Genomic DNA, 57,671 nt, shown 5'->3' on the forward strand with positions numbered 1-57,671 from the left:
CGAGCTGAGCGTGTACTCGCGCTGGGGCCAGCGCGTGTTCTACAGGGCCGACTACCACAATGACTGGGATGCCAAGGGCCTGCCTGAGGGGGCCTACTACTACCTGCTCAAAACCAGCGATGGAAGAGCCGCCAAAGGATGGATGCAGGTGAAACCGTAACTTATAGCAGGGTGCCGGCCCAGGTTGTTTCTGCTTCCTGCTCTTCATCGGCAACCTTCGCCGGGAAATCCGCATCCATCTGGTAGCCCTCCCCTTCCACCCCGCTCAGATCTTATCTTTGTAGTGATGACTATACCTTCTCTTGTTCGCTGCCTTTGCCTGCTGCTGCCGCTGATTTTCAGTGAAGCAGCCCGTGCGCACGGGTCTGATTCGCCAGCGGCCAACCCCAGCCTGGAGTTTGTGGAAAACCGGGGCCAGTGGAACAAGCAAGTGCGCTTCAAGGCCGATTTGCCCGCCGGACAGCTGTTTCTGCGCAACACCGGCTTCACCTACCAGTTCGTGGACCCGGCCGCCCTGCGCGACCATCACAACCACAAGCTGAAAAAGGTAGCTGACCGCCTGCGGGCTCATGCCTATACCGTGACCTTCGAAGGCGGGCAGCCGGCTCCCGGGTTCCTGCCGGCCGAGCCAACTTCCGCCACCCGCAACTACTTTGTGGGCAACGACCCTGCACACTGGGCCCGGGATGTGCGCGGCTACCGCCAGGTAACCTACCAGGATGTATACCCGGGCATCGGGGTGCACCTGTACGAAAACCAGGACCAGCAGCTGGAATACGACTTTCTGCTGCGGCCCGGTGCCCTGCCCGAGACCATCCGCCTGCGCTACGACGGCCTCGACCAGCTTCGTCTGGAAGAAGGCCGGCTGCTGCTCCAGACCAGCGTGGGGCAGGTGCGGGAGCTGGCACCAAAAGCCTGGCAGACCATCAACGGACAGCGCCGCAGCGTGCCATGCACCTTTGTGCTTTCCGGTAACGTGGTGTCGTTCCAGCTGGGCCGCTACAACCGTCGCCTGCCTCTCGTCATCGACCCAACCGTCGTTTTCTCGTCGTTTACCGGCTCCAGCGTCGATAACTGGGGGTTCACGGCCACGTACGACGAGCTGGGCAACATGTACACCGGCGGGGTCGTGTTTGAGGCCGGCTTCCCGGTTACCGGCGGGGCCTTCGACGTGACCTACAACGGAGGCGTCGACATCGCCATCATGAAATACAACACCACCGTAACCGGCGGGGGCGCGCGACTCTGGGCCACTTACCTGGGCGGCAGCAGCACGGATGCCCCCCACAGCATGGTGGTCAACAACCAGGGCGAGCTGCTGGTCCTGGGCTCCACCGGTTCGACCAACTATCCGATTACCAGCGGGGCCTTTGACGGCACCTTTAACGGGGGCACCAACGTGGAGCCGCTTTCGGGCCTGCCTTATCCCAACGGGTCGGATATGATTATCAGCAAGCTCAGCGTGGCCGGCAACCAGCTTCTGGGCTCCACCTTTCTTGGCGGAGCCGGCAACGACGGGGTTCAGCTGACCGGGGGTGTGTCGCTGGTGCAGAACTACGGCGACCAGTTCCGCGGCGACATCATTACCGATGGCGACAACAACGTGTACGTGGCTTCCTGCACGAACAGCTTCAACTTTCCCACGTCCGGAGGCTTTTCCACCACCAACCGGGGCGGGGCCACCGATGCCGTCGTATGCAAGCTTTCGGCCGGGCTGACCAGCCTGCTGTGGGGCTCCTATCTGGGTGGCTCGGGGGCGGATGCGGCGTATTCCATTCAGATTGATGCCGGCCGGAGCGTGTACGTGTGCGGAGGTACTACCAGTGCTAACTTCCCGGCTACGCCCGGCAGCTACCGCTCCGCCAGCCAGGGCGGCATCGACGGCTTCGTGGCCCACATCAGCGCCAGTGGCTCGGTCCTGCAGCAGGCCACCTACCTGGGTACGCCCAGCGCTGATCAGGCGTATTTTCTTCAGCTCGACGCGGCCAGCAACGTGTACCTGCTCGGGCAGACCCGGGGCAGCTACCCCATTACGCCCGGGCTGTTTTCGGTAACCAACGGCCGGCAGTTTATTCACAAGCTCACGCCTACGCTCGGCAGCAGCATCTACTCCACCGTGTTCGGCAGTGGCCGCTCCGCCGCTCCCGACATTTCCCTGTCCGCTTTTCTGGTCGACGACTGTGAGCGGATCTACGCCTGCGGCTGGGGCGGGGAAGTCAACTACGAAGGCACGACCAACAACCTGCCCGTCACGGCCGGAGCCCTGCAGACCTCAACCGATGGCGCTGACTTTTACCTGGCGCAGTTCACCGCCGGAGCCACCGCCCTGCAGTACGCCACCTTCTTCGGGGGGCAGGGGCCGGTGGGGGAGCACGTCGACGGGGGTACCAGCCGGTTCGACAAGCGTGGTATTGTCTACCAGGCTGTGTGCGGGGGCTGCGGGAGCTCCTCATCCTTCCCCTTTCCTCCCGACGCGGGCTCCTACACTACCCGCAACGGCAGCTCGAACTGCAACAACGCCGCCTTCAAGATTGACTTTCAAAGCAGCATCGCTAACCCCGGCCCGGCCCGCTACGTGTGCGTAAACAGCGGCCCGATTCTGCTCGGCGGCTCCCCGGCCGGTGGCGTCTGGAGCGGGCCCGGCGTGACGGCAGTGCCTGGAGGAGGCTACCTGTTTACGCCCACCGCGGGTCTGATGGGCCGCAACACCCTTACCTACAGCGTCAATACCACCGGTACCTGCATCAGCACCCGGCCCCTGCGGGTAACCGTTACGCCAGCCGTGCCGGCCACTATCAACTTCGGAACGGTGCCGGTGCTGTGCCAGAACGGCAACAGCGTCACGCTCACGGCCACGCCGGCCGGGGGCACCTTCAGCGGCCCCGGCGTGAGGGGCACCACCTTCGACCCGGTGCTGGCCGGCGTGGGCAGCCACACGCTTACGTACACCCTCTCCGATACGCTCAGCTGCAGCGTCGCGACCCAGACGGTGGTTATCAACCCGCTGCCAGTCGTGTCGGCGGGACCGGATACCGTGCTCTGCGCCGATCAGACCAAACCATTCCAGCTGGCCCGGGCCTCGCCTGCCGGGGGCACCTGGAGCGGCACGGGGGTTACGGCCGGGGGACTATTTACGCCTCCCCCCACGGGCGGGCGGGGCGCTATCATCACGCTTCGCTACTCCTATTCCCAGCTGGGCTGTGAAAACTCCGATACCAAGCAAATCCTGCTGGCTCCGGTTTCGGGCTCCAACGCCGGCCTGAACATTCCCGTGTGCGAATCGGCACCGGAGTACACCGGCCTGGCTCCGCTCACCGTGCAGTTCGAGCCCATCCTGCCGGGCGGAACGTACCAGTGGGAATTCGGCGACGGCAACACGTCCTCCGAAGTCTCCCCGACCCACGTCTACCCCGAAGCCGGCTCTTACCGCGTCAGGCTCACGGCCCGCTACGCCAACTGCGTGGTGGTGACGCAGTTTGCTCCGGTGGAAGTGGGCGAGGTATTCGTGCCCAACATCATCACCCCCAACGGCGACGGCAAGAACGACGCTTTCATTCCCCACTTCAGCTGCCAGCCCGCCCGGCTGCAGGTCTTCAACCGCTGGGGCGCCAAGGTTTTCGAAACCGATAACTACCGCAACAACTGGCGGGGTACCTCTGGCACCGAACCCAACGACAGCAATGCCACCCTCGCCGACGGGGTGTATTACTACCTGCTGCGCGATGCCGAAGGCCGTTCGGTGAAAGGCTGGGTGGAAATCAAGCGGTAAACCCGTTAGCATCGGTGCCAGGCGCCCCACTCCCTTAACAGGGTGGGGCGCTTTTATTTTTCGGGTTCCGGTCCGCCTCGCCTGGTTGAAGACTACATTTGATTGGAATTGACTGCTATCAACAAATAATTAAAGCATCTATGCTTAGAAAGCTACTTTATGGAGCCCTGCTCGGAGCCCTTTGCCGCATCCCGGCACTGGCCCAATCCGGGCCGGCGGCCGAGCCGAGCCTGGAGTTTATCCGGAACCTGGGGCAATGGCCGGCTCCCGTTCAGTACACGGCTGATTTTAAAGGAGGACGACTGTTTCTGGAACCCAGCGGACTTACGTACTCTCTGCTGTCGGCCGTGCCCCACGGCCACCAGGCCGCTGCCATGCCGGACGCTACCACGGAGCTGAAAGCCCACGCGGTGCGGGTCACGTTCGTTAACGGTCGTAAACAACCGGCCCTCAGCGCGGCAAACCAGACGGCGGAGGTGCGCAACTACCTGCGCGGCAACGACCCGCAGCACTGGGCCCGGGCAGTACCCGGCTTCCGCCAGGTGCGCTATGCCGATATCTGGCCGGGTATCGGCGCCCACTTTTACGAAAATCAGCGGCAGCAGCTGGAATACGACTTCGAGCTGGCTCCCCGCACCGAGCCGGGCAGCATCCGGCTGCAGTACGCCGGAGCGGATGGCCTGAAGCTGACTCCCGAAGGCAGCCTGGAAATCCAAACGTCGGTGGGGGTGTTGCGCGAGCTGCCTCCCCGGGCCTGGCAGACGGATGCGTCCGGCCGCCGCCAGGCAGTGGCGTGCTCCTATGTGCTCGACGGGCAGACCGTCGGCTTTGCCCTGGGGGCGTACAACCGGCAGCTGCCGCTTACCATCGACCCTACCATCGTTTTTTCCAGCTACACCGGTTCCACCGCCTCGAACTGGGGCTTCACCGCGACGTACGACGCCCAGGGCAACATGTACTCGGGCGGCATTGTGTTCGGGGCCGGCTACCCGGCCACCCCCGGCGCCTTCCGCACCACGTTCGGCGGCGTAATGGACATTGGCATCATCAAGTACAATACCGCTGCCACGGGCCCGGCCGCCCGGGCCTGGGCAACCTATATAGGAGGCGCCCAGGCCGATTTTCCTCATAGCCTGGTAATCGGCAGCCAGGGCGACCTTTTCCTGCTTGGCACTACTTCCTCCACCAACTACCCTACTTCCGCTACGGCGTTTGACCGGTCCTTTAACGGTGGCACCGGCATCGACCCGTTTGGGTTTGGACCGCCGTATGATCTGCCCGGCGGCTCCGACCTGGTGGTGACGCGCCTGAGTGCCAATGGCAGTACGCTGCTAGGCTCTACCTTCCTGGGTGGTTCCGCCAACGATGGCCTGATGCCACCCGGGCTTACTCCCCTCGTCCGCAATTATGGCGACGCTTTTCGCGGCGACATCCTGCTTGATGCGGCCGACAATATCTACCTGGCGTCGAATACGGCTTCCCCAAACTTCCCCATCACCAACGGGCTGGGCGGCTCGTACCGGGGCGGCACCCAGGATGCCGTCGTCTGCAAGCTGGACCCCACTGCCAGCACCCTGATCTGGAGCAGCTTTCTGGGCGGCTCCGGGTCCGATGCGGCGTATTCGCTTCAGCTGGACGGGCAAGGCAGCGTGTACGTGAGCGGCGGCACCACGAGCACCAACTTTCCCACAACGCCCGGGACGCTCCACCCGGCTGCCCGGGGCGGCGTCGACGGCTTCGTGGCCCGGCTTAGCGGCGCGGGCAACCTGATCCAGAAGGCCACCTACCTGGGCACACCGGACTTCGACCAAGGCTACTTTCTGCAGCTCGACGCGGCGGGGCAGGTGTACGTGCTGGGGCAGAGCCTGGGTAGCTATCCGGTCACTCCCAATGTGTATCAGAACCCCAACAGTCGGCAGTTTATCCATAAGCTGGACCCGGATCTTACCACGACGGCCTTTTCCACCGTGTTCGGCAGTGGACGGCCCTTGATTGACATTTCGCCTACCGCCTTTCTGGTCGACCAGTGCAACCGCATCTACGTGAGCGGCTGGGGCGGGGGCGAAAACGGGCAACCGCCCTTTAGCAATAGCACAGCCATCAACCTGCCAACTACTGCCAATGCCGCGCAGCGCACCACCGACGGTGACGACTTCTACCTGCTGCAGCTCGCCCCCGATGCCGCCCGTCTTGACTATGCCTCGTATCTGGGCCAGACGGGTGGCATCGGCGACCATGTGGACGGGGGCACCTCCCGCTTCGACCCGCGGGGCTACGTGTATCAGGCCGTTTGCGCCTGTTCCTCCACGGGCAGCGCCAGCTTTCCGGTTCCGCCCGGAGCCAACACCTATTCCCGGGTTTCAGGCAACGGTCAGGAGTGTAACAACGTGGCGTTCAAGTTCAACTTTGAAACCGTCACCGTTACTGCTGGCACCGACCGGACAGTGTGCGAGGCCAATCCCGTTCCGTTGACCGGCTCTCCCGCCGGCGGCGTCTGGACCGGGCCGGGCGTATCGGGCTCCGTAGCGGCTGGCTTTGTCTTTACCCCCACTCCGGCCCTGCTGGGCGTGCAGACCCTCACCTACACCGTTAGCGGTTTTGGGCCTTGTGGCGGGGTATCCACGCTGCGCCTGACAGTGGTTCCTACTCCCACGGCAGCTTTTCTGACCCCAACCCAATCTTCCTACTGCATCAGCACCGTTACGCCCGGCGTTACGCTGACTGCTACGCCGGCCGGCGGTACTTTTTCTGGCCCCGGCGTGACCGGCACGCTGTTCAACCCCTCGGTTGCCGGACCCGGCACCCATGTGCTGACCTACACGGTGAATGCCAATGACTGTACCCTGCAGGCTACCAAGCAGGTTACGGTCATTCGGGCAGTGGCTGGGCCAAATATTACGGCGTGCACCAACGGCGCTCCGGTTACGCTGGGTGGCACCCCGACCGGCGGCGTATGGAGCGGCCCCGGCGTATCGGGTACCTCGGGAAGCGGATTTGTGTTTACGCCCGCGCAAGTCGGCAGCTTCACGCTCACCTACACGGCCACGGGCGCCGAGGGCTGCACGAGTGCTGCTACGCTTTTCGCCCAGGTCTTGCAAGCGCCCAACTTCACGCCGCCGGTGCTGCCAACCTTCTGCCGCGCCAGCACCACCCCGGTTCCCCTGACGGCGGGCGCCATCTGGTCGGGGCCCGGGGTGCAGAGCGGCTTTGCGGGCTACACGTTTACCCCCGCTGCCGCCCCGGCCGGCACCTTCACGCTCAGCTACCGCACCGGCTTTGGCATCTGCGACCAAACCGGCACCGTGCCTGTCACCGTCAGCAGCCCGGCGGTTATCAGCATGCCGCCCGATACGGTATTGTGTCCGGGCGTTACGCAGCCATTCCGGCTGCGGGCAGCACCGGCGGGTGGCACCTGGTCGGGACCCAACGTTACCAGCGCCGGGGTGTTTACGCCCCCGGCCGGGTTTACCGGCCTGGTCACGCTCACCTACAGCGTTACGACCGGCGGCTGCACGACTACTGCGGTTCGGCGGGTGAGTGTGGCCCCGCCCCCGCTGTTTCCGGCCCAGTGGGAGGCAGCCCTGTGCGCCGAAGCCCGGCAGGCCCCGCTAACCGTCCGCTTCTCCGACCCCTTCAACAGCTTTTCGCCGGTACGCTGGGACTTTGGCGACGGCAGCCAGGGAACGGGCAACAACGTGACCCACGTGTATGCATCACCGGGCCGCTATACGCCCCGGGTCATTCGACCGTTCAACAACGGGCTGTGCAGCGTTCAGCTTGACTTGCCCGCTATAGCCGTTACCGAAGCGTATCCGGTGCCCAATATCATCACCCCCAACGGCGACGGCAAGAACGAATACTTTGTGGCTACCAACGGCTGCCCCGCCGGCCTGCAGGTGTTTTCCCGCTGGGGCAACAAGGTATTCGAGGCCGCGCAGTACCGGAATGACTGGAACGGCGCCGGGCTGGCCGACGGGGTGTATTACTACCTGCTGCGCGATGCCGAAGGCCGCACGGTTAAGGGCTGGGTGGAAATCAAGCGGTAACGGAACCGGCCCGCCCGGGCCTTCTTGCTGCGGACCTTGCGTGGCGCAGTATTTTGACGTATCTTTGCACCGCAAACTGAACTAGAAGAGGGGACACGCTGTCCCCTCTTTCTTTTGCCACCTTGTCCATCGCTCATGAACTTTGACCGCGCCCACCTCATCGAAATGCTCCAGGAATGCCTGCCCGGGGTAGATGTGTTTGTCGTTGGCCTCACCGTTTCCGACTCCGCCGTGCGGCCTAAAGTCACCGTCATCCTCGACGGCGAGCAGGGCGTTGGCATCGACGAGTGCGCCAAAATCAGCCGCCGCCTGGCCCGTCGCATCGACGAGGCTTACGGTGAGGACACGATGTACTCGCTGGAAGTAACCTCCCCGGGAGCCGACCAGCCCTTCACCGACAACCGTCAGTATGCCCGCCACGTGGGCCGCAGCCTGAAGCTGAAGATGACCGACGGCACCGAGAAGATCGGTCTGCTCGAGGGCGTCGAGGCCGACGGTATTCAACTGGCCGAGGAAGTCAAGGAAAAAACCAAAAAGAAAATCCTGCCGGCCGTGCTGGTGCCGTTCACCGACATCGACCAGGCCAAGGTTGTTATCTCCTTTAAGTAAGCCGTGAGCTGGCGGCGCAAGCCTTCAGCTCTTTGTTTTCCCTATCACCCCACCTCTGTCTGCCGGCTCCGGGCCTGCCCTAACCAGCGCCCGGCCAAAGTCAGCAGCCAACAGCCTTAAAGCCATGACCAGCAACGTCCTGATCGAATCGTTCGCCGAGTTCGCCCGATCCAAGAACATTGACCGCCCCACGATGATGAGCATCCTGGAGGACGTGTTCCGGACCATGATTCGCAAAAAGTACACGACTGACGAGAACTTCGACGTCATCATCAACGTGGACAAAGGCGACCTGGAAATCTGGCGCAACCGCGAAATCGTGGACGACGACTCGGAGGACATCTGGGACTTCGACAAAATTCCGCTGGCCGAAGCCAAGAAGATCGAAGCCGACTTCGAGGTGGGCGAGCAGGTAGCCGAAGAGGTGAAGCTGGAGGATTTCGGCCGTCGCGCCGTCCTCATGGCCCGCCAGACGCTGATTCAGCGCGTGAAGGACCTGGAGCGGGATAACCTCTACCAGCAGTACAAGGACATGGTCGGCGAAATCATTGCCGGCGAGGTGTACCAGGTGTGGAGCCGCGAGGCCCTGATCCTGGACAAGGAAGAAAACGAGCTGGTGCTGCCCAAGGCCGAGCAGATCCCCAAAGACCGCTACCGTAAGGGCGACACCGTACGGGCCGTCGTGCACCGCGTCGAAATCATCAACGGCACGCCCAAGATTATTCTCTCGCGCGCCGCGCCGGCTTTCTTGGAGCGTCTGTTCGAGCAGGAAGTGCCGGAAATCTACGATGGCCTTATCACCATCAAGAACATCGTGCGCGAGCCCGGTGAGCGTGCCAAAGTAGCCGTTGAAAGCTACGACGACCGCATCGACCCGGTGGGCGCCTGCGTCGGTATGAAAGGCTCCCGGATCCACGCCGTGGTGCGGGAGCTGGAAAACGAGAACATCGACGTAATCAACTACACCGACAACCTCGAACTGTACATTCAGCGCGCTTTGTCGCCGGCTAAAATCGGCTCGATGAAGATTAATGAACAAACCGGTCGGGTATCGGTGTTCCTCAAGCCCGATCAGGTGTCGCTGGCCATTGGCCGCGGCGGCGCCAACATCAAGCTGGCCTCCCGGCTGGTGGGCATGGAAATCGACGTGTTCCGCGAAGCCGGTGACTACGACGAGGACATCGCCCTGGACGAGTTCCAGGACGAGATTGAGGCCTGGGTGCTAAACGAGCTCAAGAAGATCGGGCTCGACACCGGCCGGGCCGTACTGGCCGTCAATAAAGAAGACATCGTGCGTCGCACTGAACTGGAGGAGGAAACCGTCGAGGACGTTTTCCGCATCATCCGCCAGGAGTTTGGTGACGACGAGGAGCAGGAAGAAGAAATCAAAGCTGAAGACGCGCAATGAGCGCGCCGCGGCGAGACCGGCAAAGGCGTTGAAATGGTGCTGAATGGCATGATTTCAACGCCGTTCGGCATCATTTAATATAGTACCTTTGCAACTGAATACGAGTATCGTTCGCGAGCACAGAATGGCGGAAGCATCATCCAAGAGGCTACAACAGGCAGCCAAAGACCTGAATATCGGAATGGCCACGGTGGTAGAAACCTTGGCCAAAAAGGGGCATCAGGTAGAAAACAAGCCAACTACCAAGCTAACTGCCGAACAGGTGGGTTTGCTTGAGAAAGAGTTTGCCTCTTCGGCCCAGGATAAAATGGAGGCCGCCCGCGTAAGCCAGGCGAAGCGCCAGAGCGAGTTGGAAGCGGCCCAGAGCCGTCCAGAGCCCGTTGCCCCCAAGGCAGCAGCCCCGGCTCCTGCGCCCACCCCAGCCCCTGCTCCCGCCCCCAAGCCTGCTGAGGAGGCCCAGCCGGCGGCCCCTGCTCCGCAGCCCGCCCCGGTTGCGGCCGTGCCCGTTTCTGCCCCCGCCGCTCCGGCGCCCGACAGCACTCCCAAGGTGCCGGGCCTGAAGGTGCTGGGCAAAATCGAGCTGGATGCCAAAGGCCGGCCCGTACCGGCCAAGCCGGCAGCCCCCGCCCCTGCTCCCCAGCCAGCTCCCGCCCCCGAGCCTGCTCCGGCGCCCGTTCCGGTGGCCGAGAAGCCTGCTCCGGCCCCGGTGGTTGAGGCCCCAGTTCCGGTAGCGGAGAAGCCGGCTCCGGCACCTCAGCCCGAACCAACTCCGGCTCCGGCCGTGGCTCCTGTTGCTGCTGCTCCTGTAGCTACGGAGCCAGCCGCTCCGGCCGCTGATGCTCCCGACGCGGGAGCTCCGGCGGAGGACGCGGGTACTATTGTCGCCAAAGCCGATCAACTCAAAGGCCTGACGGTACTGGGTAAGATTGAGCTTCCGCTTGACTCTTCCCGCCGGGGTGGTGCCGGCAACCGCCGGCCCGTGGCGTCTTCCGACGTTCGGAAGAGCGGCCTGAGCCCCGATGCCAAGAAAAAGCGTCAGCGCCTGCCCGGCCCTGTTACCTCGGGTCCCGGCCAGACGGGTCAGGCCGGTCAGGGGCCCCGCCCCGGTGGTCCGCGCCCGGACCAGGGCAACCGCCCCGGTGGTCCCCGTCCGGGAGGCCCCGGTCAGCGCCCCGGCCCGGGTGCTCCCGGCGCTCCGCGTCCGGCCGCTACGCCCGAGCAGAACGACAAGCAGATTCAGGAGCAGATCAAGGCTACGCTGGCCAAGCTCAGCGGCGGCCGGGGTGGCAACCAGAACAACCGCGCTAAATACCGCCGCGACAAGCGGGCCGGTGGCGCCGAAGACCGCGAAGCCCAGCGCGCTCAGAACGAGCTGGACGCCAAGACCCTCAAAGTAACCGAGTTCATCTCGGCCAATGACCTGGCTTCGCTGATGGACGTATCCGTGAACGAGGTAATCAAGGTGTGCCTTAACATGGGCATGTTCGTGTCCATCAACCAGCGCCTCGATGCCGAAGCCATCACGGTAGTTGCCGACGAGTTCGGCTACGACGTGGAATTCCTGTCGGCGGAAGAAGAAGAAGTGGACCTCGGCATCGAGGAAAACGAAGAAGATCTGGCTCCCCGGGCGCCTATCGTTACCATCATGGGTCACGTCGACCACGGCAAGACCTCGCTGCTTGACTACATCCGCAACGCGACGGTAGCCAAAGGCGAAGCCGGTGGTATCACCCAGCACATCGGTGCCTACGACGTAACCACGGAATCGGGCCGCAAGGTGACCTTCCTGGATACGCCGGGTCACGAAGCCTTTACCGCCATGCGTGCCCGTGGTGCCAAGGTCACCGACATCGCCATTATCGTGGTAGCGGCCGACGACTCGGTGATGCCCCAGACCAAGGAAGCCATCAACCACGCCCAGGCAGCTGGTGTTCCGATCGTAATTGCCCTCAACAAGATTGACAAGCCCGGCGCTAACCCCGACAAAGTGCGGGAAGAGCTGTCGGCCATCAACGTACTCGTCGAGGAATGGGGTGGTAAGTATCAGTCGCAGGAGGTTTCGGCCAAATCCGGCGTGGGTATCAACGACCTGCTCGAGAAAGTTCTGCTCGAAGCCGAATTACTCGACCTGAAGGCAAACCCCAAGCGCAACGCCGTAGGTACCGTTATCGAAGCCTCGCTTGACAAAGGCCGGGGCTACGTAACCACCGTGCTGGTGCAGGCCGGTACCCTGGAGGTGGGCGACATCGTGCTGGCCGGCTCGCACTATGGCCGCGTAAAGGCCATGACCGACCACCGCGGCAAGAAGATGAAGAAGGCCGGCCCGGCTACCCCGGTTCAGGTACTTGGTCTGACGGGTGCTCCCCAGGCTGGCGACAAGATCGTGGTGATGGATACCGAGCGCGAAGCCCGCGAGCTGGCCACCCAGCGTCAGCAGCTGGCCCGCGAGCAGAGCATGCGCACCAAGAAGCACATCACCCTGGATGAAATCGGCCGCCGTCTGGCAATCGGTTCGTTCAAGGAGCTCAACGTGATTGTGAAAGGTGACGTGGACGGCTCGGTGGAAGCACTTTCCGACTCCCTGCTCAAGCTGAGCACGCCGGAAGTAAAGGTCAACATCCTCTCGAAGGGTGTGGGTGCCATCTCCGAATCGGACGTGCTGCTGGCTTCGGCTTCCGACGCCATCATCATCGGCTTTCAGGTACGGCCCTCGCTCAGCGCCCGCAAGCTGGCCGATGCTGAACAGATTGATATCCGCCTCTACTCCATTATCTACAATGCCATCAACGAAGTAAAGGATGCCATGGAAGGCATGCTGGCCCCGACGGTGCAGGAAACGATAGTGGCCAATGCCGAGGTCCGGATGGTGTTCAACATCACCAAGGTGGGCAGCATTGCCGGCTGTATGGTAACGGACGGCTCGTTTACCCGCAACACCCGGGTTCGGGTGGTACGCAACGGTATCGTGCAACACTCCGGCGAGATTCAGGCCCTGAAGCGCTACAAGGACGATGTGTCAGAAGTACGGCAGGGCTACGAATGCGGTATCTCGGTGAAAGGCTTCAACGACCTGCAGGAAGGCGACATCATCGAAGGATTCGAGGAGAAAGAAGTAAAGCGGACCCTGTAGTCTTACAGGCTGTCCTTCCGAAAGCCCCGTCTCTTGCGAGACGGGGCTTTTTGTTTGCCGGGCGCACTAGGTTACCGTCACATGATCGTGTGATTGACAACGGCTCCCCAACTATTTATTTTTGCATCAATCAAATATAAAATTGACCAGTAGGCAAGCAGCACCCCGTCCTTCAGCTTTTTTGCCTGGCAGGGTTGCCGTCCTTGCTCTCCCTTCACCTCTCCACCCACCCTATGAAAACAGCATTTATCCTTGCCGGGGCGCTGGCTTTGCTTCCTCTGGCCAGCCAGGCTCAGTTTGGTTACCTGACCTCCGCCGTAGAGCGAGCAGCCGAGCGGGCCGCTTCCCGTAAGATTGAAGATGCCGTGGAGCGTAAGCTCACGGAGAAAACCGAAGCCTACTACAACAGCCTGATTACGGATGGCCGCTTTGTGTCGTACCGCATGCAGTTTGAGCCGGGCACGGCCACCCTCCTGCCCGACGCTCAACCAGTTATTTCGTCCCTGGTAAAAGTGATGAAAGACAGGCCCGGCATGAAGCTTACCATTGAGGTGCACAGCCTGCTCGAAGGCGACGCCGTGGCCAACCTGGCGCTAAGTAAACGTCGCGCCGAGGTTATCCGGGCCGCATTCGTGCAGGCCGGCATCCCGATTCAGCGTCTGAAAGCCAATGGCATGGGTGAGAAGGTACCCCTGAGCACCGACACGGCGGACGGGCTTGATGCGTTAAATCAGCGGGTAGAATTTGTAAAAGGTGAAAGTTGATTCGTACTGCTAGCGGCTAGCAGCGACATTTTCAGCCCAGCGGCGGTTACGGTGACTTCGTGGCGGCTGGAAATGCGAAAAGCCCCGGCGTCCTGCGCCGGGGCTTTTTATTGGCGGTTCTGCCAGCCCGGAGGCTTAGAAAAACAGAAACCGTTTCTTTTTATGGTTCAGCGGCTTGCCCTTCGGGTTAATGCCAGGGGCGGGGCGGGATTCCCCGCGCTTCTGGCTGGCGGTGCCGCGCTTATCTTTGAACTTGCGGACGGTGAAGCCGCCGGAGCCCTTCTCATACTGACGGGCCGGCCCGGCCGCCCGGCCAAGGCTGGTGTTGCCGGTACCACCGCCGGCACGGGCCTCCAGAATCTCGATCTGCTGGTCGCGCTTCACCTCGTCGGGGTTCATGCTCATCCGCTGCTGCATACGGGCAATGTCCTCAGCAGAGGCTTTTTTCTGCTTGCGCAGACCGGCTTTGTTGGCTTGCTTGACCTGCTCTTCGGTGGAAGGCGCGGGCGCTGACTGGGCAACCGCGTGCTGGGCCAGCAAGCTGGCAGCGGTAAGCAGGGAAGCAGCAAACAACTTCTTCATAAACAACAGCGGGGTGTGGGGTGGCAAAGAAAGTTACCGGGCAAAAGCAGCTTGTATACAGCGTCGTCAGGCCAGCAACCGGGGTCGGGCAAAGTTAGTTCAAAAGTTTAGATAAACCAGGCCTAGAACTTGTAAGTCAACCCTATACCCAACGCCTCCTTAAACTGGATGCGGCGGCCCCGGGCGTCCGGAACCCCATCCCTGTTTCTGTCAACGGGCACCAGCACATCATCGTCGTACACCAGGGTTGTAGCTACGCTGGCGCTGATGAATTTGTTGACCTTGAGGTTAAGCAGCGTCTCCCAGTTCACGTCGATATTTTCGGGGCGGTGCAGGTAGTTGCTGAACAGGTCGAGCTTGGTAAACAGCGTCACGTTCTCGAACACCGGGCGGCGGTAGCGGGCGTTGATGTACGCTCCCAACTCTTTGCGAAACAGCTGCCCGGTTCCGGCAATCGGCTGCCCGTCGGCCCCGCGCCGCGCCGGCTCCACCCCAAAGGCCCCGACATCGGCCAGCTGCTGGTCGGCCACGATGGTAAACTTGCCCGTGAGCGGCGACACAAATACCGAAAGCTGGTCGTTGGGCTTGTAGTCGATGCCGAGGGAGGCCAGCACGAAGGCCGGGGCAAAAAACCGGGACAGCAGAGAATCGGGCTTGTTAATAAAATACGTGGGCGTGAGCTGGGTTTTGAGGTTGAGCTGGGCGGCGTAGTACAGCGTATTGGTGAACTGGTGCCCAAACTTGGCATTAAGCTCCACCCGGTCGTCGTTTTTGCGTACCCGGGCCTTGCCGGGCTTGAGCGTGCCGTAAACTACATCGAGGCTTGCATCGAAGGTGCGGTGACCATTGCGGTGGTGGGCAAAGGCATTGCCCAGGGCCAGCAGGGACAGGGAGCTTTCGCCGCCCGGGGCCCAGTTGCTCAGACTCACCTGGCTGAAGTTGACGGTACCGGTTCCACCCCGGCGCCAGCCCTGCACCGTATCGGGCGCGGCAGCGGCAGCCGGTTCGGGCGTTTGAGCTAGTGCCGGAGCCGCCGCCAGCAGCCAGAAGGCCAGCAGGATGCCGGTCCAGATAAGGCCTGAAGTAGAGTGCGTCATGGCGCAAGATGCAGAATATGCGCGTGGCGTACCACCAGGCTGGTTTACGGGCCTAGCGGGCCGGTCCGCGCAGGGCGTCGCGGATTTCCATCAGCAGCACCTGCTCTTTCGTAGGGCCGGGCTCCGCCACGGGCGTTACTTTCATAGGCTTCTTGAAGCGGTTTGCCACTTTTACAACCCAGAAGATGACGAAGGCAATGATCAGAAAGGAAATCACTGCCGTTAGGAAGTTGCCGTAGTTCAGCGTGGCCGCCTGGGCGTCCTGGGCTGCTTTCAGCGAAGCATAATGCTGCCCGTTCAGCGCCACAAACTTTTCCTTGAAGTCAATGCCCCCGGTGAACAGGCTTAGAATGGGCATCAGGATGTCGTCGGTCAATGACTTGACAATACCGCCGAAGGCCGCACCGATGATAACGCCCACCGCCAGGTCGAGCACGTTGCCTTTGGAAATAAACTCTTTGAACTCGGATACGAAGCCCATGCGTCGGTTGTGAAGGAAAAAAAGAGAACAGCGGAGGGTATTACGCATGATTCAATTCCTTGGTCGAACTTCCAAATCGCGTGGGGGTGCGCCCAGCTCCTGATGCGAATTCAGGGCAACCGTTTTGCGCTATCTTTGGGCCCGTTTGGTTTTTCCCACCTGCCCCGCTTCGCATGACTACCTTCGAAAACCTGCTTACCGACCTCGACGCCACTACCGGCATCCTGACCGTCACCCTGAACCGCCCCAGCAAGCTCAACGCGCTGAACGCGGCCACCATTGAGGACATTCGCAGCGTGATGCAGCAGGCCCTCGACGACCAGGTCGTGCGCGGCATTATCCTGACCGGCAGCGGGGAAAAGGCGTTTGTAGCCGGGGCCGACATTGCCGAGCTGGCCGCCCTCGACGAAAACAAGGGCCGCCGGGCCGCCGAGCAGGGGCAGGAAGCCTTCTGCATGATCGAGGAAAGCACCAAGCCCGTCATTGCCGCCGTCAACGGCTTTGCCCTGGGGGGCGGCTGTGAGCTGGCTATGGCCTGCCACCTGCGCGTAGCTTCGGACAACGCCCGGTTTGGACAGCCCGAAGTAAACCTGGGCCTAATTCCGGGCTACGGCGGCACCCAGCGCCTGCCCCAGCTGATCGGCAAAGCCAAGGCCCTGGAGCTGTTGATGACGGCCGACATGATCAAGGCGGACGAAGCCCTGCGCCTGGGTTTGGTCAACCACGTGGTGCCCCAGGCCGAGTTGCTGCCCTTCTGCCAACAGCTGCTGGCCCGCATCCTGACCAAGGCCCCGCTGGCGCTCGGACTAATCATCGACGCCGTAAATGCCCACTACGACAAGGAAAAGCACGGCTACCAGACCGAGGCCAACGCCTTTGGCCGCCTGTTCAGCTCCGAGGACTTCAAGGAAGGCACCCAGGCCTTTCTGGAAAAACGCCCCGCCGCGTTCCGCGGGAATTAGTAATTGATAATTAGTAATTAGTAATTAAGAATTGGCAGGACCGACCCAAACCGAATGAATGGACGAAAGGCCAGCAAAACAGGAATTGAAGCCCGAGGTGCTGCGGCACCCGCAGCTTCAATTCCTAATTCCTAATTCTTAATTACTAATTAAATACGGATGAGCGTTGCCAGAAAGCTGGTTGGCCAGACCGCCATTTATGGCATCAGCAGCATCGTGGGGCGTGTGCTCAGCTTTTTGCTGGTGACGGTGTATACCCGGCGGTTCGCGGCCGAGGAGTACGGCATCGTGACGGAGCTGTACTCCTACATTGCCTTTTTCAACATCCTGTTCACCTTCGGGATGGAAACGGCTTACTTCCGGTACGCCAACCGTCCCGATGCCGACCGGCGCCTGCTCTACGACCGGGTGTTCAGCCTGCTGCTGCTGACCAGCACCCTACTCAGCGCGGGCATGATGCTGGCGGCCGAGCCCCTGGCCGACGTGCTGCAGTACGACGCCAGCCAGGCCCGCTACTTGGTGTGGCTGGCCCTGATTCTGGGCATCGACGCCGCCACGGCCATTCCGTTTGCCCGGCTGCGGCTCGAAAACAACGCCAAGAAGGTAGCCGGGGTCCGGTTTCTGAACGTGCTGGTGTACCTGGGCCTGAACCTGTTTTTCGTGGTGCTCTGCCCCGACGTGCTGGCCGGCAAGTACCTCCCCATTCTGCAGCCGCTGATTGCCCGCATCTACAACCCCGGGCTGGGCGTGGGCTACGTGTTTCTGGCCAACCTCGTGGCCAACGCCCTGTACATTCCCTTCCTCTGGCGGGAGTTTACCGACTTCCGGTTCCGGCTCGACCTGTCGGCGCTGCGGCCCATGCTGAAGTATGCCTACCCGCTGATGTTTATGGGCCTGGCGGGCATGGTAAACGAAACGCTGGACCGGCCTCTGCTCAAGTACTGGCTGCCCGAAAACTTCTACCCGGGGCAGTCGAACATGACGGCGGTAGGCATATACGGGGCCTGCTACAAATTTGCCATGTTCATGACCCTGGTCATTCAGGCGTTCCGGTACGCGGCCGAACCGTTCTTCTTCGCCCAGAGCACCGACAAGAACTCCCCGGCCACGTTTGCCCTGATTTTGAAGTGGTTTACGCTATGCTGCACGTTTATCTTCGTCTTTATCAGCGTCAACGTTGAGGACTTTGCCTGGTTTCTGCTGGGCCGGCCCGAGTACCACGCCGGGCTCGACATTGTGCCCATTCTGCTGCTGGCCAACCTGTTTCTGGGCGTATACTACAACCTGGCGGTGTGGTTTAAGCTGACCGACAAAACCTACTTCGGCACCTACATCAGCTTCGGTGGGGCGGCCCTGACCATCAGCCTCAACTTCCTGCTGATTCCGCTGCTGGGCTACATGGGCAGCGCCCTGACCACCCTGGCCTGCTACTTTATGATGGCGGCCGTGTGCTGGTATCTGGGCAACATTCACTTCCCGGTTCCTTACCCTGTGCTTCGACTCAGCCTCTGGCTGGTCGTGGCCATCGGGCTGGTGGCCGTAGCCTGGTTTGTGCCGGTGGCCGACTACTGGCTGCGCCACGCTTTCCACCTGCTGCTGTGTGCCCTGTTTGCCGGCCTCGTGTTCTGGGTGGAGTGGGTGAAGCGGGAGCAGCCCCTGCGCGTAGCCTGACCTTTTCGGCCGGCGGCAACATAGGATTTCTGGTATGGCCCGCGCCGGCTGCTATCTTTGCCCGGGGCAAAACCGTTGTTGCCGCACTTCCTATGCAGATTCCCGTTATCAACCGCTCCCGCCATCCCCTGCCCTCATACCAGACAGCCCACGCCGCCGGCCTCGACGTGCGGGCCAACCTGGATGAGCCCCTGCTGCTGCGTCCGTTGCAGCGGGCCCTCGTACCGACCGGCCTGTACATGGCTATCCCGGTGGGCTACGAGGCGCAGGTACGGCCCCGCAGCGGCCTGGCCTACAAGCACGGCATCGGCATCGTGAACAGCCCCGGCACCATCGACGCCGACTACCGCGGGGAGCTGAAGGTGCTGCTGGTGAACCTGTCGGACCAGCCGTTTGAAGTGGTCGACGGGGAGCGAATTGCCCAGCTGGTCGTAGCCCGTCACGAAACCATACGCTGGGAGCCGGTCGAGGAACTCGACGAAACCCTGCGGGGCGCCGGCGGCTACGGCAGCACCGGCACCCGCTAGCGCCCCGGGGCCCTGCCCAACTGCTGGGCCCGCTTTTTCCGTATGGAGCGTATCAGGACCGGGGCCGTACGCCCGCAATGGCAAGGATTCAAGCCGGGCCGCCTACCTTTATCCTGATAATTGCTTCTTTCTCAACCTCAACACGTCTTTTACCTTTCCACTACGCTTCTTTTTCTTCTATGAAAATCATCGTTCCGATGGCCGGCATGGGCAAACGCATGCGCCCTCACACGCTTACCATTCCCAAGCCCCTGATTCCTATTGCCGGTAAGCCCATCGTGCGTCGCCTCGTGGAAGACATTGCCAAGGTGTGTGGGGAGCAGGTCGACGAAGTAGCCTTCATTATCGGCCGCTTCGGGGAGACGGTAGAGAAAAGTCTGATTCAGATTGCCGAGTCCGTGGGTGCCAAAGGCACGATTCACTACCAGGACGAGCCCCTGGGCACCGCCCACGCCATCCTGTGCGCCCAGTCGGCCCTGAGCGGCCCGGTAGTAGTAGCCTTCGCCGACACCCTTTTCAAAGCCGACTTCACCCTCGATTCCAGCGTGCCCGGCACCATCTGGGTGCAGCGCGTCGATGACCCCAAGCCCTTCGGCGTGGTGAAGCTCAACGAAGCCGGCCAGATCACCGACTTCGTGGAAAAGCCCCAGGAATTTGTATCCGACCTGGCCATCATCGGCATCTACTACTTTCAGGACGGCGAGTACCTGCGCCAGGAGCTGCAGCACCTGCTCGACAATGACATCAAGGACAAAGGCGAGTACCAGCTCACCAATGCCCTGGAAAATATGAAGAACAAGGGCACGACGTTCGTGCCCGGCCGCGTTACCGAGTGGCTCGACTGCGGCAACAAGGACGCTACCGTGTTCACCAACCAGCGTTACCTCGAATACCTGCAGGAGCGGGGCGAGGAGCTGGTATCGTCGTCGGCCAAGGTTACCAACTCCGTTATCATTCCGCCGGTATACATCGGCGAGGGTGCCATCATCACCGACTCGGTGGTAGGGCCCCACGTTTCGCTCGGCGACCATTCCGACGTGCGCAGCTCGGTTATCAGCAACTCGATTGTGCAGCAGTCAGCCACAGTGCTGCACGCCAACGTGACCAATTCGATGATCGGCAACCATGCCACGGTCACGAGCACGCCTAACGACCTGAGCCTGGGCGACTACAATACGCTGCGCGTGTGACAAAACCGGGCTTGCTGATGTTAGCCAGTAGTGCGGGCCCCGACTTGCGGGGTTCCGTTATTCGCGTTTCCTTTTTGACCAGCGGGCTGCGGCCCGCGCTACTGCGCCCATGAGTCGTTTTCTTTTCCTCTTACTTGCGCTGGGAGTGTTGGCCGGTCCGGGCTACGCCCAGGCTCCGGCCGCGAAGCCCGACGCCCCGACGGTTGCCCCGGCCAAGCCCAAAAAGCTGAGCCGGCGCGAGCGGAAAGAGCTGGCCCGCCGGGCTGAGCTGGAAAGTGCCCAGCAGCAAACCCGCCCGCTGTCGGAAAAGGACCGGGAAATGAGCGAGTCCTATTTCGTGGAGGGCGTCAAGTACGTGCTGCTCGAAGACTACAACAAGGCGTTGGAGCGGCTGCTGAAGGCCTATGCCCTGAACCCAACCAACGCGGCCATCAACTACAAGATTGCCGAAACCAACCTGCTCAGCGGCAACCTCAAGGACGCTACCAACTTCGGGCTGATGGCCGTGAAGCTGGCGCCCAAGAACGCCTACTACTACCTGCTGCTGGCCCAGATCTACACCTCGCAGAAGCAGTACGACCAGGCCGCGCAGGTGTATACCAGCCTGATCCGGGACGTACCGGAGTCGAACTACTACCTGTTCAACCTAGCTGACCTGTATATGGCCCAGGGCAAACTGAATGAGGCGCTGGCTACGTTTGAGCAGGCCGAGAAGCAGTTTGGACCCCTGGATGAGGTATCGTTCAAGAAGCAGCAGATCTACCTCAAGCAAAACAACCTCGACAAAGCCCTCAAGGAAGGCGAGTCGCTGATTGCCGCTAACCCCGACGAGGTGCGCTACGTGCTGGCCCAGGCCGAGATGTACGCCACCAACAACCGCCTGCCCGACGCCATCCGCGTGGCCGAGCAGGCCCTGCGCCAATATCCTGACAACCCCCAGGCCCGGATGATTCTGGCCGACGTGTACCGCATTCAGGGCAATACCGCGGAGTCGGAAAAGCAGATCAAGCTGGCGTTCCAGAGCCCCAGCCTCGACATCAACGAGAAGGTGCGCATCCTGGTCGACTACATCAAGCAGCTGCCCAACCCTAAGCTCAACGCCACCGCCCTGGAACTGGCCGACATCACCACCAAAACCCACCCCAAGGAAGCCAAGGCGTTTTCGGTAGCCGGCGATATTCAGGTGCTAACTGACCGCAAGAAGCAGGCCCGCACCACCTACCTGCAGGCTATCCGGCTCGACAACTCCAAGTTTCAGCTCTGGCAGCAGGTGGTCTTGATTGACGCCGAGCTTAACGACATCGACTCCCTGCAGCGCCATACCGACCGGGCCCTGGAGCTGTTTCCGAACCAGGCTCCGCTGTGGTACTACAACGGCGTAGCATTGATTCTGAACAAGCAGCCGGCCCGGGGCGTGAAGGCTTTGGAGTACGGCCGCAAGCTGGCGACGGACAACCCCGAGCTGCTGGCCCAGATTGACACCCAGCTCGGCGACGCCTACCACGAGCTCAAGGACCACGGCAAGTCGGACGCCGCCTACGAAGCAGCCCTGACCTTCGATGCCAACAACGCCCAGGCGCTGAACAACTACAGCTACTTCCTGTCCTTGCGGCGCGAGAAGCTGGACAAGGCCCGGGAAATGGCCGGGCGGCTGGTAAAGCAGTTTCCCGACAACGCCACCTACCTCGATACGTACGCCTGGGTACTTTTCCAGCTCAAAGACTACACCGGTGCCCGCCAGAATCTGGAAAAAGCCCTGGTTACGAGCACCGACGCCACCATCATCGAGCATTATGGTGACGTGCTGTTTCAGCTGGGGGAAAAAGATAAAGCCCTGGCCGAGTGGCAGCGGGCCAAGAAAATCGGGGGTGCGTCGCCCTTAATCGACCGCAAGATCAAAGACCAAAAGCTGTATGAGTAAGTATGTTTCGCTGGGCCTGCTAGTAAGTGCCTTGGTGCTGGGGAGCTGTACCCGCAAGGCCGTACCCACCCAGTCGAACGCGGTTGTGAAGACAACGGATATGGCCGGGGCCCGCAACCTGGACTTCCGCTACCTGTCGGCCAAAGGCAAGGCGCAGATCAAGTTCCAGGGCAACGACCAGAACGCTAACATTAACCTGCGCATGCGCAAGGACAGCCTGATCTGGGTGTCGGTCACGCTGTTCGGCATTGAGGGCGTGCGGGCGCGCATCACCCCGGATTCCGTGCTGGTCGTGAACAAGCTCCAGAAAGAGTACTACGCCGGCAACTTCAACTACCTCAGCCAGCAGCTTAACGTACCCGTCAACTTTGCTCAGCTGCAGGCCCTGCTGCTTGGAGATTTCGTGCCCGCCCCAACCGACGTTACGCCCACCATTACTACCGAAGGCGACGTGAAGCGCGTGCAGTACCAGCAGGCCGCCCTGCTGATTGAGCAGCTCGTGTCCCAGACCCCGGGCAAGATGCAGAAGCTGACCGTGAACGACCAGCAGTCGAAAAACAACCTGACCGTCAGCTACTCCGACTTTCAGCCCCTGGCACCTACCAAGCAGACCTTTGCCCACCTGACCAAGCTGGAAGTAAAGCCGCCCCAGGGCGCCACCTCGTCGGCCACCATCAACTACCGCAACGTGGAGGTTGACAAGGAGCGCCTGACTTTCCCGTTCTCCGTTCCTTCCGGCTATGCCCGCAAAAAGTAGGCGCTGGCTGACCCTGGCCCTGGCGGCTCTGCTTTTGCTGCAGACAGGCGTGCCCCAGGCCCAGCAGCGACGCCCCCGCCGGAGCAGTACCAGTACCAAAACCAAGGCGCAGCTAGAGCGGGAGCGGCGCAATACGCTGCGCCGGATTCAGGAAACCAGCCGCATCCTCGAGCAGACCCAGCGTCAGAAACAGGCCTCGGTCGGGCAGCTCAACGCTCTCAAGGAAAAGCTGGTGGTGCAGCAGGGCGTGATTCGCAACATCGAGTCGGAGCTGAAGTACATCGAGTCGGACGTGGTGCAGACGGCCTCCCAGGTGCAGCAGACCAAGCAAAGCCTGGAGCAGCTGAAAGCCGAGTACAGCCAGCTGATTTACACCGCTTCGAAGACGGCGAACAGCTACAACCGCATCATGTTCCTGTTCGCAGCCGAGTCGTTCAACCAGTTTATGCTGCGGCTGCAGTACATCCGCCAGTATTCGGAGGTGCGTAAGGCCCAGGCTGCCCAGATCACCCAGACCCAGCAGCAGCTCAGCCAGCAGCTCACCGGCCTGACCCAAAAGCAGAAGCAGAAAAGCTCGCTGCTGACCACGCAGATTTCGGAAAGCCGCAACCTGCTCACGCTGAAAACCCAGCAGGACCAGGTCGTTACCAAGCTCAGCCAGCAGGAAGAGAGCCTGCGCCAGGAGCTGGCCGCCCGCCAGCAGGCCGTGCAGCGTCTCGACAACCTGATTGCCGTGCGGGTCCGGGAAGAAATTGCCCGTGCTGCCCGGGCCGCGGCCCGCGCCGCCGCCGCCAAAGCCGCCCGGGCCGCCGCCGCTGCCAATGCCCGCGCCAACACGCCCAGCCGCCCCAGTACCGAGTCGGCTTCGCGGACGGCGGCCAGCAACGCCGCGGCCGAGGACGCCGCTGCGTCCGAAGCCACCCGCGTGGACCGCGTGACACTGACCCCGGAAACGGCGGTGCTGTCGTCGTCTTTCTCCGACAACCGTGGCCGCCTGCTCTGGCCGGTAGGCCGGGGCTTTATTTCCCAGCACTTTGGCCGCCACCCCCACCCCGTTCTCAAGCACGTGGTGGTCGAAAACCGGGGCGTGGATATTCAGACCGGAGCGGGAGAATCGGTGCGGGCCGTGTTCGACGGACGGGTGCTGACCGTGGCCAGCATTGCCGGCATGAACAACATCGTCATGATCCAGCACGGCGAGTACTTTACCGTGTATGCCAAGCTGCGGACGGTGAATGTGACCGAGGGCCAGCAGGTGAAGATGCGGCAGAGCATCGGCACGGTGTACACCAACTCGGAAGGCACCTCGGAGCTGCAGTTTCAGGTGTGGCGCAACAGCTCCAACCTCAACCCCGAGAACTGGCTGGGCCGCAAATAGGCCGGCTTCCTTACCAGAGCGGACAAAAAAAAGCACCGTGCAGCGCACGGTGCCTTTCTGAGCTATGAAAACAAACTTAGCTACCGATCAACGGGCAGCTAAACCAAAGCAAGTCGTTAAGACGCTGCAAAGTTCCACTGCCATCAGCCGATAACATTCCGAAAGATAATTAGACATTTCGGCTACCCCACGGCCAATTCGCCGAAATGCTGATTTTTCTCGCTCAACGACCAGCTTTTGTTTGCGGTGGTGACGCCGGCCAGGCTCAGACCAGGTTCAGGCGGCTCATCAGCGCCAGCTTGTAGGAGCTGCCGATGGGAATGGGGAACAAACCAGACGTATGGTTCGGGCCCCGCTCATTCTCAATCACGGCCGAGTCGGCTTCGATGGCGGTAATCCGGTCGAGGCGGACGATGTACTTGCGGTGCACCCGCAGAAAGTCGCGGGGCGGCAGCTTGGCTTCCAGCTCCTTCATGGTGCTGTACACCGTGAACCGGTCCTTGCCCGCGTAGATGTTGACGTAGTCGCCCAGGGCTTCGACGTAGCGGATGTCGGCCGTATCGATGCGCACGAGCTTATGCTCCTGCTTGATGAAAATCTCGCTCCGGCTGCCCATGTACAGCGACTCGGCGGCGTTGTTGGCCATGCGCAGCAGCCCGTCGAGCTTGCGCTGCTCCTGCTCCAGCTGTAGCCGGGCCCGGCGCAGTTCGAGGTGCGACACCACTTCCCGGGCCAGGATCCGAAGCGCGTCGCGCTGGTTGTCGTTGAGCCGGCGCGGAACGGTATCGATGGTGCAGATAGTGCCCAGAGGCTGGCCCTCGGGCGTGACCAGGGGCGCACCAGCGTAGAAGCGGATGTTCGGATCTTCCTGCACCAGCGGGTTGGAGCTGAACAGCGGGTCCTGGGTGGCGTCCTCAACCTCAAAGATGTCCTCGGCCAGCATTCCGTACTGGCAAAAGGCCAGATCCCGCTTGGTGCTGGTCAGGTCGCCCAGCCCGGTGTTGGACTTAAACCACTGACGGTCAGCATCAATCAGGGAAACCAGGGAAATCGGTGTACCGCAGATGTACGCCGCCAGCCGGGTCAGGTCATCAAAAATTACTTCGGGCGGCGTATCCAGAATCTGGTAGCTGCGCAGCGCTTCAAGGCGCTCCGCCTCATCCACGGGACGCTCCGAAAAGGCGTGGGAGAAAAAATTGGTAGCGGCTGGGGGCGTTTTTGCGGGCATTTACTGGTACTGGGATGATGGTAGGGCCACCGGGAGAAAAACGACTGGTACCGGGAGCAGAACGACGGCCAGCTCAGCGGGAATCTATTCTGGAATTCGGGCGCTGAAACCAGGGATACTCCCGGTAAAGACAGGAATCTGCCCGTTGTAGTTAGGGTAAACTTACGAAAAATGCGGCAAGCAGGATGGTGCCCGCAACATGACGCTGTGAACCGAGGGGCCGGTCGTCGGCTACCGATAACATGAGCAGGCAGTTGCGCTGATCTACCTCCATTACGGCCCTGCCCCAGCAAACAAGCCGCTGCCGCCCGCCCTTCCCGGCCTGGCGGCCTGGGCGGGGTTCGTACGACGTTCGAAAATTATGGAATACCTTTACAATCCCAATCGGACAGCAGCTGCGTATACTAGGTTTTGCACCCCAAATAGCCGGTTCGGCACCCTCCCCTATGACACTCACCTCCCTTTTTCTTATCGGCAGCTTCGGCACGACCGAAATCCTGCTGATTGTTTTAGCTATTATTCTGTTGTTTGGCGCCAAGCGGATTCCGGAGCTGTTCCGGGGCATGGGCCAGGGCATCCGCGAGTTTAAGGATGCTTCCAAGGAAGAGAAGCCCGAGTACCGCGACGGCCCGGTAAACCCGAATGACCCGACGGCCCCGCGCCGCTAACCCCCGCTGGCCATGAACACTCCCTTTCTTCTATTCCTGGAAGGCATCGGCGGTGGCGAGCTGATCGTAATCGTCCTGTTTGTTTTGATCTTTTTCGGGTCCAAGCAGATTCCCGAGCTGGCCCGCGGGCTCGGCAAAGGCATTCGTGAGTTCAAGGATGCCTCCCGCGAAATCCGCAGCGAGATTGAGAATGCCGGTCAACCCAAGGTGCCCACCCAGCAGCAGTACAGCAACAGCTACGTAGCGCCTGAAACAGCGCCCGCGCCCCTGACGGAGCCGGAGCAGCCCGCTTCCTACGCCGCGCCCGAAACCAACCTTGCGCCGCCCATGGACGGGGGCATTGCTCCTACTCCCACCGAACGGCCCCGACTCGACCAACAGTCCAACTAACTTTTCGATTTGAGACGCTTTAACTCCCTCACGGAAGTTCGCTACGAGCTGACGACAGGCACGCTGACCTGTCGTCAGCTCGTGGAGTATTACCTGGATAACATCCAGCGTACCACCCACCTGAATGCCTACCTCGAAGTCTTTGCCGACGAGGCCCGGGCCCAGGCCGATGCCGTCGACGCCAAGCGCGCTGCCGGTACGGCCGGCCGCCTGGCTGGTATGGTACTGGGCCTGAAAGACGTGCTGGCCTACAAGGACCACGCTCTGCAGGCCAGCAGCCACATCCTCGACGGCTTTAAGTCGCTTTACTCCGGTACGGCCGTGCAGCGCCTGCTCGATGAGGACGCCATCATCATCGGCCGGCAGAACTGCGACGAGTTTGCCATGGGCGCCTCGAATGAGACATCCTATTTCGGTCCGTCCCGCAATGCCCTCGACCCCGACCGGGTTCCCGGCGGCTCTTCGGGCGGCTCGGCCGTGGCCGTGCAGGCCGACCTGTGCCTGGCTTCTATCGGCTCCGACACCGGGGGCTCGGTGCGGCAGCCGGCGGCCTTCTGCGGTGTCGTCGGCTTCAAGCCCACGTACTCGCGCATCTCCCGCTACGGCCTCATTGCCTACGCCTCGTCGTTCGACCAGATCGGCACGCTTACCCGCTCGGTGGAGGATGCCGCCCTGCTGCTCGAAGTGATGGCCGGCCCCGACAACTTCGACAGCACCGTAAGCCAGCAGCCGGTCCCTGCTTATTCTGAGCTGCTCACACCGGCTCCCCACTACCGGATCGGCTACATCCGTGACACGATGGAGCGGGCGGGCCTGGATCCGCAGATTAAAGAGTCCGTGGAAGCCACCCTGGAAACCCTGCGCAGCCAGGGCCATGTGGTTGATGCCGTGGATTTTCCCTATCTTGACTTCATGGTGCCCACGTACTACATCCTGACCACGGCGGAGGCCAGCTCGAATCTGGGCCGCTTCGACGGGGTGAAGTACGGCTACCGGGCTCCCGACGCCACCGACGTAGAGTCGCTCTACAAGAAGACCCGGGCCCAGGGCTTTGGGCCGGAAGTACAGCGCCGCATTCTGCTGGGCACCTTCGTGCTGAGTGCCGACTACTACGACGCCTACTACACCAAGGCCCAGCGCGTACGACGGCTGATCAAGGAAAAAACCGACGAGCTGCTCCGCCAGTACGACTTCCTGGTACTGCCCACCACGCCTACCACGGCTTTCCGCCTGGGCGAAAACCAGAAAGACCCGCTGGCCATGTACCTGGCTGATATCTTCACCGTGCAGGCCTCCCTGGCCGGCGTACCCGCCATTTCGGTTCCGGCCGGCGAAGATGCCGATGGCATGCCCATTGGCCTGCAGGTGCTGAGCGGCGCCTTCCGGGAAGAGCACCTGCTGGCGTTTGCCAGTTCATTGGCTGAATCCCTCACCCCAGCCATTCCCTGATGAAAAAATCGTTGTGGCGTGCTGCCCCCTTCCTCTTTCTGGCTGCTATTTCCCGCCCGCTGGCCGCGCAGGAGCTTCCCGAACAGAAACCGGCTGGCAGCAGCTCCGACGATACCACCCGGGTGGAGCTGCAGCTCCAGCTGCGGGGTGATTCTCTTGTAGCCGAGCCCCGGCCTTCCCTGGATTCGCTTCAGCTGCTGTGGGCCCGCACGCCCCCGACGATGCGGGAGCTGGTCGGGGACCGGATCAGCTGCTTTGAAACCGACGTGCCCCACCAGTTCAACGGCACCGTCATGGCCTTCGTGGAGTATTTCACGATTCGTAACCGGAAGTACACCCAGCGCATCCTGGAGCGGCAGAACCTGTATTTCCCGCTGTTCGAGAAATACCTGGCCAAGTACAAGCTGCCCCAGGATCTGAAGTACCTGGCGGTGGTGGAGTCGGCCCTGTTGCCCCAGGCCCGCTCCAAGGTCGGGGCCGTGGGCCTTTGGCAGTTCATGGGCCCCACGGCTTCCGACATGCGCCTGCAGCGCAACGAGTACATCGACGAGCGGATGAACCCGGAGAAGTCGACTGAGGCGGCGTGCAAGTACCTGCGCGACCTGTACCGCATGTTCGGCGACTGGGAGCTGGTGCTGGCGGCCTACAACTGGGGCGGGGGCAACATGCGCCGGGTGATGAAGCGCACCGGAAAAACCAATTTCTGGGACCTCTACCCCCACCTGCCTAAGGAGACTCGCAACTACGTGCCCACCTTCACGGCCCTGCTGTACACGATGACGTACGCCAAGGAGCACAACCTGCACGACGAGACCCTGCAGTACCAGTACGCCGAAGCCACCGACACGCTCATCATCTCGAACCGTTCCCTGGATCTGCGCAAGTTCGCGGCCCAGTTCGGCCTCGACTCGTCCGCCATTCAGCGCCACAACCCCGAGCTGCGCAAGCACTACATTCCGGAGACGTTCCGCAACTACAAGCTGACGATACCCACCTGCGTACGCACCGAGCTGGCCGTGCAGGACCGCAACACCCTGCTCGACTTCTGCAAGGTGACGCTGCCACCCCCGCCCGTGCTGCAGCCCCGCATTCCGGGTCTGGAGCCGGTGGATTCTACGGCCAGCACGGCCGTGGCCGCCGCCGAAAAATCCGAAGCCGACAAGCCCAAATACCGCCGCGTCTATCACCGGGTGCGCAAGGGTGAAACCATTGGCACGGTAGCGGAGCGGTTTGAGGTAAGCTCGGCCCAGCTGCGCCGCTGGAACGGCCTGCGCAAGGGCAAGGCCCTGGCTCCGCGCCAGGAGCTGCTGGTTTTCGTACCGATGTCGGAAACGGCTAGCCAGCCCGTGGTAGCCCGTAAAACTCCGTTGCCAGCGGTGAAAGCCGTTGCGGTAGAAGCAGTTGCCGCTACTATCCCCGCCGAGGAGCCGGCCGTGCAGCCAACGGCGCTGGCCGCCTCCGACTCAGCAGCAGTTGCCGTGGTGAATACCACTCCATCCGAACCTCAGCCGCACCCGGCCGTGGCAACGGCCCACACCAGCAGCCGTCCGACCCGGCCCGCGAAAGTGCCCGTAGCCGTACCGGCCGACAACAACGTCCCCGAAATCCCGGTGGTGAAGCCGGTCGTAGCCCGGGCGGCGAAAACCGAAAAGTCCACCCGCCCTGCTCCGGTGGAAGTGGCGGCTGCCCCGGCCGATACCGCACCGGAGGCGCCGCTTGCCACCGAGTACGTCGTGCGCAAGGGTGACTACCTGACCCGCCTGGCCCGGGAGCGGAACCTGACCGTAGCCCAGCTCGTGGCCTGGAACAAGCTGAAGTCGGAAACCGTGGTACCCGGCCAGAAGCTGCGCCTGACGGCTCCGGCCGACGAGGATAAGTTTACGGCCGTAGCTGCCGCTAGCCGGGCCACCCGCCCGGCCCGCGCTGCTGCCGAGCCGGCTCCGGGTAAGCTGCCCGCCGGTAAAATCCACCTTGTGCAGCCCGGCGACACGCTCTATAACATCTCCCGCCGCTACCCCGGCCTCACCGTGGATCAGCTGCGCAAGCTCAACAACCTGACTTCCGACGAGGTAAAGCCCGGCCAAAAACTGCTGGTCGCCAGCTAAGCTCCGTTTACCGCAAAGCCTCCAAGGCCGCTGAAGCTCCTTCAGCGGCTTTTTTTGCGCCTTAATTTCGCTTCTCATTCGGCCGGTCAGGATACTCGGCATGCCGCCTAAACTTTGATTCCGGCCATTTTCGGCCGAACTTGCCGAAAGGCCCGGCGCGCCCGGCCCGGCCTTTTCAGCTTCGACTCTCCCTTCTCATGCTCAAGATAAACAAGCAGGACGCCCTCAACTACCACTCGCAGAGCCCCGCCGGCAAGATTGAGGTCGTGCCGACCAAGCCTCTCAGCACCCAGCTCGACCTGGCCCTGGCCTACTCCCCCGGCGTGGCCGAGCCCTGCAAGGAAATTGCCGCCGACAAGGACGCCGTTTACAAGTACACCGCCAAGGGCAACCTGGTGGGCGTCATCAGCAACGGCACGGCCGTGCTGGGTCTCGGCAACATCGGCCCCGATGCCTCCAAGCCGGTCATGGAAGGCAAGGGGGTACTGTTCAAGAAATTCGCCGGCATCGACTGCTTTGATATCGAAATCGACGCCACCGACCCCGAGGAGTTTATCCGCATCGTGAAGTCACTGGAGCCCACCTTTGGCGGCATCAACCTGGAGGACATCAAGGCCCCCGAATGCTTCCGCATCGAGACGGCCCTGCGCGAGCAGATGAACATCCCGCTGATGCACGACGACCAGCACGGCACTGCCATTATTTCATCGGCCGCTTTGCTCAATGGCCTCGATATCGTGGGCAAGAACATCGGCGAGATTAAGATGGTGGTAAGCGGGGCCGGCGCGGCAGCCGTGTCGTGCATGCGCCTGTACGTGGCCCTGGGGCTGAACAAGGAAAACCTGGTGGTCTTCGACAAGGACGGCATCATCACCCCGGCCCGCACCGACCTTGACCCGCTTCAGCTGCAGTTTGCTACCACCCGGCCCATCACCACGCTGGAAGAAGCCATGGACGGCGCCGACGTGTTCGTGGGCCTCTCGGCCGCCAAGGTGCTGCCCGCCGGCTTTCTGCTGAAGATGGCCGCCGACCCCATCGTATTTGCCCTGGCTAACCCCGAGCCGGAAATCGGCTACGAGCTGGCTACCAGCACCCGCGCCGACCTGATTATGGCCACCGGCCGGTCCGACCACCCCAACCAGGTCAACAACGTGCTGGGCTTCCCCTACATCTTCCGGGGCGCCCTCGACGTGCGGGCCACCGAAATCAACGAGGCCATGAAGCTGGCGGCCGTAAAGGCCCTGGCCGAGCTGACCCGGGAGCCGGTGCCGGAAATGGTCAACAAGGCCTACGGCGACAATACCCTGGCCTTCGGGCGCGGCTACCTGATTCCGAAGCCCCTGGACCCCCGCCTGATTACGACCATTTCGCCGGCCGTAGCCCGGGCCGCCATGGAAAGCGGGGTGGCCCGCCTGCCCATCGAGGACTGGCACGCCTACGAGGACGAGCTCCGCGCCCGCCTCGGCGTAAACCAGAAGCTGATGAACCGCATTACCTCCGCCGCCCGGGCCAATCCCAAGCGCGTGGTGTTTGCCGAGGCTGATAACTACAAGATCCTCAAGGCCGCCCAGATCCTGCACGACGAGGGCATTGCCCAGCCCATCCTGCTCGGCAACCGCGAAAAGATTGACGCCATCGTGCGCGCCAACTCCCTCGACCTGGAAGGCTGCACCCTGATCGACATCCTCAAGGAAGACGCCAAGCGCGACGAGTACGCCGCCATCCTGTATGAGAAGCGCCAGCGCCGGGGCATGACCCTCTATGAAGGCCGCCGCCTGATGCGGGAGCGCAACTACTACGCCGCCATGATGGTGGAAACCGGGGAGGCCGACGCCTGCATTACCGGCCTCACCAAGGACTACGGCAAAAGCATCATTCCCTCGCTCCAGGTTATCGGCACCGAGGATGGGGTAAGGCGGGTGGCGTCGATGTACATCATCCAGCACAAGAAAGGCCCGTACTTCTTTGCCGACACCACCGTGAACATCAACCCCACGGCTGAGGAGATGGTGGAGATTATCGGGCTGACGGCCCGGGCCGTGCGCTTTTTCGACGCCGAGCCCCGGATGGCCGTCATCAGCTATTCCAACTTCGGCTCCAACCCCGGGCCCCTGCCCGAGAAAACCCGGCGCGCCACCGAGCTGGCCAAAACCCGCTTCCCGGAGCTGCTCATCGACGGGGAGATGCAGGCCAACGTGGCCCTGAGCCCTCAGCTGCTGCAGGACCACTACGGTTTCAGCCCCCTGGCGGAGAAGGGCGCCAACACCCTGATCTTCCCGAACGTGGAGTCGGGCAACATTGCCTACAAGGTGCTGCAGGAAATCGGCGGGGCCGAAGTGATTGGGCCGGTGCTGATGGGTATGCGCAAGCCGGTGCACATTCTGCAGCTTGGCGCCTCGGTCCGCGAAATCGTGAACATGGCCGCCATTGCCGTTGTCGACGCCCAGCAGGGCCGCAAGGCACTGTAGGGCCCGGCGCCGGGAGCTCAGCATCCGGAATGAGGCGCAGGCCGGGCTTGCCGCGGCGGGTTCCGGCCGGTCCGGCGAGTTGCCGGTCTGGCGGTTGAGCTTTTTCTTGCCACCGGCGCTTTTCGGGGAATTACTGGCTAAGCTTCCGGTGTTCCGCTGATCAGTGCCGATTTCTTAACTTTCCGATTCTCCCCTGCACCCAGCCCTGGCCTCCCGGGGCCCGAGACCCACTGAATGTTCGCATACATCGACGGTAAACTAGCTTATAAAGACCATGCCCAGGCTATTCTGGACGTGAGCGGCGTGGGCTACGAGGTAAAAATTTCGCTGGCTACCTACGCCAAGCTGCCCACTGAGGGCGAAAAAGCCAAGCTCTACACCTACCACCACGTCAAGGAAGACGCCCAGACGCTTTACGGCTTCTTGGACCCCAACGAGAAGGCCCTGTTCATGCACCTGATTTCGGTGTCGGGCATCGGGCCGGGCACGGGCATCGTGATTGTGTCGTCGATGTCGGTGGGGGAGATTCGCCAGGCCATTGTGCAGGAAGACGTGCGCTCGATCCAGGCCATCAAGGGCGTGGGACCCAAGACGGCCCAGCGCATCGTGCTGGACCTGCGCGACCGGCTCCGCAAGGACGAGCTGCTGGCCAAAGCCGGCGTGGATACCGTACCCCTGGCCCGCCAGCACAATACCAACCGCTCCGAAGCGTTAGCCGCACTGGTTACCCTGGGCTTTGCCCGCGCCGCGGCCGAGAAAACCCTGGACTCCATTCAGCACAAGCACGGTAACGACCTCAGCGTGGAGGAATTAATTAAATTTGCTCTTAAGTCTCATTAGAATTTTTCCGCGGCTCCGCGCCCGTCCCAGTCCTTGAATACCGGTAAGAAGACGTTTGTCGCCTCTGTTGTAGTTGTTACGTCGCTCGTGGCGTGGTGGTCGAGGGCGGAAACTGCCGGTGCTGCTCCCTTTGCATTTCGCCAGCTCTGGTCCTGGCTGCCGGCCGCAACCAAAGCCGGCCGCCTGGTCATGCCGCCCGACACGCCCCGTACGGTACTGCCCGATACCAGCCGGTACCGGCCCAGCCGCCGGCCCAAGGTAGCCCCCGACGACCGGGCCGGCACCCCGTTCTCGCCCCAGCGCCGCCGCTCCCCCCTGGTGCTGCCGCTGCCGTCGAACATCAGCCTGCAGGTAACGCCCGACGACAGCCTGGAATACTTCGACGTGCAGGAGCGCGTGGGGCAGGAGCTGCTCTACCGCGACCCGAGCCTGATGACCTTCGAGGAATACTCGCGCTGGCAGCAGCAGCAGGCCATCCGCAACTACTTCCGCGAAAAGGCCGCGGGTGGCGTCACCGGTGACCCGGCCTCCCCGGCTACGGCCAAGCGCCTGATTCCAAAGATCTACCTGGGTCCCATTGCCGACCGCCTGTTCGGCGGCAGCTACGTCGACATCCGCCCCCAGGGCGCGGTGACGCTGCGCATGGGCGGACGCTGGAACCGCAACCAGAACCCCACCCTCACCCTGCGCCAGCAGCGGGTGGGCGACTTCCAGTACGACCAGAACATGAACCTCAACCTCACCGGCCAGATCGGGGAGAAGCTGAAGCTCACGTTCAACTACGACACCAAGGCCGCGTTCGACTTCGAGAACAACATGAAGCTCGACTACACCGGCTACGACACGGACATCATCCGCAAGATCGAGCTGGGCAACGTGAGCCTACCCCTGACCAACTCTCTGATTCAGGGCGGGCAGAACCTGTTCGGCGCCAAGATGCAGATGCAGTTCGGCCGCCTGGGCGTAACCACCGTGGCCAGCACCCTGCGCGGCACAGCCGACGAAATCCGGGTGCAGAACGGCGGGCAGAGCCGCTCCTTTGAGCTGAAGGCCAGCGGCTATGAGCGGGACCGGCACTTCTTTCTGACGCATTTTTTCCGGGAGCGGTACGACGGGGCCCTGCGCAACCTGCCCACGGTGCAGTCGGGCATCAACATCACCCGCCTGGAGGTGTACGTGACCAACGACAACCGCACTACCGACAACCTGCGCAACGTGGTGACGCTGATGGACCTGGCCGAACCGGTGCGGGTGTACCGCAACCCGGCCACCATCCGCAAAGGCGGCAGCTCCCGGCGCACCCCGGCCGGCAACAACAGCAACTTTTTGTTTTCCCGCGTTCTGGCCGGGGGCACTGCCGCCCGCGACGAAAGCCAGGTGGACGATTACCTGCAACGCCCCAGCGGCCTGAATCTGGCCAAGAGCATCGACTACGAGCGGGTGCGGGCCCGCAAGCTGGACCCGCGCGAATACACCTTCAACGCCCAGCTGGGATACCTCTCGCTCAACACGCCTCTGCTGCCGGAGCAGGTGCTCGGGGTTTCGTTTGAGTACACCTACAATGGTATTCCTTACAAGGTGGGTGAGACGGTGGAAGACTACGCTACCGTGGGCCAGGACCAGGTGATTTACCTGAAGATGCTGAAGGCCACCAACCCCGGCGTCGGCATTGCCGAGCGGACCCTGAGCCCGGCCACCGACTCGCTCAGCGCCCTGACCGGCAACCTGCCAACCTGGGACCTGATGATGAAGAACATCTACGCCCTGAATGCCAGCCAGCTGAACCGCGACAATTTTCAGCTGCAGATCGTGTACAAGGACGACGAAACCGGGGTTGACTTGATTTCGCTTAAGGAAGGGGCCCTGATTGCCAACAAGCCGCTGATTGAGGTGCTCAACCTCGACAACGTGAACCCCAACAACGACCGGAACGCCGACGGCAACTTCGACTTCATTCCCGGCATCACCATCGACCCGGAGCTGGGCAAGATCATCTTTCCCCAAGTGGAGCCGTTTGGCTCCTACCTGCGGGCCCGGTTCGACACGACCGGCGCCCAGGGCGGCGTGGCAGCAACGGAGCGCCTGCTGGCCCAGAAGTACGTGTACCAGGAGCTCTACAACCAAACCCAGAGCGACGCCCAGCAGCGCCAGGAAAAAGACAAGTTCTTTCTGAAGGGCCGGTTCCAGGCCAGCACCTCCGACGAAATCACGCTGCCCGGCATCCGGGTTGCCCAGGGTTCGGTACGGGTGTACTCAGGCAGCACCCTGCTCGAGGAAGGCCGCGACTACCAGGTTTTCTACGATCAGGCCAAGGTTAAGATTCTGAACCCAAGCTACCTGAACTCGGCCAACGAGTTGCGCATCGACTTCGAGAAAGACGCCATCGTGCAGGTGCAGCCCCGCACCATGCTGGGAGCCCGCTTCGACTACAAGCTTAACCAGGACGTCAACTTCGGCGCTACGGTACTTCACCTGCTGGAAAACCAGGCCCCGGGCATCAACCGCGTCAACATCGGCGACGAGCCCGGCAACAACACCATGTACGGCTTCGACGTGAACATGCGCCGGGACTCGCGGGTGCTGACTAAATACCTCGACGCCCTGCCGCTGATTTCAACCAAGGAGCCGTCGTCGGTTTCGTTCGGGGCAGAGTTTGCCCAGCTCGTGCCAGGCCGCTCCAAGCTGGGCCGCGGCGAAAACGGCGTGTCCTACATCGACGACTTCGAGAATGCCCGCACGCCCTACGCCCTGGGCGGACTAAACGTAAGCACCGCGTGGCGGCTGGGGGCCACGCCCCTGCCCATTGCTGGAACCAGCTCCACGCCCAGCCTGGGCGTGAACAACCGCCGGGCCAAGCTGGCCTGGTATACCATCGACCAGACCTACTATACCGGCGGCCCCAGCATTCCGGGCAACATCACCACTGCCGATCTGGACAACCATTACATCCGCGGCATCCGGCGCAACGAGGTATTCCCGAACCGGGACCTGGGCGCCACCGGCAACGGCTTCGAGTACACGACCGACCTGGCGTACTTCCCCCGGGAGCGGGGCCCCTACAACTATAACCCGGGCGTGACTCCCGACGGCAAGTTCCTCAGCAGCCCGGCCATCAACAACTTCGGCGCCATCAGCCGGGAAATCACCTTCGACACCGACTTCGACAACGCCAACGTCGAGTACATGGAGTTCTGGCTGATGGACCCCTTCCTGCCCGGCCGCAACGGTCAGGTCAACGACTCGGAAAACCCGCCGACCAACAACACCCGGGGCGGTGACCTGTACCTCAACCTGGGCTCGGTGTCGGAAGACGTGCTGAAGGACAGCAACCAGCACGAGTTCGAGAACGGCCTGCCCACCTCGGCCGACCCGACGGACATCGACCAGAACACCAAGCCCACCATCTGGGGCCGGGTGACGCGTCAGCAGTTCCTGACCGACGCCTTCAACACCACGCCCGGCGCCCGGGCGTTCCAGGACATTGGTCTGGAAGGACTCAACGACAGCGAGGAGCGCAGCTTCTTCCAGGGGGTGTACGCCCAGGTAGCCGACCCCTCGGCCGACAACTTCCGCCACCACCTCGACGACTTCTACAGCAACGGCCGCGACGTGAAGATCCTGGGCCGCTACAAGCAGTTCAACGGCATGGAAGGCAACTCCGCCGAAAACAGCCAGCAGACGTCCACTGCTTTTCCCGACAAGGAAGACCTGAACCGCGACAACGTTATTTCTGACATCGAGCGGTACTACGAGTACCGGATTCCGCTGCGCCCCGACAACGGCGGCCTGAAGGTGGGCGAGAACTACGTGGTGGATAAGGTAACCAACGTCATCAAGGGCGAAGAGGTGTCGTGGTACCAGTTCCGCATTCCCATTCGCCAGTACACCGGGGTGCGCGGCACGCCCGGCAACCAGCCCTTCGGCTTCAAGTCGATTCGCTTCGTGCGGATGTACCTTACCAACTGGGAAGAGCCCGTGGTGCTGCGCATGGTGCAGCTGCAGTTTGTGGCCAACCAGTGGCGCCGCTTCCTGAGCAGCATTGCCGAGCCCGGCAAGCCCAACATCAACGCGGACGCCGACGCCGACGCCTTCGACATCTCCACCGTGAGCATCGAGGAGAACGGCCTGGCCAACGCAACCGGCAACGGCGCAATTCCCTACCTGCTGCCGCCCAACATCCAGCGGGACCGGGAGTACGGCTCCAGCACCGTAAACCGTCTGCAGAACGAGCAGAGCCTGCGCCTGTGCGTGGAAGGGCTGCGCCCCGGCTACGGCAAGGGCGCCTACAAAAACGTCAACATCAACATGCTGCGCTACAAGCAGCTGCGCCTGTTCCTGCACGCCGAAACCCAGGACCGCAGCCTGCAGGACAACCAGATGCGGGGCTTCGTGCGCATCGGCACCGACTACACCCAGAACTACTACGAGTACTCCCTGCCCCTGGCCATTACCCGCCCCGGCGCCACGCAGCAGCGCGAGGTATGGCCCGAGCAGAATGAGATTCAGATTTCCTTCCAGGCCTTTATCGACGCCAAGGCGGCCCGCAACCAGGCGCGCGTGCCCCTGAACATTCCCTACGTGGTCCAGCTGCCCAGCGGCGCTACCATCACCATTGTGGGCAACCCCGACTTCAGCGCCGTGCAGGGCGTGCTGATCGGCGTGTTTAACCCCAGCGCCAACAATGCCGAGAAGTCACTGTGTTTGTGGGCCGACGAGTTCCGGGTGTTTGACTACGAAACCGACAGCGGCTGGGCGGCTACTGCCCGCTTCAACACCAAGCTGGCCGATATTGCCAACGTAACGGCTACCGGCAGCTATACCACCGTCGGCTTCGGCGGCCTGCAGGACAAGGCGCCCCAACGCTCGCTCGACAACATCACCCGCGGCGACCTGAATGCGACCATTGCCGCCGATAAGCTGCTGCCGGCTTCGCTGGGCCTGCGCATCCCGGTGCTGCTGCAGGCCGGCCACGAAAGCCGCACGCCCAAGTACGACCCGCTTGACCCCGATACCAAGCTCACGCAGTCGCTGGAGAAGTTTGAGACGGCGGAAGAGCGGGCGGCGTACCGCAACGAGGTTATCGACCAGACCAACAGCCGGAGCGTGAGCGTGCTGAACGTGCGCAAGGAGCGCATCAACCCCGAAAAGAAGGTGCGGCCCTACGATATCGAGAACTTTGCCGTCAGCTACACCCTCACCGAGCGCACCCACAGCGACATCCGCACCGACCGCGACTATACCCGCGCCTACAACGGGGCCCTGGCCTACGTGTACCAGACCACGCCCAAGAACTATACGCCCCTGGCCAAGGTAAAGCTGCTGGACAACCCCTACCTGAAGATGTTCCAGGAGGTCAACTTCACGCCCCTGCCCTCGCGCTTCTCGTTCCGGGCCGACCTGGACCGGCGCTACAACGAGCGGCAGCTGCAGCGCACGCTGACGCCCGGGGACGTGCCAACCACCCGGGACATTCCGGCTATCTACCAGAAAAGCTTCTTCTTCAACCGGATCTACGACCTGAAGTGGGACCTGACCAAGAGCCTGATCTTTGACTACACGGCCAACAACCGGGCAGTTATCGACGAAGGCGCGGGCCCCAGCATCGGGGACAGCCGCACGGCCCAGCTTAACCGCGACTCGCTGCGCACCAACCTGCTGCGGGGCGGCCGGACCACGAACTTCAACCAGACCGTGGCCCTCACCTACCGCCTGCCGCTCGACAAGTTTCCGCTCACCGACTGGCTTAGCGCCGATACCCGCTTTGCGGCCAACTACAGCTGGCAGGCCGCTTCCACCGCGCTGCGGGCCCCGTTAAACCCGGCCAATCCGAACGATACGAGCACCGTGGAGCTGGACCTGGGCAACACCATCCAGAACAACCGGGAAATAAGCGCCAACGGCAAGATTGATCTGGTGAAGTTGTACAACAAGGTGCGCTTCCTCAACATCATCAACAATGCACCCCCGCCCAGTGCCAGCGCCAGCAAAAGCATTAAGCGCGGCTCTACCGCCGCGGTGCTGGGCCGGGTGCCGGCGGCGGCAAAAGACCGCACGGGTGCCGCCCCCGCCGCCGACACGGCCAAGGGCCCCGAGCTGCGGTTTGTGAAAGCAGTGCTTCGTTCCCTGATGACGGCACGATCCATCAACTTCACCTACACCCGCACCGACGGAACCCTGCTGCCAGGCTACCTGCCGGGTACCCGGTTCTTCGGCCTCAACGACCGGTTCGATGCGCCCGGCGTGCCCTTTATCCTGGGTCACCAGTACGAGCTGGAAGACCTTTACCAGCGCGCCGACAGCCGGGGCTGGTACACCCAGCGCAGCGAGTTCCTGAATACGCCCCTCAGCTCCCTGCTCACCCAGAACATCACGCTGCGCACGGCGCTGGAGCCCTTCCGCGACTTCAACATTCAGGTGGATGCCCGCCATACCCTGGTGCGCAACCGCGAGACGTTCAAGCGCCTGGCCGTTGATACGACGACGCTGCAGCCCTTCCCGGACCGGCGCCTGGCTCCCAGTCAGGCTACCAGCACCGGCTCGTTCGGCTCCTCGACCATTACCCTGCAAACGTTCTTCGGCGACCGGTCGGCCAATGGCAACATTTCCAAGGCCTTCAATCAGTTTATTCAGAACCGGGGCATCGTACAGCAGCGCCTCAGCCAGGCCAACACCGTGACTGACCCGATCAGCGGGCAGCGGGGCCGGTACGGCTACAACTCTCAGGACGTGCTGCTGCCGGCCTTCCTCGACGCCTACCACGGCCGGTCGTCGGATGGCTACAAGGCGGAGAAGTTTGACCTGTTCGGCAAGCTGCCCCTGCCCAACTGGCGCATCGACTACAATGGCTTGGCCGAGCTGCCCTTCATGAAGCGCTACTTCCGCTCCATCACCCTGAACCACGCCTACAGCTCGGCTTACAGCGTGCCCACCTTTACCAGCGCCAGCCGCTACACCCGGGAGCCCGACGATCTGCCCTACCTGATCAACCCGACCAACAATCAGTTTATTCCCTACTACGTCATCGGGCAGGTCACCATTGCGGAGCGGTTCGCGCCCCTGATCGGCCTGAACTTTCAGACCCTGGAGAAAGTAACCGGCCGCCTGGAGTTCCGCACCGACCGGAGCGTGGGCCTGAACACTACCAACGCCCAGGTAACCGAGCTGTACAACGAAGAGCTGGTCATCGGCTTTGGCTACGTAACGAACCGCTTCAAGGTGCCCTTCAAGATTGGCGGGGAGCAGAAGGTGCTGCGCAACGAGCTGACTGCCCGCCTCGACCTCTCAATCCGGGACAACACCACCATTCAGCGGTCTATCCTCGACGTGGTCGACCCGGATAATGCGCAGGGAGAGCCGGCCAGCGTGGGCCGGGCTACCAGCCAAACCACCAACGGCAACCGCCAGGTGCAGATCCGGCCCACCATTGACTACGTGCTGAATCAGCGCCTGAACCTGCAGTTCTTCTTTACCCGCACCGTAACCGAGCCCCGGGGCGTGAATGCCTTCAAGAACTCAGCCACCGAAGCTGGCCTCCAGCTCCGCTACAGTCTCTCGCAATAGGTTTGCTTCCGGACAACGGCAGCCCGACTTTCCCGTCTACAGGACAGGCAGTTGGGCTGCCGTTGCGTTTGCGACACGCGGGGCTTGCCCGCACCTGCCAACTTTCTCTTACTTTTGAGCACGGTGCCCCGGTGCCGCAACCTCTTATCAAACCTGCTCCCATGAATCTCCCTGCCAACCTGAAGTACACCAAAGAGCACGAGTGGATCCGTATCGAAGGCGACGCCGCCTACATCGGCATTACCGACCACGCCCAGCGTGAGCTCGGTGATATCGTATATGTTGACATCGACACGCTCGACAAAGAAGTTGCCCAGAACGAAGTGTTCGGCACGGTTGAAGCCGTAAAAACGGTTTCGGACCTGTTCAGCCCCATCTCGGGCACGGTACTCGAAATCAACAGCCAGCTGGACGGCAGCCCGGAAACGGTGAACTCCGACCCTTACGGCAATGGCTGGATGATCAAGATGTCGGTGGGCAACCCCGCCGAGCTGGAAGGCCTGCTGAGTGCCGAAGCCTATGGTGAGCTGATTGGCGCCTAACCGCTCCACTGCCGCCTTGTCGTCGCCCACGCCGCTCCTGCCCCCCGGCCGCCCCTACGCGGCGCTACCGGCGGCATGGGCGGCGTTGGTATTGGTGCTTACCCTGACGCCGGCCGACGACATGCCGGAGGTACCCAAATGGGAACTGCTGTCGTTTGACACCGCTGCCCACGCGTTTGTATTCCTACTACTGGCGGCCCTGCTGTACTTCTCGCTTCGGCGGCAACAGCGCTACCCGGCTTTGCGCCGCCATGCCTGGCTGCCGGCCCTGCTTGGCTCAGTTGCCTTCGGGGCCCTCATCGAGGTGCTGCAGATGACGATGCGCCTGGGCCGGCATGGGGAGTGGTCCGACGTTATCAGCGACGCACTGGGGGCCGGGGCCGGCGTCCTGACCGGGTGGGTGCTGATGCGTGTTTTCCGGCTTTAACCTACTCCGTATGCCCAGCCGCACACTGCTTTTCCCTGGTTGGTTTGACCGTCGGCTGCTGACCATGCTGACGACGGCCAGCCTGACTATGGCCTTCTCGCCCGCCGCGGCGCAGGATATGGCCCGGGTCCGGCAAACGATTGAAGACCTGACCGCTCCCCGCCTGCACGGCCGGGGCTACGTGCAGCGCGGCGACCAGCAGGCCGCCGACTACCTGCGGCAGCGGTTCCGGGCGGCGGGCCTGCTGGCCTTGACCCCGAACTACACCCAACCGTTCCGCCTTACCGTCAACACCTTCCCCGGAACGCTCAGCCTGGAGCTCGAAGGGACCGGGGACCGTCAGCAGCTCCGGGCGGGGCATGACTTTATTGCCGAGCCTGGTTCGGGCGGGGGCAAGGTCAGCGGACCGGTCGTGTACCTCGATACGCTCGTCTTCAGCCAGGAGGAGGCCGGCCGCCGGTTTCTGGCCCAGAGCCTGCGCGGCAAGGTGGTGGTGCTGCGCCACCGCGACGCTGAGCGGGTGCGTAATCTGCCCGACGCCTTTGCCCGCCACCTGAACCAGGCCGGAGCCCGGGTAACGCTGTTTCCGACCAAGCTTACGGCCTCCCTCTCCGACCAGCAGCAGCCCCAGCCCCAGCTCCAGGTACTGGCCAGCCGCTGGCCGGCGGGCACCGCACGCGCCACTATTCGGGTAGAGGCGAAGCTTGCCGTCGACTATCCCACCCAGAACCTGATTGGCTATGTGGCCGGCAGCGTGAAGCCCGACTCGTTTCTGGTAGTAACCGCGCACTACGACCACCTGGGCCGGATGGGGCGACAAGCCTACTTTCCGGGTGCCAACGACAATGCCAGCGGCACGGCTATGCTGCTGGAGCTGGCGGCTTACTATGGCCGCCCCGAGCACCGCCCGCCCTATTCCATCGTCTTTATTGCCTTTGGGGGCGAGGAAGCAGGGCTGCTAGGCTCCCGCTATCTGGTCAGCCACCCGGTGCTGCCGCTGGAGCGGATCCGCTTTCTGGTAAACCTGGACTTGCTGGGCACCGGACAGGATGGGATAACGGTAGTGAACGGGCGCCTGCACGAAGCGCAGTACCAGCTGCTCACCCGCCTGAACGCGGGGGGCGGATACGTTGCCCAGCTGGCGCCGCGGGGCCGGGCCGCCAACTCCGACCACTTTCCTTTTTCGGAGCGGGGCGTACCGGCATTTTACTTTTACACCCGCGGGGGCTCCACCGCCTACCACGACGTGTTCGACCAACCGGCGGCGCTGTCCCTGGCCGCCTTCCCCGGGGTCTTCGCCCTGATCAACGGCTTTCTGGCCGCGCTGCAGCCCAAGCCTTAGGCGCCCTGCTCTGCTACAGCATAGAGTAAGGACAAATAAAAACCGGGACAACTGCCAGTGGCAATTGTCCCGGTTTTTATTTGTCTGCTTGCGCGACTATCGTTGCTTAGCCATTCGTCTTGAACGAGCCCATGATCTGCTTGGCCACCGTTTCCCACTCGGGCTTCTGGCGGTCGGCGCAGGTGAAGGTGCACATCAGCAGCTTGCCTTCCACGTCGGTGAAGAAGATGAAGGTGTACACTTCGTGACCAAGCTCGGGCTTCATCAGTTCCATGTAACCAACCTTGCGGCCGTTTACGGACTTCACACCATTGCTGAACCACTTGGCTTCCTTGTACTGCTTGGTGTACGTCTTGTAGAACGTATCAGCGTACATGTCAATCATGTCCTGATCGGCCGTGTTGTCGGTGTACGAAAAGGCGATGCTGGCCAGGTTGTTATTGGTGTAGATGACGCTGGGGCGGCTTTGGGCCTTCGCATAGGCGAAGTCCATCTGCTGCTCGCTCATGACCTCAAACCCTTTCGGAATCAGAATCTCAACCCGCTCACTCAGCACGCGCTTTTTGATCAGTTCAACCTCAGCGGCGGGGCGGGCAGCCATCAGCACCAGCATCAGGCTAAGGATGGGAAGGAGTAAGGCTTTTTTCATAGTCGTAGGCTGAAAAAAACGTGAATTCTAAGTGAAAGTGGCCTCCGAAACCAGAAGTGGTGGTCTGTTCGGATAACACAATTTACGCACAAAAACTTAAGCCGCAAGTATTTCCCCGGAAATTTTTTATTACCCGGACCTGAAACCTTTTCAAACAGCGTAAAAGCCTGGTTTATTGACCTTCTATGCTATCTACGGCAAGCCCGAATATTTGGATGTTTTAACGGTTGGAGAAATATAGATTTTTTTGTTAAGGGTGCATAGGTGTAGTGACATTAATACAAATAATGCAATTCCAAGAAACACTACCATTCCTCCCGGAGAAGCTTATCCTACAGGATGTTGTTGATCTGTTCCTTGATCTTTTCCAGCTCTTCTTTCATGCCAACCACCAAATGCTGCACAGTTGAATCGTTGGCTTTGGAGCCAATTGTATTGATTTCCCGCCCGATTTCCTGGGCAATAAAGGCCAGCTTCTTGCCCGTGGGCTCGGGCAGCAGTACGGTATCGGCAAAATAGTGCAGGTGGCTGGCCAGGCGCACTTTTTCCTCGGCGATGTCAAGCTTCTCGATGTAGTAGATCAGTTCCTGCTCGAACCGGGACGCGTTGAACTGCTCACTGGTAGCCAGCTCGCTCAGATGAGAAAGCAAACGCTGCCGGACGTGCTCTACCCGGGTGGGGTCGTGGCGCTCCACCTCAGCCAGCTGGGCGCGGATGGCGCTTACGTAGCTCAGGATCTCGGCCGTGAGCGTCTGGCCCTCGTCGTGGCGAAACTGATTGGTAGCGGCCAGGGCTTCCTGAAACAGGGGCAGCAGCTCTTCCCAGGGCACTTCCTCTTCTTCCTCGGCCGGCGCCGCAGCCGACTGCGACTGTACCACCCCGGGCAGCTGCAGGGCCAGGGCAAACAGCTGGTCCTTGGGCGCCCCTACCAGATCAGCTGCTTTTTCCAGCTCCTGGTAGGCCGCCTGCAGCAACTCGGCATTGACTACGCTGCCGGGCCGGGCCGCCGCGCTGCGGGGACGCACAAAGTCGAAGTTCAGGTTGACTTTGCCCCGGATCAGCGTTTTGGTGATCAGATTGCGGATTTCCAGCTCCCGGTCGTTAAGAAAGCGGGGCAGGCGCAAGGTCAGATCCAAGGTTTTGGAATTCAGAGACTTGATTTCGACGGTAGCCGAGTAGCGCTCGGTGTCGCGGTGGGCAAGGCCGAAGCCGGTCATGGATTGAAGCATACAAAGCAGAGAAAAGCGGCAAACGGAAGGTGGGTCTCAAAAGTAGGCGTTCGGCCGGTAAGACAAACGGTGGCTGCGCCACCCGGGGGCGGGCCGACCGGCGGTAGAAGTCGGCTAACCGCCGGAAACGCTTAGCTTGCGCGCCGTATGAAGGCTCGCGTGCTGATGCTTCCCAAGTGGTATCCGAACCGCTACGACGACCAGGACGGAGACTTCGTGGCCCGGCATGTGGCGGCCATTGCGCCCTACGCCGAGGCAGCCGTGCTGTTTGCCACCGTAGCGCGCGGGCCCCTCCCCCACCTTATCGTAGCCGAGCCCGACCTGCTGGGCCCAATGCCCGTGCTGCGCTACTACTACCGGGCCCGGATTACGGGTGTGACCGCCATCGACAAGGTACTGAAGCTCGGGCTTTACTTCTGGTGCCTGCTGCGGGGCTACCGGGCGCTTTGCCGGCGCTGGGGCGCCCGCCCCGCCCTCGTCCATGTGCACGTGCTGCTCCGGACCGGCCTGTTTGCGGCGGCGCTGCAGGTGCTCACCGGCATACCCTACCTGATTACGGAACACTGGACGCTGTACCTGCCGGGCAAAGCGGAAAGCATTGGCTGGCTGCGGCGGCAGCTTACGCGGGTAGTCGTGCGCCGGGCTGCGGCCTTGCATACCGTCTCGGACAACCTGCGCCGGGCCATGCAGCACCTGGGAATGGCAAACGAGCTAACCCTGACGATTCCGAACGTAGTTGACCTGACGCTTTTCGAGTTGGCAGCGACGCAGGCGGAAGCACTACCACCGACCGGCGGAAAGCTGCTGCACGTGGCCGCCTTCAACGAACCGGCCAAAAACCTGACCGGCATTCTGCGGACCGTGGCCCGGCTGCGCCAGCACCGCCCAAACCTAACGCTGCGCATTGCCGGTTACGGCCCCGACGAAGGCCGGGTGCGGCAGGTGGCAGCTGAGCTGAGCCTGCTCGACGGTGCCGTGCAGTTTCTGGGCAAGCTCACCCAACCCCAGGTAGCCGCCGAGATGCAGCAGGCCGACTGCCTGGTGTTATTCAGCAACTTTGAAAACCTGCCCTGCGTGCTGATTGAAGCCCAGGCTAGCGGCCTGCCCGCCGTAGCTACCCAGGTGGGCGGAGTTCCTGAGCTGCTCCCACCCGACGGCCGGTATGGCCGCCTGGTGCCGCCGGGGGATGAAGCTGCCCTGGAACAGGCCCTGGAGGATGTGCTCAAAGCCAAGCTTACCTTTCAGCCCGAAATGATGCGCACGCACGCCACGGAGCATTTCGGCTACGCGGCCGTGGGCCGGCAGTTTGCCGCTTTATATGCGAAGCTACTGGCCAAGACCTCTTTTCCTGATTCCCCCACCCGGCCGGCATGATCAAGCGAATCCTGCGCAACTTCGCTACCCGCCTGGCCACGGCCCTGCTCAGCTTCGCCATCGTGTGGCTGACGGCCCGCTACCTGGGCGCAGCCGGGCGCGGCGACGTAAGTCTTTTCGTCACCGACTGCGCGGCCCTGCTGCTCTTCATTGGGTTGCTGGGCGGCTCTTCCCTGATTTACCTGGCCCCCGGGCGCAGCATCTGGCACCTGCTCGTGCCGGCCTACGCCTGGGCGCTGGTCGTCTGCACCGGGGGCACCCTGCTGGTGGGGCTGCTGCGGGACGTATCGGTCAGCTACGCCGGGCACCTGTGGGCCCTGGCCTTGCTGCAGGCTTTTTTCTCCATTAACACGTCCCTGCTGCTGGGTCGCCAGCGGGAGCAGGCGTATAACATTCTCACGGTGTTGCAGGTGCTGCTGCTGGCCGGGCTCCTGCTGCTGGCGTTTGCCGGACTTCAGTGGCGTCAGGTTCCCGTGTACTACTACGCTACGTATGCCGCCTACGGACTGCCTCTGCTGCTGAGCCTGGCCGTCCTGGTCCGGCTGCCGGACCGGTGGCAGGGCGGCGCCGGCCTGGGTGCTACGGCCCGGGAGCTGGCCCAGCACAGCCGGGGGGCTCACCTGTCCAACATCCTGGCCTTTGCCAACTACCGCCTTAGCTACTACTTTGTGGCCCACTATACTGATGCCCACTCCCTCGGCGTGCTGTCGGTGGGCGTGGCGCTGGCCGAAGCCATCTGGATTATTCCCCGCAGCACGGCCCTGATTCAGTACGTGGACCTGGTCCATGCCGCGGACAAGCACGCCCAGATTGGCCCCACGCTGCGCATTGCCCGCCTGACTCTAGTAGTAACGGCAGGCGCCGTGCTGGTGCTGTGCCTGCTACCGGCCCCGGTGCTGGCGGCGGTGTTCGGGCCGGAGTTCGGGGCGGCCCGGCCCATTATTCTGCGGCTGGCTCCCGGCGTAGTGGCCATCGGGGTGAGCGTGATCTGCAGCACGTACTTTGCCGGCCTGGGTCATTACCGGGTCAACAACCTGGCGACGACGGTGGGGCTGCTCGTGACAATACCGGCCTGCTGGCTGCTCGTACCGCGGTTCGGCATCGGGGGCGCAGCCGTGGCTACCACGCTTTCCTACCTGGCTTCGACCGGCTACCTGTTCTACCAGTTCCGGCGGGCTGCTGGGGCTGGCGTGCGGGCGTTGCTGCCCGGCACGGCCGATGTGCGCTACGTGCGGGAGCTGCTGCGAAACCGGCGGCCCGCCTGATTACTGGTCCGGGCCAAGCGGGCGGACCGTCACCTCAAAGTACGGAACCGGGTCGGGTAGCGGAACGGGGGCCTGGACCGGCAGGGGCTGCGGGGAATACAGGGCACAGAGGGTGTTTTCTACCTGGACCAGCTGCCCCGCAGCCGCGGCCGGCAGGCCGTCGAGGATGCCGGCCAGTACTTCCCACCGGGGTTGCCCGGGCTGGCGCGACGCATCATGCCATACGACGACCGTGCCCGGGTGCACCAGCTTCTCGAACACGCGGCGGGTATCGGTGCGGACAGCTTCGTAGCGGTGGTCACCGTCGATAAACACGATATCATACTGCTGCCCAAGGCCCGCCAGGTCGAAAGTGGCGGAGTTGCCGTGCAGGTGGCGCACGTTGGGCCAGGGCCGGGAAAAGAAGCCGTGCAGATCGATGTAGCGGTCCGACATGCCCAGCGCGCGCAGCTCCGCCGCCGACAGGTTGAGCGTGTGCACCTCCCGGGCCACTGCTGCCACATTGGCGGCACTTTCGCCCCGCCAGGTTCCGATTTCAAAGTAGCGGCAGCCGGGTACCCGCCGGGCCAGGGCCCGGAGCAAAGCCAGGTCGGTGGGCAGGGAGCCGCCTTCGCGGAACGCAAACGGCCGGACGGTCTCTCCCGCCGGGGGCAGAAAGTGCGTCAGCGGGACGAGCGGCAGGCCGGCGGCGGTAACCTGACGTTCGGGGTGCAGCCGGGCCCGCTGCTCCCAGGAAGCTTCGTCGGCGGCCAGCACGTGGTTGAGAAGCCAAGGGTTGCGCACCAGGCTGCTCAGGCCCCGTAGCGTTTTAACAAGACGATTGGAAGTGGACACGCCGGCAAGTTAGGAAAACACCCAACTCGTCCGGCCAGGCCATGCTGCCCACCAACCTATCGGGTCCGTTATGTTCGGAATGTTGAAAGCTGGAAAATTCCGTATTAAACCTATACATTGACGCTGACAAAGCGCCTCAGTACTAAGGCCATCCGCCAGCAGTTGTTCCACCCCAATTCATAACCACCTATGAAGAAACCTCTACTCCCTGGCATCCGGATTTCAAGGCTGCTGCCCGCAACAGCTGCCTGGAGCGCTCTGCTGCTGATTCTGGCGTTGCTGACCAGCACCCGGGTCCTGGCCCAGGCGCCCGCCAACGACAACCCCTGCGGGGCCGTGCAGCTAAGCCTGAACGGCAGCCTGTGCACAACGCCGACAGTCGGCACCAACGTGGGGGCCACCACCACGACCATCAACGGTACCGTTGCCAACACCTGCGGAGCCTTCAACAACCAGTCGCCCAAGGACGTCTGGTACAAGTTCACGACTGATGCCACCGGCAACGGCAGCGTGGGTGCCACGATTACCGTGACCGGCAACCCGGCCGGCCTGATCCGGCTGTTTTCGGCGCCCTCCTGCACCGGCACCTTTACCCAGATTGTGTGCAGTGCCTCCAATGCCGCCAACACGGCCGCGCCCCGCCTGGTAACCGGAGCTTTGCAGCCCAATACCACGTACTACGTTCAGGTTGCCGGCTTTACTTCCACCGACACGCAGGGTCAGTTCACCATCTGCATCACCGACCCGCCAGCCTGCGGTGCCCCCGCAGTGCTGGGCGTAACGTTCCCGACCGGCACCTCGGCTTCGGTCAGCTTTACCGCCGGCCCGGGCAATACCACCTTTACGGCTACCCTGCAGGGCGGTGGACCGGGGCAAACGGTTCCGAATGCTACCTCCCCGGTGCTGTTTAGCGGCCTCATCCCCGGCAACACGTATTTTGTCTCGATCAGCACCACCTGCGGGGGTAACACGCTGAACTCGCCGTTCTTCAGCTTCACGGTACCGCTGCTCAATGATGAGCCCTGCGGTGCCATTTCCCTGCCCATCACCGGTACCTGCACGCCCACGACCGGCACCACCTTCGGAGCCAGCACTACCCCCCCCAACGGCTACACCAACCCGGCCTGCGCCGCCGACGTCAGTCCGATGGACGTGTGGTACCAGTTCACGACCCCGGCCACCGGCGGGGCCAGCACCAGCGCCACGATTTCCGTAACCGGCTCTCCGGCCGGCCAGATCCGCCTGTTTTCCGGTGCCTCCTGCGGCGGGCCCCTCAACCAGCTGGCCTGCTCGCAAAGCCCCTCCGGCCCGGCCCTGCCCCTGAGCTCAACAACCCTTACGCCTAATACCACCTACTATGTGATGGTGGCCGGCTACAGCGACAATAGCCCCCGCGGGCAGTTCACCATCTGCGTAACCGGTGCGGCGGCCTGTCCGGACCCGACCAACTTCAATGTAGTAAGCACCTCTACTACCACGGCTAACGTCACGTTTACGCCGGGTGCCAACGCCACCAGCTACAACATCACGTACGCGCCCCAAAGTGGGGGAACGCCCGTTACGCTCACCGCCACCGGTTCCCCCGTACAGCTCACGGGCCTGGTTTCGGGTACCACCTACAACGTGACGCTGCAGAGCGTCTGTCCGGCCGGGGTGGGCTCGGTGCTGACGAAAACCTTTACGGCGACCTCAGGAGCGCCCAGCAACGACGAGTGCGTAAGCGCCACGCCCATTAACAGCGTCGGCATCGGAAGCTGTGGGGGACTGGTGCAGGCTTCCACCACCGGGGCCACTGCTTCGATAGGAGCCCCGAACCCCGGCTGCGCCACGTTTGTCAACTCCGACGTGTGGTTTAGCGTGGTCGTGCCATCTAATGGCATTCTACAGGTAGAAACCGGCCCCGTCGCCGGCAGCCGCATGAATGACACCGGCATGGCATTTTATACCGGCACCTGCGGCAACCTGACGCTGATCGGCTGTGATGATGACAGTGGTACCGGCAGCTTCTCTCTGCTGCGCCGCACCGGGCTCGTGCCGGGCAGCACCCTCTACGTGCGGGTATGGCCTTTCGGCAACTTCCCCACTGGCGACTTTACCCTCTGCGCCCAGAGCGACGTGCTGTGTCCCAACGTGACCAACCTGGCCATCAACAACGTCACCAGCACCTCTGCTTCGCTGGCGTTTACGGCCCCGCCCGCAGCCAGCAGCTACACCGTAACCTACACGCCCCAGGGCGGTACCGTCACGGTTCTTACCCCCAATGCGACCAGCTCACCCGTGCCGCTTACCGGCCTCACGCCCAACACGGTGTACACGGTTACGATTCAGTCGAACTGCACTGCCGGCCAGGGCCTGCCGCTGGCACTGACGTTTACCACCGCCCCGCCGGCGCCGGCTAACGACAACTGCACCGGTGCGACGGCGCTGACCATTGGCACCACCTGCACCCCGGTCACCACCACCACCTTCGGCGCCACCCCCTCGGCGGCTCCGGTACCGGCTCCCACCTGCGGAACCGGCGTCGTGAACGACGTGTGGTTTACCGTGACGGTACCCGCCAACGGTGTGGTACAGCTAGCTACCGGCGCGGTGAGCGGCAGCCCGGTTTCCGACACGGGCCTGCAGCTGTACTCGGGTACCTGCGGAGCCCTGACCTCGCTGGGCTGCAACGACAACTTTGGCAGCAGCCTCTTCTCGCAGGTGCGGGCGACCGGTCTTACTCCGGGCAGCACGGTATATGCCCGGGCGTGGCAGATCGGCAGCGCCGCCGGCGGTGCCTTCTCCATCTGCGCCGTCACCGACCCGCCCTGCCCGGCCCCGAGCAACCTCACGGTAACCGGCATCACAACCACGTCGGCTACCGTTGGCTTTACCACGCCCAGCGCCGGCACGAGCTACACGGTGACCTACATGCCCCAGGGTGGTACGGCCACGACCATTACGCCAGCGCCGACCGGCTCGCCCGTCGTACTCAGCGGCCTACTGCCCGGCACCACCTATATGGTCAGCATCGTGAGCAACTGCGCCCCGGGTGAAACCTCCCTGGCGGCCACGACGACTTTCACCACGCTGACACCGCCTGCCTGCCCGGTGGTCACCGGGCTGACGGCCAGTAATATCACGACCACTTCGGTGCTGGTGAGTTTTATACCCGGCGCCGGCAACACGAGCTTTGAAGTAACCTACCTGCGCGCCGGAGCCTCCCAGCCGGTGCCCGTACTGCCCGCCCCAACCGGCTCACCGGTCACCATCACCGGCCTGCTGCCCAATACGCAGTACACGGTCTGCGTGGTCGGCCAGTGCGGCAGCCAGATGGCCCCGGTAACGTGCGTCAACTTCACCACTGCCGCTTTGCCTACCTGCAGCGCGCCGACGAACTTGGCTATCAGCGCCGTAACCAGCACGACGGCCGTAGTGAATTTCACGCCCAGTTCCTCGGCGACGAGCTACACCGTAACCTACACTGCCCCGGGGGGAAACCCGATTACGGTAACGCCCGCTCCCACCGCTTCGCCGGTTTCGCTGTCGGGCCTGACGCCGAACACGCCCTACACCGTGACCGTGGTGAGCAACTGCGGCCCCGGCCAGACCTCAGCCCCCGTCACGACTACCTTCACCACGACGGCGCTGCCTGCCTGCCCGCCGGTGACGAACGTGGCGGTTGGCAGTATTACATCCACCACTGCCAGCGTGAGCTTTACTCCGGGAGCCGGCAATACCAGTTACCGCGTTTCCTATGTGCCGGTGGGCGGGACCCTGCCGGTGTTCGTTACCTCCGCAACTTCGCCGGTTGCCATCACCGGCCTGCAGCCCAACACCCAGTACTCGGTCTGTGTGAGCAGTGACTGCGGAGCGGGCTTTACCGGAACTCCCGTGTGCACGACGTTCGGCACCCTGCCGGGCACGGCCACCTGCGCGGCCCCAACCAACCTGGCGGTATCGGCCGTAACGGGCACGACGGCCCAGGTTACGTTTACGCCCAGTGCCTCGGCCACGGGCTACACTGTTACCTACACGCGCCAGCCCGGCGGCACCCCGATTGTCGTTCCGGCTACCGGTTCGCCGGTCAACCTTGCGGGCCTGCAAACCGGGTCGAACTACACGGTAAGCGTGGTAAGCAACTGCGCCGGCGGTCAGACTTCGGCGGCTGTTACGACCACGTTCTCAACTTTGATTGTGGTGCCTACCTGCCCACCAGTTACCAATCTGGCGGTAAGCAACATCACGCCCTCAGGCGTTACGGCAAGCTTTACCCCGCCCGCGGGTGGTACGCTCTACACGCTCACCTTCACGCCTCCGGGCAGCACGCCTCCCATTGTTCTTACGACGGCCAGCTCTTCGCTAGCGGTAACCGGGCTGGCTTCCAACACGCTTTATTCGCTGTGCGTGACGAGCAGTTGCAGCGGTCAGGCGGGCATTCCGGTGTGCATCAACTTCAGCACCGCGGCCGGGCCCGTTCCGTGCACGCCGCCTACCAATCTGGTGGTAACGAACGTGACCAATACAACTGCGACGCTTACGTTTACGCCGAGTCCTTCGGCGGTAAGCTACACAATCGGCTACCAGGTGGCCCAGGGACCGATTCAGACCGTCCCGGCAAACGGGTCGCCATTCACGCTCACGGGCCTGACGCCAAATACGGCCTACACGCTCAGCATTGCCAGCAACTGCTCGGGTGGCCTCGCATCCATGCCCGGCCAGCCGGTGGCTTTCACGACCCGTCTCACCGGAACCGCTAACGGAGCCCTGGCCGAACTGGTGAACCTGTACCCGAACCCGGCCCAGCGGGCGTTCCAGCTGGAAGTACCTGCCGCGCTTACCCGGAAGGCGGTGCGTGTAACCCTCCTCAACACCCTGGGCCAGCAGGTGCAGCAGCGCAGCCTGCCGGCTTCAATGGGTGGTCAGAAGGTTGAGTTCGACGTTACGAACCTGCCCCGGGGCGTATACTCGGTCTTGCTGAGCACCGCCGAGGGTACCGTGGTCAAGCGCCTGGTAGTGGAATAGCCAAGCACGCCATCCGCAAAAAAGCCTCCTGACTGTGGTCGGGAGGCTTTTTTTGTTGGAAACAAACGTCCGGTGCTGCCTAGCTGATGGGCACTTTGCGCAGAATGGCCTCGATCAGGTCCTGGGTGCGGATGCCATCGGCTTCGGCTTCGTAGTTCAGCAGGATGCGGTGGTTGAGCACGTCGCCGGCCACCTCCTTGATGTCCTCGGGCAGCACGTAGTCGCGTTGGTCGAAGAAGGCCACGGCTTTGGCGGCACGGTGCAGGGCAATCGAAGCCCGGGGGCTCACGCCGAACTGCACGTACTGGGCAAACTCGGCCAGGTCGTAGTCGCCGGGCTTGCGGGTAGCAAATACCAGCTCGATGATGTACTTCTCCAGCGTCTCGGAAATCTGCACCTGGTTGATCAGGCTGCGGACGCCAAAGATGTCGTCGCGGGTCAGGATGGGGTTTACCTCGCTCACGTAGCTCATGTTGGCCATGCGGCGCATCACCTCCAGCTCATCGGCCTTTTTCAGGTAGTCGACATACACCTTCATCATGAAGCGGTCTACCTGGGCTTCGGGCAGCGGATAGGTGCCTTCCTGCTCGACCGGGTTCTGGGTGGCCAGCACCAGAAACGGCAGGTCGAGCGGGTAGGTGGTTTCGCCGATGGTGACCTGCTTTTCCTGCATGGCCTCCAGCAGGGCGCTCTGCACCTTGGCCGGGGAGCGGTTTACTTCATCGGCCAGTACGAGGTTGGCGAAGATAGGCCCCTTCTTCACCTCAAACTCCGACTGGTTCTGGTTGTAGATCATGGTGCCCACCAAGTCGGACGGCAGCAGGTCGGGCGTGAACTGCACCCGCTGAAAGTGCAGGTGCAGGACCTTTGACAGGGTGCTGATAGTAAGAGTTTTGGCCAGGCCGGGCACACCTTCGAGCAGGATGTGGCCGCCGGTGAACAGGCCGATCAGCAGCCGGTTGATCATATAGTGCTGGCCCACGACCACCTTGCCCACCTCGGCAAACACCTGGCGGATCTTTTGTTGGTACTCGTCGGGCGAAAAAGCGGGGGCCGGCACGGCGCCGGCAGCGGAAGAATCCATAAGAAGAAAAGGGCTGGCCAGGTAAAGGTAAAGCAAAACGAACGGGGCTCGTGCAGCTGCCGGCCCACGGGGTGCCCCAACCCGGGCGGGTGGCTTGCTTCCGGTTGGAGACAGGCCGGGGAAAATAGGCGGATTACGGGGTACAATTGACGTTTCGCCGAGTACAGGTTGGAATTGGTCTGTATATTCTGCAAATAGGCTGGCTTTTACGAAGGCCGCCGGCAGCTCCTGCTACCTGATCAGGTGCGGAGCTGAATCTTGCGGCAACGTGTCTCCCCCATTTCCACCTTTCTTCATCCCCCCATTTATGCGAACACCTTTACGAAAAGGTTGGGTAACCCAGCATATCCGTGCCGGCTCACTCAACTCCACCATTAGACTGGCCAGCCGGCCCACCCGGTGGCTGCTGGCGCTGAGCCTGCTGCTGCTGAACCTGGGCAGCACCCTGGCCCAGAGTACTGCCAACTATACCTTTACCACCAGCTCTACCGGCTCCCTGGCTGATATGTCGGGCGGCACCACCGACGCGCTGGCAACCGGCGTTTACCGCGACGACGATGCCTCGGCCGTGCTGCCGATCGGGTTTACGTTCGTGTTCATGGGCACTCCCTACACCCAGTTCAGCGTAAACTCCAACGGCCAGCTGCGCCTCGGGGCAACCGCCATTTCCGGCACCAACGCCAGTCCTTCGTCGGGTCAGGCTATCCTGGCTGCTTTCGGGGGCGACAACGCGATGCAGGCCACGGGACGGATAGCCTACAAAGTGCTGCCCGGCACCAACCGCAGCCTCGTGGTCGAATGGACCGGGCTTCGGATTCCGTATGTCGCAACGCCCGGCGCCGGTACTCCATCCCAGATCCAGGTTGTGCTGGAAGAAAACACCGGCAAGATCGAATACCGCTACGGCGAGGTTTTCAACAATGGCACATCCGTTACCCGCTCGATCTTTATCTCGGCCGGCACGGCCGCCGGTCAGATCGGGGTGGTAAAAACCTTTAACGCCACGCCCACCTACGACGCCACGGTTACCAGCGCTACCACCACTTCGCTGACCAACAGCGCCGCGGTAGCCGTCCTGAACTCCACGGCCGACGGCGCCCGGACGGTATTCACGTTCACGCCTCTGTCGGGTATACCGGCCACTCCATCCGTAGCGCTTACCGCCGTCGGGCAGGGGAGCCTCAACGTTGTCATCACCGATAACTCAACCAACGAGACGTTTTTCGTGGTGTCGCGCTCCGTTGACAACATCACGTTTACCACCGTGGGCACGGTTGCCAGCACTTCCGTCACCGGAACGGGCACTACCCTGACGCTGCCCCAGACCGGGCTGACGCCGGGCACTACGTATTACTACCGCGTAGTGTCGGGCAACGAGGGTGGTGGCACCAGCACAACGCCCGCAACGGCTACCGTTACTACCCTGGCCGCCGTTCCCTTCTGCGGAACCAAAACCGTAGGCCCCGCCGCCTCGGCTGACTATCCCACCCTGACGGCTGCCCTCACGGCAACCAGCCTGAACGGGGTCTGCGGTCCGCTCGTGCTGGAGCTGCAAAGCGACTACGTGAGCACCAGTGAGACCTTTCCCCTGGTTTACGGCAACGTGCCCGGCACGTCTGCGGCCAACACAGTTACCATTCGGCCGGCGGCCGGCGCTACCGGCCTTACCATCAGCGGCTCGGCCAGCCAGATTTTGAACATCACCGGTGGCCGCTACCTGATTCTGGACGGCCGCCCCGGCGGCTCAGGCGCCACGCCCGGCGGCGCAGCCCTCGCAACCGATCTGACCATCTCCAACACCAGCACCAGCGGCCAGGCCATTCAGCTTACCGGTGACGCCAGCTTCAACACGGTACAGCACACCCAGCTGAAAGGCGTGGGAACCAGCCTGTCGGCCTCCCCGGTGGTTCTTTTCGGCTCCTCCACCGCTGGCAACAGCGACAACGTTTTCCGCTTCAACAACATCGGTGACGGCGCTACGCTGCCTTACAGCCTGCTGTATTCGAGCAGCTCGAACAACGCCCGCAACACAATTACCGACAACAACCTGTTCAACTACTACGGCGCCAGCTCCAACACCGCGGCGGCCGTGTACCTGAGCAGCGCCGGTACGGGCTGGATGATTACCAACAACAGCATCTACCAGACCGGGTCGCGTACGCCTACCAGCGCCACGCACTACGGCATCTACCTTGGCTCGGGCAGTGCCCACACCGTGACGGGCAACTTTATTGGTGGCTCGGCTCCTGGTGCCGGTGGCACCCCCCACACGGTTGCGGGCACGGCGGCGGCTTACCGCTTCGTTGGTATTTTCCTGGCTGCTTCGGGCGCTGCCACGAGCGTGCAGGGCAATACCATCGCCAACGTCAGCTGGCTGAGCAGCAGCGGCGCTACCACGGGCAACGGCGTACTGTCCGGCATCTACGTGAGCAGCGGCGACGTCAACATCGGCACCATCACGGGTAACATCGTAGGTACCGCTACCGGCCCCATCACGGTGAACATCAGCACCGGCGGCGGCTATTCGTTTGGCATCTCCACGGCTTCGTCGGGCACCGTTACCATTGCCCGCAACACGATCAGCAACATCACCACCAGCGGCTCGACGGCCTCCATCGCCTCGAACGTGGCGGGCATCAACCTAGGCGGCGGAGCGCTTAACACTGTCAGCCAGAACAAGATCTACGGTCTGACCGCCAGCGGGGGCGGGGCCAGCCTGAGCAACGGCATTCTGATTACGGCCGGTACCACCAACACCGTCAGCAACAACCTGATCGGGGGAATTGCTGCGCCGGCTTCGACCAGCCTGGCGGCCGTATCGGGTATTCAGCTTTCGGGCGGCACCACCAATAACCTGGTATTCAACACGATTCGGCTGGATGGCACCAGCTCCGGCGCCACGTTCGGCACCCAGGGCATCT

General features: G+C 62.5%; 36 protein-coding genes (1 of these 36 running past the window's edge). 28 read left to right on the forward strand and 8 right to left on the reverse strand.

What is annotated here, in order from left to right; translation table 11 throughout:
* Nucleotides 1-10: 10 nt before the first annotated feature.
* From LJY25_RS21445 to LJY25_RS12205, 7 genes are all read left to right on the forward strand, one after another.
* A complete protein-coding gene (locus LJY25_RS21445; RefSeq protein WP_227608898.1) occupies nucleotides 11-160 on the forward strand; it encodes a T9SS type B sorting domain-containing protein in 150 nt (49 codons plus the stop codon).
* Nucleotides 161-286: 126 nt separating this feature from the next.
* On the forward strand, nucleotides 287-3,769 hold the full coding sequence (locus LJY25_RS12180) for a DUF7948 domain-containing protein (RefSeq protein WP_227608623.1): 3,483 nt from the start codon (nucleotides 287-289) through the stop codon (nucleotides 3,767-3,769).
* Nucleotides 3,770-3,909: 140 nt separating this feature from the next.
* Nucleotides 3,910-7,815, forward strand: coding sequence for a DUF7948 domain-containing protein (locus tag LJY25_RS12185; RefSeq protein WP_227608624.1), 3,906 nt, complete (start codon nucleotides 3,910-3,912; stop codon nucleotides 7,813-7,815).
* 135 nt (nucleotides 7,816-7,950) lie between these two features.
* Nucleotides 7,951-8,424 (forward strand): ribosome maturation factor RimP, encoded by a 474-nt coding sequence (locus tag LJY25_RS12190; protein WP_227608625.1) that lies wholly within the window; start codon nucleotides 7,951-7,953, stop codon nucleotides 8,422-8,424.
* 124 nt (nucleotides 8,425-8,548) lie between these two features.
* Complete coding sequence (nusA, locus tag LJY25_RS12195) at nucleotides 8,549-9,832, forward strand: transcription termination factor NusA (RefSeq protein WP_227608626.1); 1,284 nt, start codon at nucleotides 8,549-8,551, stop codon at nucleotides 9,830-9,832.
* 124 nt (nucleotides 9,833-9,956) lie between these two features.
* Nucleotides 9,957-12,962, forward strand: a complete 3,006-nt coding sequence (infB, locus tag LJY25_RS12200; protein ID WP_227608627.1) for a translation initiation factor IF-2 — start codon at nucleotides 9,957-9,959, stop codon at nucleotides 12,960-12,962.
* 233 nt (nucleotides 12,963-13,195) lie between these two features.
* Nucleotides 13,196-13,726 carry an OmpA family protein gene (locus LJY25_RS12205; protein WP_227608628.1) on the forward strand — a complete coding sequence of 177 codons (531 nt, stop codon included), beginning with the start codon at nucleotides 13,196-13,198 and terminating at the stop codon, nucleotides 13,724-13,726.
* Between the two features lie 135 nt (nucleotides 13,727-13,861).
* Here LJY25_RS12205 and LJY25_RS12210 read toward each other — a convergent pair whose 3' ends face one another.
* The 3 genes from LJY25_RS12210 to mscL form a co-directional block, all read right to left on the reverse strand.
* The gene (locus LJY25_RS12210; protein ID WP_227608629.1) at nucleotides 13,862-14,308 is read right to left on the reverse strand and encodes a hypothetical protein; all 447 of its coding nucleotides are present in this window, start codon (nucleotides 14,306-14,308) and stop codon (nucleotides 13,862-13,864) included.
* 122 nt (nucleotides 14,309-14,430) lie between these two features.
* Nucleotides 14,431-15,405 (reverse strand): DUF3078 domain-containing protein, encoded by a 975-nt coding sequence (locus tag LJY25_RS12215; RefSeq protein WP_227608630.1) that lies wholly within the window; start codon nucleotides 15,403-15,405, stop codon nucleotides 14,431-14,433.
* A 52-nt stretch (nucleotides 15,406-15,457) separates the two neighbouring features.
* Complete coding sequence (mscL, locus tag LJY25_RS12220) at nucleotides 15,458-15,886, reverse strand: large conductance mechanosensitive channel protein MscL (protein WP_227608631.1); 429 nt, start codon at nucleotides 15,884-15,886, stop codon at nucleotides 15,458-15,460.
* 173 nt (nucleotides 15,887-16,059) lie between these two features.
* Here mscL and LJY25_RS12225 point away from each other — a divergent pair, with 173 nt between their 5' ends.
* The 7 genes from LJY25_RS12225 to LJY25_RS12255 all read left to right on the forward strand — a co-directional run bounded on the left by LJY25_RS12225 (nucleotide 16,060) and on the right by LJY25_RS12255 (nucleotide 24,292).
* Nucleotides 16,060-16,848, forward strand: coding sequence for an enoyl-CoA hydratase/isomerase family protein (locus LJY25_RS12225; protein WP_227608632.1), 789 nt, complete (start codon nucleotides 16,060-16,062; stop codon nucleotides 16,846-16,848).
* Nucleotides 16,849-17,007: 159 nt separating this feature from the next.
* Nucleotides 17,008-18,519, forward strand: a complete 1,512-nt coding sequence (locus LJY25_RS12230) for a lipopolysaccharide biosynthesis protein (RefSeq protein ID WP_227608633.1) — start codon at nucleotides 17,008-17,010, stop codon at nucleotides 18,517-18,519.
* A 92-nt stretch (nucleotides 18,520-18,611) separates the two neighbouring features.
* A complete protein-coding gene (gene dut, locus LJY25_RS12235; RefSeq protein ID WP_227608634.1) occupies nucleotides 18,612-19,046 on the forward strand; it encodes a dUTP diphosphatase in 435 nt (144 codons plus the stop codon).
* Nucleotides 19,047-19,225: 179 nt separating this feature from the next.
* Nucleotides 19,226-20,236: a sugar phosphate nucleotidyltransferase gene (locus LJY25_RS12240; protein WP_227608635.1), complete on the forward strand. Its 1,011-nt coding sequence runs from the start codon at nucleotides 19,226-19,228 to the stop codon at nucleotides 20,234-20,236.
* Between the two features lie 109 nt (nucleotides 20,237-20,345).
* On the forward strand, nucleotides 20,346-22,157 hold the full coding sequence (locus LJY25_RS12245; RefSeq protein WP_227608636.1) for a tetratricopeptide repeat protein: 1,812 nt from the start codon (nucleotides 20,346-20,348) through the stop codon (nucleotides 22,155-22,157).
* On the forward strand, nucleotides 22,150-22,914 hold the full coding sequence (locus LJY25_RS12250; protein ID WP_227608637.1) for a DUF4292 domain-containing protein: 765 nt from the start codon (nucleotides 22,150-22,152) through the stop codon (nucleotides 22,912-22,914). The genes LJY25_RS12245 and LJY25_RS12250 overlap by 8 nt, the downstream gene beginning before the upstream one ends.
* Nucleotides 22,898-24,292, forward strand: coding sequence for a murein hydrolase activator EnvC family protein (locus LJY25_RS12255; protein WP_227608638.1), 1,395 nt, complete (start codon nucleotides 22,898-22,900; stop codon nucleotides 24,290-24,292). The genes LJY25_RS12250 and LJY25_RS12255 overlap by 17 nt, the downstream gene beginning before the upstream one ends.
* A 265-nt stretch (nucleotides 24,293-24,557) precedes the next feature.
* Here LJY25_RS12255 and LJY25_RS12260 read toward each other — a convergent pair whose 3' ends face one another.
* Nucleotides 24,558-25,520, reverse strand: coding sequence for a GAF domain-containing DNA-binding protein (locus tag LJY25_RS12260; RefSeq protein WP_227608639.1), 963 nt, complete (start codon nucleotides 25,518-25,520; stop codon nucleotides 24,558-24,560).
* A gap of 446 nt (nucleotides 25,521-25,966) precedes the next feature.
* Here LJY25_RS12260 and LJY25_RS12265 point away from each other — a divergent pair, with 446 nt between their 5' ends.
* The 10 genes from LJY25_RS12265 (at nucleotide 25,967) to LJY25_RS12310 (ending at nucleotide 43,311) form a co-directional block, all read left to right on the forward strand.
* Entirely contained in the window at nucleotides 25,967-26,188 is a 222-nt protein-coding gene (locus LJY25_RS12265; RefSeq protein ID WP_227608640.1) for a twin-arginine translocase TatA/TatE family subunit, read from the forward strand.
* A 12-nt stretch (nucleotides 26,189-26,200) separates the two neighbouring features.
* Nucleotides 26,201-26,578, forward strand: coding sequence for a Sec-independent protein translocase subunit TatA/TatB (locus LJY25_RS21380; protein WP_317206596.1), 378 nt, complete (start codon nucleotides 26,201-26,203; stop codon nucleotides 26,576-26,578).
* Nucleotides 26,579-26,587: 9 nt separating this feature from the next.
* Nucleotides 26,588-28,027: an Asp-tRNA(Asn)/Glu-tRNA(Gln) amidotransferase subunit GatA gene (gatA, locus tag LJY25_RS12275; protein ID WP_227608641.1), complete on the forward strand. Its 1,440-nt coding sequence runs from the start codon at nucleotides 26,588-26,590 to the stop codon at nucleotides 28,025-28,027.
* Nucleotides 28,027-30,132, forward strand: coding sequence for a LysM peptidoglycan-binding domain-containing protein (locus LJY25_RS12280; RefSeq protein WP_227608642.1), 2,106 nt, complete (start codon nucleotides 28,027-28,029; stop codon nucleotides 30,130-30,132). Before gatA ends, LJY25_RS12280 begins: the two co-directional genes overlap by 1 nt.
* Before the next feature lie 197 nt (nucleotides 30,133-30,329).
* A complete protein-coding gene (locus LJY25_RS12285) occupies nucleotides 30,330-32,600 on the forward strand; it encodes an NADP-dependent malic enzyme (protein WP_227608643.1) in 2,271 nt (756 codons plus the stop codon).
* 234 nt (nucleotides 32,601-32,834) lie between these two features.
* On the forward strand, nucleotides 32,835-33,440 hold the full coding sequence (gene ruvA / locus LJY25_RS12290; RefSeq protein WP_227608644.1) for a Holliday junction branch migration protein RuvA: 606 nt from the start codon (nucleotides 32,835-32,837) through the stop codon (nucleotides 33,438-33,440).
* A 33-nt stretch (nucleotides 33,441-33,473) separates the two neighbouring features.
* Nucleotides 33,474-41,000 (forward strand): T9SS outer membrane translocon Sov/SprA, encoded by a 7,527-nt coding sequence (gene sov / locus LJY25_RS12295; RefSeq protein WP_227608645.1) that lies wholly within the window; start codon nucleotides 33,474-33,476, stop codon nucleotides 40,998-41,000.
* Between the two features lie 161 nt (nucleotides 41,001-41,161).
* On the forward strand, nucleotides 41,162-41,542 hold the full coding sequence (gcvH, locus tag LJY25_RS12300; protein WP_227608646.1) for a glycine cleavage system protein GcvH: 381 nt from the start codon (nucleotides 41,162-41,164) through the stop codon (nucleotides 41,540-41,542).
* Entirely contained in the window at nucleotides 41,532-41,969 is a 438-nt protein-coding gene (locus tag LJY25_RS12305; protein ID WP_227608647.1) for a VanZ family protein, read from the forward strand. Before gcvH ends, LJY25_RS12305 begins: the two co-directional genes overlap by 11 nt.
* A gap of 10 nt (nucleotides 41,970-41,979) precedes the next feature.
* Entirely contained in the window at nucleotides 41,980-43,311 is a 1,332-nt protein-coding gene (locus LJY25_RS12310; RefSeq protein WP_227608648.1) for a M28 family metallopeptidase, read from the forward strand.
* Between the two features lie 106 nt (nucleotides 43,312-43,417).
* Here LJY25_RS12310 and LJY25_RS12315 read toward each other — a convergent pair whose 3' ends face one another.
* Together LJY25_RS12315 and LJY25_RS12320 are read right to left on the reverse strand one after the other, a co-directional pair.
* The gene (locus LJY25_RS12315; protein WP_227608649.1) at nucleotides 43,418-43,960 is read right to left on the reverse strand and encodes a hypothetical protein; all 543 of its coding nucleotides are present in this window, start codon (nucleotides 43,958-43,960) and stop codon (nucleotides 43,418-43,420) included.
* 332 nt (nucleotides 43,961-44,292) lie between these two features.
* A complete protein-coding gene (locus LJY25_RS12320) occupies nucleotides 44,293-45,189 on the reverse strand; it encodes a YicC/YloC family endoribonuclease (protein WP_227608650.1) in 897 nt (298 codons plus the stop codon).
* 147 nt (nucleotides 45,190-45,336) lie between these two features.
* On the opposite strand from LJY25_RS12320, the gene LJY25_RS12325 reads away from it, so the two are divergent.
* The gene (locus LJY25_RS12325) at nucleotides 45,337-46,563 is read left to right on the forward strand and encodes a glycosyltransferase (protein ID WP_227608651.1); all 1,227 of its coding nucleotides are present in this window, start codon (nucleotides 45,337-45,339) and stop codon (nucleotides 46,561-46,563) included.
* The gene (locus LJY25_RS12330; protein ID WP_227608652.1) at nucleotides 46,560-47,828 is read left to right on the forward strand and encodes a lipopolysaccharide biosynthesis protein; all 1,269 of its coding nucleotides are present in this window, start codon (nucleotides 46,560-46,562) and stop codon (nucleotides 47,826-47,828) included. Before LJY25_RS12325 ends, LJY25_RS12330 begins: the two co-directional genes overlap by 4 nt.
* Here LJY25_RS12330 and LJY25_RS12335 read toward each other — a convergent pair whose 3' ends face one another.
* Nucleotides 47,829-48,662: a class I SAM-dependent methyltransferase gene (locus tag LJY25_RS12335; RefSeq protein ID WP_227608653.1), complete on the reverse strand. Its 834-nt coding sequence runs from the start codon at nucleotides 48,660-48,662 to the stop codon at nucleotides 47,829-47,831.
* Nucleotides 48,663-48,851: 189 nt separating this feature from the next.
* Between LJY25_RS12335 and LJY25_RS12340 the strand changes: the two genes are divergently transcribed.
* On the forward strand, nucleotides 48,852-53,666 hold the full coding sequence (locus LJY25_RS12340; protein WP_227608654.1) for a fibronectin type III domain-containing protein: 4,815 nt from the start codon (nucleotides 48,852-48,854) through the stop codon (nucleotides 53,664-53,666).
* A 79-nt stretch (nucleotides 53,667-53,745) separates the two neighbouring features.
* Here the strand turns inward: LJY25_RS12340 and LJY25_RS12345 are convergent, their stop codons facing one another.
* The gene (locus LJY25_RS12345; RefSeq protein ID WP_227608655.1) at nucleotides 53,746-54,750 is read right to left on the reverse strand and encodes an AAA family ATPase; all 1,005 of its coding nucleotides are present in this window, start codon (nucleotides 54,748-54,750) and stop codon (nucleotides 53,746-53,748) included.
* A gap of 307 nt (nucleotides 54,751-55,057) precedes the next feature.
* Between LJY25_RS12345 and LJY25_RS12350 the strand changes: the two genes are divergently transcribed.
* Nucleotides 55,058-57,671: the start of a T9SS type A sorting domain-containing protein gene (locus LJY25_RS12350; protein WP_227608656.1), read on the forward strand. It continues 4,043 nt past the right edge of the window; the window shows 2,614 of its 6,657 coding nt (coding positions 1-2,614); it begins with the start codon at nucleotides 55,058-55,060; its stop codon lies off the right edge, out of view.

The organism is Hymenobacter translucens, assembly GCF_020685205.1.
Classification (GTDB): domain Bacteria; phylum Bacteroidota; class Bacteroidia; order Cytophagales; family Hymenobacteraceae; genus Hymenobacter; species Hymenobacter translucens.

What these genes read in the sequence shown, in the direction of transcription:
- LJY25_RS12180 (WP_227608623.1), top strand. Translation starts at nt 287, where the DNA reads ATGACTATACCTTCTCTTGTTCGCTGCCTTTGCCTGCTGCTGCCGCTG.
- LJY25_RS12185 (WP_227608624.1), top strand. Translation starts at nt 3,910, where the DNA reads ATGCTTAGAAAGCTACTTTATGGAGCCCTGCTCGGAGCCCTTTGCCGC.
- LJY25_RS12190 (WP_227608625.1), top strand. Translation starts at nt 7,951, where the DNA reads ATGAACTTTGACCGCGCCCACCTCATCGAAATGCTCCAGGAATGCCTG.
- nusA (WP_227608626.1), top strand. Translation starts at nt 8,549, where the DNA reads ATGACCAGCAACGTCCTGATCGAATCGTTCGCCGAGTTCGCCCGATCC.
- infB (WP_227608627.1), top strand. Translation starts at nt 9,957, where the DNA reads ATGGCGGAAGCATCATCCAAGAGGCTACAACAGGCAGCCAAAGACCTG.
- LJY25_RS12205 (WP_227608628.1), top strand. Translation starts at nt 13,196, where the DNA reads ATGAAAACAGCATTTATCCTTGCCGGGGCGCTGGCTTTGCTTCCTCTG.
- LJY25_RS12210 (WP_227608629.1), bottom strand. Translation starts at nt 14,308, where the DNA reads ATGAAGAAGTTGTTTGCTGCTTCCCTGCTTACCGCTGCCAGCTTGCTG.
- LJY25_RS12215 (WP_227608630.1), bottom strand. Translation starts at nt 15,405, where the DNA reads ATGACGCACTCTACTTCAGGCCTTATCTGGACCGGCATCCTGCTGGCC.
- mscL (WP_227608631.1), bottom strand. Translation starts at nt 15,886, where the DNA reads ATGGGCTTCGTATCCGAGTTCAAAGAGTTTATTTCCAAAGGCAACGTG.
- LJY25_RS12225 (WP_227608632.1), top strand. Translation starts at nt 16,060, where the DNA reads ATGACTACCTTCGAAAACCTGCTTACCGACCTCGACGCCACTACCGGC.
- LJY25_RS12230 (WP_227608633.1), top strand. Translation starts at nt 17,008, where the DNA reads ATGAGCGTTGCCAGAAAGCTGGTTGGCCAGACCGCCATTTATGGCATC.
- dut (WP_227608634.1), top strand. Translation starts at nt 18,612, where the DNA reads ATGCAGATTCCCGTTATCAACCGCTCCCGCCATCCCCTGCCCTCATAC.
- LJY25_RS12240 (WP_227608635.1), top strand. Translation starts at nt 19,226, where the DNA reads ATGAAAATCATCGTTCCGATGGCCGGCATGGGCAAACGCATGCGCCCT.
- LJY25_RS12245 (WP_227608636.1), top strand. Translation starts at nt 20,346, where the DNA reads ATGAGTCGTTTTCTTTTCCTCTTACTTGCGCTGGGAGTGTTGGCCGGT.
- LJY25_RS12250 (WP_227608637.1), top strand. Translation starts at nt 22,150, where the DNA reads ATGAGTAAGTATGTTTCGCTGGGCCTGCTAGTAAGTGCCTTGGTGCTG.
- LJY25_RS12255 (WP_227608638.1), top strand. Translation starts at nt 22,898, where the DNA reads ATGCCCGCAAAAAGTAGGCGCTGGCTGACCCTGGCCCTGGCGGCTCTG.
- LJY25_RS12260 (WP_227608639.1), bottom strand. Translation starts at nt 25,520, where the DNA reads ATGCCCGCAAAAACGCCCCCAGCCGCTACCAATTTTTTCTCCCACGCC.
- LJY25_RS12265 (WP_227608640.1), top strand. Translation starts at nt 25,967, where the DNA reads ATGACACTCACCTCCCTTTTTCTTATCGGCAGCTTCGGCACGACCGAA.
- LJY25_RS21380 (WP_317206596.1), top strand. Translation starts at nt 26,201, where the DNA reads ATGAACACTCCCTTTCTTCTATTCCTGGAAGGCATCGGCGGTGGCGAG.
- LJY25_RS12280 (WP_227608642.1), top strand. Translation starts at nt 28,027, where the DNA reads ATGAAAAAATCGTTGTGGCGTGCTGCCCCCTTCCTCTTTCTGGCTGCT.
- LJY25_RS12285 (WP_227608643.1), top strand. Translation starts at nt 30,330, where the DNA reads ATGCTCAAGATAAACAAGCAGGACGCCCTCAACTACCACTCGCAGAGC.
- ruvA (WP_227608644.1), top strand. Translation starts at nt 32,835, where the DNA reads ATGTTCGCATACATCGACGGTAAACTAGCTTATAAAGACCATGCCCAG.
- gcvH (WP_227608646.1), top strand. Translation starts at nt 41,162, where the DNA reads ATGAATCTCCCTGCCAACCTGAAGTACACCAAAGAGCACGAGTGGATC.
- LJY25_RS12310 (WP_227608648.1), top strand. Translation starts at nt 41,980, where the DNA reads ATGCCCAGCCGCACACTGCTTTTCCCTGGTTGGTTTGACCGTCGGCTG.
- LJY25_RS12315 (WP_227608649.1), bottom strand. Translation starts at nt 43,960, where the DNA reads ATGAAAAAAGCCTTACTCCTTCCCATCCTTAGCCTGATGCTGGTGCTG.
- LJY25_RS12320 (WP_227608650.1), bottom strand. Translation starts at nt 45,189, where the DNA reads ATGCTTCAATCCATGACCGGCTTCGGCCTTGCCCACCGCGACACCGAG.
- LJY25_RS12325 (WP_227608651.1), top strand. Translation starts at nt 45,337, where the DNA reads ATGAAGGCTCGCGTGCTGATGCTTCCCAAGTGGTATCCGAACCGCTAC.
- LJY25_RS12330 (WP_227608652.1), top strand. Translation starts at nt 46,560, where the DNA reads ATGATCAAGCGAATCCTGCGCAACTTCGCTACCCGCCTGGCCACGGCC.
- LJY25_RS12340 (WP_227608654.1), top strand. Translation starts at nt 48,852, where the DNA reads ATGAAGAAACCTCTACTCCCTGGCATCCGGATTTCAAGGCTGCTGCCC.
- LJY25_RS12345 (WP_227608655.1), bottom strand. Translation starts at nt 54,750, where the DNA reads ATGGATTCTTCCGCTGCCGGCGCCGTGCCGGCCCCCGCTTTTTCGCCC.